Source organism: Pseudomonas sp. TE3644, from assembly GCF_056278815.1.
In genome coordinates this window covers 1,039,728-1,097,398 of sequence record NZ_JBWBQF010000001.1, presented here as the reverse complement: position 1 = coordinate 1,097,398, position 57,671 = coordinate 1,039,728, and the positions used below count along the sequence as shown (strand labels likewise).

Below are 57,671 nucleotides of genomic sequence, written 5' to 3'. Positions count from 1 at the left end.
TTGCATTCTTTGTATACAACCTCATAATCCCCTTCGAGCGACAAACCTGACCCAGAGGTCAAATAACAATCGGTCGCCTGCACCACCACTCTTACCTGCCTCACGGGGTCACGCCGTTTCGCGCGTGGCTTCGGAAAACAACAAAAGCCTTGAGGAGTAACTCGCTGTGGAAAGCAATAAATCCGAAGCCGCGCCCCTGAACCTCGCCCCGCCCCTGCGTCGCGGCCTGCTGGAGCGCCTGTTCAAACTCAGCCTGCACGGCACCACTGTGCGCACCGAACTGATCGCAGGCCTGACCACCTTCATCACCATGGCCTACATCATCTTCGTTAACCCCAACATCATGGCCGACGCCGGCATCGACCATGGCGCCGCCTTCGTCGCCACCTGCATCGCGGCGGCGCTGGGCTGCCTGCTGATGGGCCTGTACGCCAACTGGCCGGTGGGCCTGGCGCCGGGCATGGGCTTGAATGCGTTTTTCACCTACACCGTGGTCGGCACCATGGGGTATTCGTGGCAGACGGCTTTGGGCGCGGTGTTCATCTCCGGCCTGCTGTTCATGGTGCTGACCCTGTCGCGGGTGCGCGAGTGGCTGCTCAACAGCATCCCGGTCAGCCTGCGCTTCGCCATGGGCGCAGGGGTTGGGCTGTTCCTGGGCGTGATTGGCCTGAAAACCTCGGGCATCATCGTCGCCAGCCCCGCCACCCTGATCAAGCTGGGCAACCTGCGTGACCCGGCGCCGCTGCTGGCGGCGGTGTGCTTCCTGCTGATTGCGGTGCTCAGCTACCATCGGGTGTTCGGCGCCATCCTCATCAGCATCATCGCCGTCACCCTGGCGGGTTGGGGGCTGGGCATCGTGCAGTACGGCGGCGTGTTCTCCATGCCGCCCAGCCTGGCACCCACCTGGCTGGCCATGGACGTGGCGGGCGTGTTCAACGTCAGCATGATCAGCGTGGTGCTGGCCTTTCTGTTCGTGCACATGTTCGACACCGCCGGCACGCTGATGGGCGTGGCCCAGCGGGCCAACCTGGTGAACGCCGACGGCCGCATCGAAAACCTTTCGCGGGCCTTGAAAGCTGACAGTGCTTCCAGCGTGTTCGGCGCCATGGTCGGCGTGCCGCCGGTGACCAGCTATGTAGAGAGCGCCGCAGGCGTGGCCGCCGGTGGTCGTACCGGCCTGACCGCAGTTACCGTGGGCCTGTTGTTCGTCGCGGCGATGTTTTTCGCGCCGCTGGCTGGCATGATTCCCGCTTATGCTACGGCTGGCGCGCTGATCTACGTGGCGATGCTGATGATGGGCGGCATGGCGCATATCAACTGGGACGAGGCGACGGAGAGCATTCCGGCGATCGTGACGATGATCATGATGCCGCTGACGTTTTCGGTGGCGGACGGTATTGCGCTGGGCTTTATCAGCTATGTGGCGCTGAAGGCGGGGACTGGCAAGCATCGCGATATCTCGGCGAGCTTGTGGGTGCTGTGTGTGATCTTTATCGCCAAGTTTGTGTTTTTGTAGGTTAAATCGGCGGTGGCCGCTTCCCGAGCTTCGCTCGGTCCCACACCTTTCGCGGCAGTGGTGTCAGACAGGCAAAGCACTTAGCCCTTGGAGGCACCACAGGTAGACCTGCAGTGCCACCAAAAGCTAAGAGCTTTGCTTCATTGACACCACTGCCGCGAAAGGTGTGGGACCGAGCGAAGCTCGGGAAGCAGGCGCCGCATAACAGCAAGGAGAACAATAATGACGCTGCAAACCTGGCTGCTGTTCAGCGCCGCCGCATGGGTGGTGATCGTGATCCCCGGCCCGCTGTCGCTGCTGATGATCGGCAACAGCCTCAACTTCGGCCTGCGCCGTTCCTATCCGGCGTTCCTGGGTGGGGTCAGTGCCTCGATCTGCCTGCTCAGCGCTTCGGCGCTGGGCCTAGGCGCGTTGTTGATGGCCTCGGAAAAAGTCTTCAGCGCCCTGAAAATCGTCGGTGCGCTGTACCTGTTCTACCTCGCCTGGCAAAGCTGGCAGCAATCGCGCCGCGCGCCCAGCGCCGCCGAAGTGCCCGCCGACCTGCCCGCCCCGCGTTTCCGCGCGCTGTTCTGGCGCGCCTTTGCGCTGGGCGCCAGCAACCCGAAGGACATTCTGTTCTTTGCCGCTTTCCTGCCGCAGTTCCTCGACGCCGGGCAATCGCTGGCGGCGCAACTGGGCATCATGATTGCCACCTGGGCGGTGCTGGATCTGCTGTGCAAGCTGGGCTACGGCCTGGGCGCCCACGGCGCGGCGCGCTACCTGCGCACGGGGCGCGGGCAGAGCTGGTTCAATCGGGTGAGTGCGGCGTTGTTTGGTGGCGCGGGGGCTGCGGCGCTGATCAGCCGCAGCTGACTACGCCATCGCGGCCAAGGCCGGCTCCTACCACGGACGGTGTAGGAGCCGACTTTAGTCGCGATGCGGGCAACGCGATAGGTCAGATCAGCGCTGGGCCTGCTGCTGGCCCAACAGGTTGCCGATAAACGCCGCAAACTGCTCCGGCGTCATTTTCTGGCCATTGAAGTCCACCACGCCATCGGCGTAATGCAGGCGGCTGGTGACGTTGTCGCCCTCGACCTTGCCCAGCTGGGTCATCACTGCCATGCCACTCACCGAATCACTGACGTTCTTGGCCTGAAGGGCCACGGCGTCCTTGTCGGTCTGCCCCTGCAACTGCGCCTGGGCCGTGGCCAGGTCAACAATCATCGGTTTGGACAGGGTGATGCTGGCGTCCAGCAGGCCGATCATCTTCTTGCCCACGTCCGGGTTCTGGCTGTCGAGCGTGCCTGGGTTGGCCAGGTCCAGCGACAGGTGCGCCTGGCTTTCGCCGTTGGCGGTCTTGATCGCCAGACGCTCCATCTCGATGTGCGGCTTGCCGGCCAGCAGCGCCATCAGGTCAGTGTTGAGCTGCTGCTGATCGGCATCGCTGAGCTGCAGTTTCAACGGCACGCCAGCGGCGGCGGCCGCTTGCTGCTGCGGAGCGATCTTGGCCAGGTACAACGTGTAGAGCGCCTTGCTGGCCGCGATATCGAAGTTGCCCAGCTTCCAGTTCATCTGCGCCGAACCGAAGGCCTGGCCACCCACCGACAGCGCGCCCACGCCGTAGTTGATCTCGGCAGCCAGCTTGTCATCGACTTCCTGCATCAGGCCGCTGATGGCCAGGTCCTTGACGACAATCGCCGGCGCGTTGGCACCCTGCAGGTTGACGCTGGCCGTCTTGAGTTGTGAGTGGCCCAGGTAGAAGCCCGATTTGCCCTTCTCGCCACCGCCTTCCAGGGTCACGCCATTGACGTCGGCATGCACCGGGCCCTTCTCGCTGGCCACGTCCATGGACAGCTGGTCGAAGTTGCCCTTCAGGTCATATTTCTGCGCATCGGCCGTGGTGTTGATGGTCATGCTCAGGCCGGAGAACTTCAGGGTCTTGCCCGGCGCCTTGGATTCCACCGGCACCAGCGTCAGCTGGGTCGAGCTGCTGCGGTCGTAGTGAATCACGGTCTGGCTGGTCAACGGCGCCTGGCCGTTGTTCAGGGCGAACCATTTGGCGGTGTCAGTATTGTTCTCCAGCGCTGCGTTGCTGGCGGCCATCACTGGCGTCAGGCGCAGCGAGGCCACGCGCGACAGCGGGAAGGGGCCGTGCTCGATGTGGTCGACGAACGCGTAGTGCGCCAGCTGGCCATCGGGCAGCTGCACGTTCAGGCGGTAATGGGCGGTGCTGCTGAAGAATTGGCGGTCCAGGGACACCAGTTCGGCACTGAACTGCGGCTTGCCGTCAGGCGTGACGCCCGATTGCGCCAACTGCGTATTGGCCTGCGCCACGGCGTTCTGCAACACCCCTTCCAGTTGCGTGCCGGTGTACCACGCGCCGCCGGTGGCGAGCGCGCCCACGACAATGATCACACCTGCTGCTATGCCTGCTGCTTTTTTCATAGATCGACTCGACGAGTTCCATTCGGTGATGAGGAATACTCGGCGAATACTACCCTGAACAGCACCATCGTGGGGCCAAGCCAACCCGTAGCCGCTGCCGCCAGGCTGCGCTGGCCCTGTGCCTCGCTGGAGATTTGCGGGGTATATGAGGGCCAGCGCAGCCTGCGGCAGCGGCTACAGGTGCAAACGCAAAACAAAAAAAGCCCGCAGTGTGGGCGGGCAAGAGGTACCAACGAAGCGCTGTTCCGGCAGCCGTCAGCTGCCGCGATAGGTGGAATAGCTGTACGGCGAAAGCAGCAACGGCACGTGGTAATGGTCCTGCTCGGCACTGATGCCGAAGCGCAACACCACCTCGTCCAGGAACGCCTGGCCTGGCCCTTGCACGCCTTTGGCGCGGAAATACTCGCCAGCGGCAAACTGCAGCTGATACACGCCGGTGCGATAGTCATCACCCTGTAACAGCGGTGCGTCACAACGACCGTCGCTGTTGGTCAAGGCGCTGGCCACAAGCTCCAGCTGCTGACCTTCAACGCGATACAGCTCGACCTTGATGCCGCTGCCTGGGCAGCCGTGGGCGGCGTCCAGCACGTGTGTAGTCAAACGTCCCATGGTCTTTCGTGCCTCATTTTGATCCGGTTTATCACAGGCTTGCGCACCATTGCGGGGCACTCAAACCGTCCGACAGGCAAACATTAAGACACTTTCAATTGAAATTGTACACAATAATTCTGGCTTTTTTTCGGCCCCTGCTACCCTTCCCATTAATCGGGCATTTCGGCCGCAAATGCACGCACCGCTGCGGCTTGGCAGTCATTACCTGACCGGTTGGGCAAGTATTTTGCAAGGGATGAAATCAACACATCAATACGATGATTGGCAAAAAACAGGCTTACAAATCGGCGATAAAGTTGTATACAATCAATCCATCGCCGGGTCGCCAACCTCATCGGGGCCACCCGCCACCCTAATGACGCGAAGAAGGATGCAAGCAGTGAGCGCTGATTACCCACGCGACCTCATCGGTTACGGCCCCAACCCGCCCCACCCGCATTGGCCGGGCAACGCCCGCATCGCCCTGTCTTTCGTGCTCAATTACGAGGAAGGCGGCGAGCGCAATATCCTGCACGGTGACAAGGAGTCCGAAGCCTTCCTGTCCGAGATGGTCGCCGCCCAGCCCCTGCAGGGCGAGCGCAACATGAGCATGGAATCGCTGTACGAATACGGCAGCCGCGCGGGTGTGTGGCGGGTGCTGAAAGTATTCAAGGAAGCGGGCATCCCGCTCACCATTTTCGCCGTGGCCATGGCCGCCCAGCGCCACCCCGATGTGATCCGCGCCATGGTGGCCCAGGGGCACGAGATCTGCAGCCACGGCTACCGCTGGATCGACTACCAGTACATGGATGAGGCCCAGGAACGCGAGCACATGCTCGAAGCCATCCGCATCCTCACCGAAATCAGCGGCGAGCGCCCACTGGGCTGGTACACCGGCCGCACCGGCCCCAACACCCGCCGACTGGTGATGGAGGAAGGCGGCTTCCTGTACGACTCCGACACCTACGACGACGACCTGCCCTACTGGGAACGCAATAACCCCACCGACAAGCCGCACCTGGTGATCCCCTACACCCTGGACACCAACGACATGCGCTTTACCCAGGTGCAGGGTTTCAACAAGGGCGACGACTTTTTCGAGTACCTGAAGGACGCCTTCGACGTGCTGTACGCCGAGGGCGCCGAGGCGCCGAAAATGCTCTCCATCGGCCTGCACTGCCGGCTGATCGGCCGCCCTGCGCGGCTGGCCTCGCTGCTGCGTTTCATCGAGTACGTGAAAGGTCACGAGCAGGTGTGGTTCGCCCGCCGTGTCGACATCGCCCGCCACTGGCATGAAACCCACCCCTACACCGCCGAGGCCGCGCAATGACTGCCTTCCAGACACTGAAGCCGTCGACCCTGGGCCGCGAGGCCTTCGTCGCCGCTTTCGCCGACATCTACGAACACTCGCCATGGGTGGCTGAAAAGGCCTACGACCTGGGCCAGGGCCCCGAGCTGGACCAGATCGAAACCCTGCACCAGCGCATGAGCGACATCCTGTTAAGCGCCGATCACGCCAGCCAGCTGGCACTGATCAACGCGCACCCGGACCTGGCCGGCAAAGCTGCCGTCCAGGGCCAACTGACCGAAGCCAGCACAAACGAACAGGCCGGCGCCGGTATCCACCAATGCACCACCGAAGAGTTCCAGCGCTTCACGGAGTTGAACGACGCCTACAAGGCCAAGTTCAAGTTCCCCTTCATCATGGCAGTGAAAGGCAGCAACCGGCATCAGATCCTCGCCGCGTTCGAAGTGCGCATCCACAACTCGGCCGAGGCCGAATTCAAGGAAGCCCTGGCGCAGATCAACCAGATTGCCCTGTTCCGCTTACTGACCCTATAGCGCGCCTGGCCCGAGCGCACCCAGGACCAACCGAGTGCACCCAGGGCCCCGCGAGCCTCCCCAGCCACCTATTCAAGGCAGACAAGAAAAAATGAAAGCATACGCCGCACCCTTCGAGAAGTTCGTCAACCTGGCCGACGCGCGCCTGGGTACCCAGGCTGTCTCGGTCACCGACGACTGGTTCGCCGACGTCAACCGCCTGTTCCAGCCCACCCCTGCGGTGTGGAAGGAAGGCGTGTTCGACGACAACGGCAAATGGATGGACGGCTGGGAATCGCGCCGCAAACGCTTCGAAGGCTATGACAGCGCGGTGATCCGCCTGGGCGTGCCGGGTTCGATCAAGGGCGTGGACATCGACACCTCGTTCTTCACCGGCAACTACCCGCCGTCGGCCTCGCTGGAAGGCTGCTTCGTGGCCGAGGGCGACCCGACCGACGCCACCCAGTGGACCGAAGTGCTGCCGGCCGTGGAGCTGCAAGGCAACAGCCACCACTACCACGAAATCAACGACGCCCAGGCCTACACCCACCTGCGCTTCAACATCTACCCGGACGGCGGCGTGGCGCGCCTGCGCGTGTACGGCGTGCCGTTCCGCGACTGGTCGGCCACCGGCGACAACGAGCAAGTCGACCTGGCCAGCGCCCTGAACGGCGGCCGTGCACTGGCCTGCTCCGACGAGCACTTCGGGCGCATGAGCAACATCCTCAACCCGGGACGTGGCATCAACATGGGCGACGGCTGGGAAACCGCGCGCCGCCGCACGCCGGGCAATGACTGGGTGATCGTGGCCCTGGGGCATGCCGGCACTGTCGAGCAGGTGATCGTCGACACCCTGCACTTCAAGGGCAACTACCCCGACAGCTGCTCGATCCAGGGCGCCTTCGTCAAGGGCGGCACCGACAGCCAGATCGAAACGCAAAGCCTGTTCTGGCGCGAACTGCTGCCCAGCCAGAAACTGCAGATGCACCAGGAGCACAGCTTCCAGGAGCAGATCAAGGACCTGGGCCCTATTACCCATATCCGCCTGAACGTGTTCCCGGACGGTGGCGTGAGCCGCTTGCGCGTCCTCGGCAAGGTCGCCAAGTAAGCGGGGCGGATTTCGCGGGCACGGCCCGCTCCTACAGGGGAATGCAATTCTGTAGGAGCGGGCCGTGCCCGCGAAGAGGCCCGACATGGCAACACATTAATCACTGAACAGACAGAAGACCCACAATGCGCACACTAGTGATCGAGCCCCTGACAAAAGAAGCCTTCGCCCCCTTCGGTGACGTGATCGAAACCGACGGCAGCGACCACTTCATGATCAACAACGGCTCGACCCAGCGCTTTCATCGTCTGGCCACGGTCGAGACCGCCACGCCGGACGACAAGGCGATCATCAGCATCTTCCGCGCGGACGTGCTGGACATGCCGTTGACCGTGCGCATGCTGGAGCGCCATCCGCTGGGCAGCCAGGCCTTCGTGCCGCTGCTGGGCAACCCCTTTCTGATCGTGGTCGCGCCACTTGGCGATGCACCTGTATCAGGCTTGGTCCGCGCCTTCATCACCAATGGCAGGCAGGGCATCAATTACCATCGCGGCGTATGGCACCACCCGGTGCTGACGATCGAAAAGCGGGATGACTTCCTGGTGGTTGATCGCAGTGGTTCCGGCAACAACTGCGACGAGCATTTCTTCAATGAGGATGAATTACTGATCCTCGCCCCCCACCAATAAGAGAAGGCCGGCCATTGCACCGCAGTGGCACGGCAAGAGGTTAGAACTGTGCAAGCACATCTGATGGAGTGGCTGAATCTGGGCGTGCGCTGGATTCACATGATCGTGGGGATCGCCTGGATCGGCGCATCCTTCTATTTCGTCTGGCTGGAGAACAACCTCAATCGCGCCAACCCCCGCGATGGCCTGAGCGGTGACCTGTGGGCCATCCACGGCGGCGGCATCTACCACCTGGAAAAATACAAGCTGGCCCCACCGACCATGCCGGACAACCTGCACTGGTTCAAATGGGAAGCCTACTGGACCTGGATGTCGGGCATCGTGCTGCTGTGCGTGGTGTTCTATGCCAACCCTACCCTGTACCTGCTGGCACCCGGCAGCACCCTGAGCGGGCCGGAAGGCATTGCCATCGGCGTCGGTGCGCTGATCGCCAGCTGGTTTATCTATGACGTGCTGTGCGACTCGCCGCTGGGCAAGCGCCCGGGCCTGCTGGGCCTGGTGCTGTTCGTGCTGATCATCGCCGCCTGCTACGGCTTCAGCCAAGTGTTCAGCGGCCGCGGTGCGTACCTGCACACCGGCGCCATCATCGGCACCATCATGGTCGGCAACGTGTTCCGCATCATCATGCCCGCCCAGCGCGCGCTGGTGGCGGCCATCGCCGAGAACCGCACCCCCGACCCGACCCTGCCGGCCAAGGGCCTGCTGCGTTCGCGCCATAACAACTATTTCACCCTGCCCGTGCTGTTCATCATGATCAGCAACCACTTCCCCAGCACCTACGGCAGCCACTACAACTGGCTGATCCTGGCCGGCATCGCCGTGGTGGCGGTGGTGGTGCGTCACTACTTCAACACCCGCCACAACAGCCACAAGTTCGCCTGGGCCTTGCCTGCCGGCGCACTGGGCATGATCTGCCTGGCGTTCGTCACAGGCCCGATGCAGATGAACAACAATGCCGACGTGGCCCAGGCGCCGAAGATCGAATACCAACCGCTGCCCGGCACGGCAATCGGCGGCAAGCGCGCCGATGAAATGCCCGCGCAACCGGCGGTAGCCGAACAGCCGGCGCAAGCCAGCCGTGCGACCAACGATGCCGACTTCGAGAAGGTGCATGGCGTGATCCAGGAGCGCTGCGCGGTGTGCCATTCGGCCAAGCCGACCAGCCCACTGTTCTCCACGGCGCCGGCCGGGATCATGCTCGACACCCCGCAGCAGATCCAGCAACTGGCGCCGCGCATTCAGGCGCAGGCGGTGGCCAGCCAGATCATGCCGCTGGGCAACATCACCCAGATGACTCAGGAAGAGCGCAACCTGATTGGCCAGTGGATCGCCAACGGCGCGCAGACCAACTGACGCCAGCAATCCTGAGGAGGCAACAGCATGGATGCTGACTGTGTGGGAGCGGGCTCTGCCCGCGAATCAGGCGCCGCGGTATACCCGCAACTGCGCGGTGAATTGTTCGCGGGCAGAGCCCGCTCCCACAACAGCCTCTCCCTACAGGGCTTTGTAAATTCAGTCTCCTGACCACAGCTCCACAATAAAAACAAAATCCGAGGTGTTGCATGTCCGAGTCAACCCACGCGCGCATCCCCGCCGCGCCACCGCGACAGCCCCTGCCGTTGATGCAATTGATCCTGGTGGGTTTGCAACATGTCCTGCTGATGTACGGGGGCGCCATCGCGGTGCCGCTGATCATTGGCCAGGCCGCCGGCCTTTCCCGTGAAGAAATCGCCTTCCTGATCAACGCCGACCTGCTGGTGGCCGGCGTGGCCACCGTGGTGCAGTCGCTGGGCATCGGCGCCCTGGGCATCCGCATGCCGGTGATGATGGGCGCCAGCTTCGCCGCCGTCGGCAGCATGGTGGCCATGGCCGGCATGCAGGGCGTGGGCCTGCCGGGCATCTTCGGGGCGACCATCGCCGCCGGGTTCTTCGGCATGCTCATCGCGCCGTTCATGTCCAAGATCGTGCGGTTCTTTCCGCCGCTGGTCACCGGCACGGTCATCACCTCCATCGGCCTGTCGCTGTTCCCGGTGGCGGTCAACTGGGCCGGGGGCGGCGCCAAGGCGGTGCAGTTCGGCTCGCCCATCTACCTGACGGTGGCGGGCCTGGTGCTGGCCACCATCCTGCTGATCCACCGCTTCATGAACGGCTTCTGGGTGAACATCTCGGTGCTCATCGGCATGGTGCTGGGCTACATCCTGACGGGCTTCATCGGCATGGTCGACCTGTCCGGGCTGGCCACCGCGCCCTGGCTGCAAGTGGTGGAGCCGCTGCATTTCGGCATGCCCACCTTCAGCCTGGCGCCGGTGCTGTCCATGTGCCTGGTGGTGGTGATCATCTTCGTCGAGTCCACCGGCATGTTCCTGGCCTTGGGCAAGATCACCGACCGCGAGGTCACCCCCGGCATGCTGCGCCGCGGCCTGCTGTGCGACGCGGCCGCCTCGTTCGTGGCCGGCTTCTTCAACACCTTCACTCACTCCTCGTTCGCCCAGAACATCGGCCTGGTGCAGATGACCGGCGTACGCTGCCGCTCGGTGACCATGGTGGCGGGCGGGTTCCTGATCGCCCTCAGCCTGCTGCCCAAGGCGGCGTTCCTGGTGGCGTCCATCCCCCCTGCCGTGCTGGGCGGCGCCGCCATCGCCATGTTCGGCATGGTCGCCGCCACCGGCATCAAGATCCTCCAGGAGGCCGACATCGGCGACCGCCGCAACCAGTTGCTGGTGGCCGTCAGCACCGGCATGGGCCTGATCCCGGTGGTGCGTCCGGAGTTCTTTTCCCAGCTGCCGGCATGGATGGGGCCCATCACCCACAGCGGCATCGCCATGGCAACGTTGAGCGCGGTATTGCTCAACCTGCTGTTCAACATACTCGGCGGCGCCGAGCGCGAAGCCCTGTCCAAAGCGGCGCATCAGCACTGAGCGTGGGGGGCGCCGGCCTAAAAGCTGACCGAGTGCCCCACTTTTGCTGCGCCTGCTCTGTAACGGAGCACTTGAGCGATGCCGCGCGAGTCAGTAATCTGCGCGGCCGCGTAAAACCGGGGGGATTTTTTCCCCGATAAAGCTGACCTCTTGTACAAGACCGGGCGCCTGCCCTGCCGCGTCGCCGTTTGCAGCCAATCGAACAACTTTCGACTGTTTTTCACAGCAGCCGACGGGATTTCTTTGGCCGCGCGTTGACCTTGGCAAGGCTCTTGCTATCTCAGTTGCGCCGCAGAGGAAGTTGACCGGTTGGACGACTTTTGTTGCATCCAAAAAGGCGCCACAACAGAGCGCCACCTTAGAAAAACAGACTGAAATCAAACCTGGGAGCTAACCAATGAAACGTACTCTTTCGAGCCTGATGGTGGCCGGTGGCATGCTGGCGGGGGGCCAGGCCATGGCTGACGACGGCGGCTGGCTGCAATGGCAGAGCAACAGCCTGACCTACCTGTATGGTCAGAACTTCAAGGTCAACCCTGAAAACCAGCAGACCCTCACGTTCGAACACGCTGACAGCTGGAAATACGGTGACAACTTCCTGTTCGTCGACAACATCTTCTACAACGGCAAGAAAGACTCGGGCGTAGGCAACAACACCCTGTACGGCGAGTTCAGCCCACGCCTGTCGGCCAGCAAGATCTTCGGCCAGAAAATCGGTTACGGCCCGGTCAAGGACGTGCTGCTGGCCATGACCTACGAGTTCGGCGAAGGTGACGTGGAGTCCTACCTGATCGGCCCGGGCTTCGATCTGGACATCCCCGGCTTCGACTACTTCCAGCTGAACTTCTACGACCGTATCGTCGACGGTGACCGCGCCGGCAACAACGTGTGGCAGATCACCCCGGTATGGTCCTACACCATTCCCGTGGGCAAGTCCGATATCCTCATCGACGGCTACATGGACTGGGTGATCGGCAGCGACTCGAACAAGAACGGCGACTACCACAAGAACCTGCACTTCAACCCGCAGGTCAAGTATGACCTGGGCAAGGCGCTGGACTGGAAGCCGCAGACCGTCTACGTAGGTTTCGAATACGACTACTGGAAAGACAAGTACGGCATCCAGAGCACCCATAGCTTCGAGACCAACCAGAACACCGCCAGCTTCCTGCTGAAAGTGTTCTTCTAAGCGATACCCGGCGCCGGGGCGGTCAGCCGAACGACCGCCCCAGGCGCACCAGGCCTTCATCGATCTGTTCCAGCGACGGCGCTGCGAACGAGAAGCGCAGGCTGCTGGCATCGGGGTTGTCGGCAAAGAACGCAGCGCCCGGCACGAACATCACCCGCTGCTCGATGGCCCGCTGCAACAACTGCGTGGCATCCACCCCAGCGCGACAGCGCCCCCAGATGAACATCCCGCCCTGTGGCGGCGACACTTCCAACACGTGCTTCAGGCCTTCCAGGCCGGCCAGCATGCGCGCGCATTTTTCCCCGTAACCCTGGGCCAGGCCCGGCAGCGCCCGTTCCAACGCGCCATCGGCCAGGTACAGCGCGGCAATCTGCTGGGCCCATGGCGCGGTGCACAAATCCACGGTCTGCTTGGCGATCACACAGCGCTGGCGGATGGCCGCCGGGGCGATCAGCCAGCCGATGCGCAGGCCCGGCGCCACCACCTTGGACAGGCTGGACAGGTGGATCACCCGGCCCGCCGCGCCGTCGACCTGGGCGGACAGCGCCAGCAGCGACGGCACGGCTTCACCGGCAAAACGCAGGGCCCCGTAGGGGTCGTCCTCAATGATCAGGAAGTCATGCTCGGCAGCCAGTTTCAGCAATGCCGTACGCCGCTGCAGCGGCAGGCACGCGCCCGTCGGGTTGGCGAAGGTCGGCACGCAGTACAGCAGGCGAATACTGCCCCTTGGCTGCTTCGACAACTGCTCGGCCAGGCGCTCGGTGTCCAGGCCCTGGGCGTCGGTGGCGGCGCTGTGCACCTCAAGGCCGGCCAGACGGAACGCTTGCAGCGCCGCCGGATAGGTGGGGCGCTCCACCAGCACACGCTCGCCGGGGCTGAGCAGCACCTTGATCAGCAGGTCCAGGCCCTGTTGCGAGCCGGTGGTCACCATCAAATCGTCCACGGCCACGGGTGCACCGCGCCGGGCCATCAGCGCGGCCAATTGCTCGCGCAAGGCCGGCAGGCCGTCGGTGGCGGCGTATTGCAGGCAATCCACGGGGCTGTCGCGCAACGCGCGGTCCGCGGCGGCCGCAAGGTTGGGCTGGTCGAAAAACGACGTGGCCGGGTAGCCGCCGGCGAACGAGATCATGCCGGGCAGCGACAGGTACTTGAACAGCTCGCGGATGGCCGAACCGGTGGGCGCCTGGAAGGCGGGGGCGAAGCGGTAGGTAAGATCGGTCACGGGCAGCGGGCTCGTTCAGGGCAGATGCCCCAGTATCGAACCCGGCCCGGCGGGCCGCAAACGAGGAATTGGCGGGATGTTATTCCATCGTTTCATGAGACAGACCGCGTCGCCTGCATCGCGAGCAAGCTTTGCTCCCACAGTGCCATGCCATCCACCGTGGTTGGCTTGATACTGTGGGAGCAAAGCTTGCTCGCGAGAGGCCCGCAAGCCCACCCCAAAGCCAGCCAATCAACCGCGCAGGGCTTTCCAGATTTTGCCAGCGACGCTGACCACACCCAACACCACAGCACCCGCCACCACACCCAGCACGCCATTGATCAACGCCATGGTCACGCTGCCGCCCACGCTTTCCACCCAATGGTGCAACGGCGCAATCCCATGCACCAGAATCCCGCCGCCCACCAAAAACATCGCCGCCGTACCCACCACCGACAGCGTCTTCATCATGTACGGCGCCGCCCGCAGAATGCCGCCACCGACCGCGCGCGTGACGCCGCCCGAGCGCTGGGTCATCCACAGCCCCAGGTCATCGAGCTTGACGATGGCCGCCACCAGGCCATACACCCCCACGGTCATGACAAAGGCGATGCCGCTCATCACGATCACCTGCTGGCTCAGCGGCGCGTCGGCGACGATGCCCAGGGTGATGGCGATGATTTCCGCCGACAGAATGAAGTCAGTGCGCACCGCGCCCTTGATCTTGTCCTGCTCATACGCCACCAGGTCAACCGTCGGGTCAGCCGCCGCCGCGCTCAGCGCCGCGTGTTCGGCCTGGTCCTCAGCCTTGCCGTGCAGCAACGGGTGCGCGACCTTTTCGAAGCCTTCAAAACACAGATAGGCACCGCCCACCATCAGCAGCGGCGTCACTGCCCACGGCGCAAAGGCGCTGATGGCCAGCGCCGCCGGCACCAGGATGACCTTGTTGCGCAGCGAGCCCTTGGCCACCGCCCACACCACCGGCAGCTCGCGCTCGGCACGCACGCCGGTGACCTGCTGGGCATTGAGCGCCAGGTCGTCGCCCAGCACGCCGGTGGTCTGTTTGGCGGCGACCTTGGTCATCACCGAAACGTCGTCGAGTACCGCGGCGATATCGTCCAGCAATACCAGCAGACTGCTTCCTGCCATAAGAATCATTCCCATGTTTCATGTTCGATAAGCGCGAGCATACCTTGTCGCCGTTGCCCTGCCCACCGCGCGCGCCCTGCGGTTGAGCGCTGCGCGAGCACGGTGCTACCATGCCCCACCGCCCCAGCAGGCAAGGAATCATCGGGTTTATGACCACCATTCGCGAGCGCAACAAAGAACTGATCCTGCGCGCGGCCAGCGAAGAATTTGCCGACAAGGGCTTCGCCGCCACCAAGACCAGCGACATCGCGGCCAAGGCCGGGCTGCCCAAGCCCAACGTCTACTACTACTTCAAGTCCAAGGAAAACCTCTACCGGGAGGTGCTGGAAAGCATCATCGAGCCGATCCTGGCGGCGTCCACGCCGTTCAACCCGGAAGGCGAGCCCAACGAGGTGCTCAGCGGCTATATCCGCTCCAAGATCCGCATCTCCCGCGACCTGCCGGCGGCCTCCAAGGTATTCGCCAGCGAGATCATGCATGGCGCGCCGCACCTGAGCCCTGACCAGGTGCAGCAGTTGAACGCACAGGCCAAGCACAACATCGACTGCATCCAGACCTGGATCGACCGCGGGCAGATCGCCCATGTGGATGCGCACCACCTAATGTTCAGCATCTGGGCGGCGACGCAGACCTACGCCGATTTTGACTGGCAGATCGCTGTGGTCACCGGCAAGGCGCGATTGGATGAGAGTGACTATGAGGCGGCGGCGCAGACGATCATTCGCATGGTGTTGAAGGGCTGCGCCCCCGACGCCCTGTAGCCGCTGCCGCCAGGCTGCGCTGGCCCTGGCGTACGCCGGAGATATTCAGTGTCAATGAGGGCCAGCGCAGCCTGGCGGCAGCGGCTACGGGTCAGGCGCCAGCGTCTGCCACCCACCCCAACGCCTCGATGGCACTGATCGCACAGCGCTCATCCACATCCGACACATCCCCGCTGATACCCACCGCCCCCATCACCCCCCCCTGCCGATCCCTGACCAACACCCCACCCGGCGCCGGCACCACCCCACCCTGCCCCAACCCATTCAACGCCGCGAAAAACGCCGGCCGCGCCTGTGCGTCCACCGCCAGCAAGCGCGAGCCCTTGCCCAGGGCAATGGCGCCCCACGCCTTGCCGATCGCCACATGGGGCCGCAGCAGGCTGGCGCCGTCCTCACGCTGCAGGCTGATCAGGTGCCCGCCGCTGTCCAGCACTGCCACCGTCAGGGGCGCGGCTTTGATATCGCGCCCCGTGGCCAGGGCGTGTTCGGCGAGACGATTGGCAGCAGCCAAGGTAATGGCAGTCATCGGCAGATCCTCTTGTTTGAAAAATCGACACGACAAATAGAGCACAAATACAGATTTTATTGTATACAATATCGAAAATAATCCCGACCAATGGCCAGATAACGCCATCCCTCGGCAAATGCGAAAAGGGTTTGACCTGAAGCCTGCGCCGTGAATAAACTCGGGCCACAAGCCACTTGTATACAATTACAAAACACAAAGAGGCACAAAACCATGAGCAAAATGAGAGCAATCGATGCAGCCGTTCTGGTGATGCGCCGCGAAGGTGTGGAAACCGCCTTCGGCATTCCCGGTGCCGCCATCAACCCGCTGTACTCGGCCCTCAAGAAGGTCGGCGGTATCGAGCACGTGCTGGCTCGCCACGTGGAAGGCGCCTCGCACATGGCCGAGGGCTACACCCGCACCAAGGCCGGCAACATCGGCGTGTGCATCGGCACCTCCGGCCCGGCCGGTACCGACATGGTCACCGGCCTGTACAGCGCCTCGGCCGACTCCATCCCGATCCTGTGCATCACCGGCCAGGCACCGCGCGCCCGTCTGCACAAGGAAGACTTCCAGGCCGTGGACATCACCAGCATCGTCAAGCCGGTGACCAAGTGGGCCACCACGGTGCTTGAGCCGGGCCAGGTGCCCTACGCTTTCCAGAAAGCCTTCTATGAAATGCGCTCCGGCCGCCCCGGCCCTGTGCTGATCGACCTGCCCTTCGACGTGCAGATGGCCGAGATCGAATTCGACATCGACGCCTACGAGCCGCTGCCGGTGACCCGCCCGGCCGCCAGCCGCACCCAGGTGGAAAAGGCCCTGGCCTTGCTGGACCAGGCCGAACGCCCGTTGCTGGTGAGCGGTGGCGGCGTGATCAACGCCGACGCCAGCGCCAAGCTGGTGGAATTCGCCGAGCTGACCGGCATCCCGGTCATCCCTACCCTGATGGGCTGGGGCACCATCCCCGATGACCACCCGCAGATGGTGGGCATGGTCGGCCTGCAAACCTCGCACCGCTACGGCAATGCGACGATGCTTAAGTCCGACGTGGTATTGGGCATCGGCAACCGCTGGGCCAACCGCCATACCGGTTCTGTGGACGTGTACACCGAAGGCCGCCGCTTCATTCACGTGGACATCGAGCCTACGCAGATCGGCCGCGTGTTCACTCCTGACCTGGGCATCGTTTCCGACGCCGGTCTGGCCCTGGACCGCTTCCTGGAAGTGGCCCGCGAATGGAAAGCCGCCGGCAAGCTCAAGGACCGCAGCGCCTGGCTCGCCGATTGCCAGCAGCGCAAGGCCAGCCTGCAACGCAAGACCCACTTCGACAACGTGCCGGTCAAACCCCAGCGCGTGTACGAAGAAATGAACCAGGTGTTCGGCCAGGACACCTGCTACGTCAGCACCATCGGCCTGTCGCAGATTGCCGGCGCGCAGTTTTTGCACGTGTACAAGCCGCGCCACTGGATCAACTGCGGCCAGGCAGGCCCGCTGGGCTGGACCATTCCCGCCGCCCTGGGCGTGGTCAAGGCCGACCCGAGCCGCAAGGTGGTGGCGCTGTCCGGTGACTACGACTTCCAGTTCATGATCGAAGAACTGGCCGTGGGCGCGCAGTTCCACCTGCCGTACATCCACGTGGTGGTGAACAACTCCTACCTGGGCCTGATTCGCCAGGCCCAGCGCGGTTTCGAAATGGACTACTGCGTGCAGTTGGCCTTCGAGAACATCAACGCCCCGGAAATCAACGGCTACGGCGTCGACCACGTGGCGGTGGCCGAAGGCTTGGGTTGCAAGGCCCTGCGCGTGTTCGAGCCAGCGCAGATCCAGCCGGCGCTGCGCCAGGCCCAGGCACTGATGGCCGAGTACAAGGTACCGGTGGTGGTGGAAATCATTCTGGAGCGGGTGACCAACATTTCCATGGGCACCGAGATCAACGCCGTCAACGAATTCGAAGACCTGGCGCTGGTCGGCAACGACGCCCCTACTGCCATCTCGCTGCTCGACTGATCATTTAAGGAGGCTTGTATGCCGCGTTTTGCCGCCAACCTGTCGATGCTGTTCACCGAACAGGACTTCCTCGCCCGCTTCAAGGCCGCTGCCGACGCCGGTTTCAGTGGCGTGGAATACCTGTTCCCGTACGACTACAACTCCGCCGAGATCAAGGCGCAACTGCAGGCCCACGGCCTGACCCAGGTGCTGTTCAACCTGCCGGCCGGCGACTGGGCCAAGGGGGAGCGTGGCATTGCCTGCCACCCCGACCGCGTCGAGGAATTCCGCGCCGGCGTGGACCTGGCCATCGCCTACGCCCAGGTGCTGGGCAACACCCAGATCAACTGCCTGGCCGGCATCCGCCCCCAGGGCGCGGACTGCGCCACGGTGAAGGCCACCTTCGTCGCCAACCTCAAATACGCCGCCGACAAGTTGCAGGCGGCGGGCATTCGCCTGGTGATGGAGATGATCAACACCCTGGACATCCCCGGGTTCTACCTGACCACCACCGAGCAGGCCCTGGCGATCCAGCCTGAAGTGGGCAGCGACAACCTGTTCCTGCAGTACGACATCTACCACATGCAGATCATGGAAGGTGACCTGGCGCGCACGCTGCAAGCGCACCTGCCGCAGATCAACCATGTGCAATTGGCCGATAACCCTGGCAGGCACGAACCGGGTACCGGCGAAATCAACTACCGCTTCCTGTTCGAGCACCTGGACCGGATCGGTTATCAGGGGTGGGTGGGCTGTGAGTACAAGCCGCTGACCACCACCGAAGCCGGCCTGGGCTGGCTCAAATCCCTTGTGGGAGCGGGCTCTGCCCGCGAAGGGCGCGCCGCGTAATCCCGACAGACCGAGGTGCCTGCTTCGCGGGCAGAGCCCGCTCCCACAAGGACCGGGCAGGCATCCATCAATCGTTATCCTTTTCAACAAATACAATCAGGAAGGATCACCACCATGGCAAAAATCGGATTCATCGGCACCGGCATCATGGGCCACCCCATGGCCCATAACCTGCAAAAGGCAGGTCACCAACTGTTCCTCTCCGCCCACCACGACGCCGCCCCCGCCGACCTGGTCGCCGCCGGCGCCGTGGCCTTGGCCAACCCGCGCGAGGTAGCCCAGGAAGCCGAATTCATCATCATCATGGTGCCCGACACCCCCCAGGTCGAAGACGTGCTGTTCCGCGACCAGGGCGTGGCCCAGGGCCTTGGCCCGAACAAGATCGTCATCGACATGAGCTCCATCTCACCGTCAGCCACCAAGGCCTTCGCCGCCAAGGTCAACGAACGTGGCGCGCAGTACCTGGATGCCCCGGTGTCCGGGGGTGAAGTGGGTGCCAAGGCCGCCACCCTGAGCATCATGGTGGGCGGCGACCAGGACGCCTTCGACCGCGCGCTGCCGCTGTTCCAGAGCATGGGCAAGAACATCACCCGCGTGGGCGGCAATGGCGATGGCCAGACCGCCAAGGTGGCCAACCAGATCATCGTCGCGCTGAACATTCAGGCGGTGGCCGAAGCGTTGCTGTTCGCCGCCAAGAACGGTGCCGACCCGGCCAAGGTGCGTGAAGCGCTGATGGGTGGCTTTGCTTCGTCGAAGATTCTGGAAGTGCATGGCGAGCGCATGATCAAAGGCACCTTCGACCCCGGCTTCCGCATCAGCCTGCACCAGAAAGACCTCAACCTGGCGTTGCAGGGTGCCCGCGAGCTGGGCGTCAACCTGCCCAACACCGCCAATGCCCAACAGGTGTTCAGCACCTGCGCAGCCCTGGGTGGCAGCAACTGGGACCACTCGGCGCTGATCAAAGGGCTGGAGCACATGGCCAACTTCAGCATTCGCGACAAGTAACCCTGCCCGCCCTGTAGCCGCTGCCGCCAGGCTGCGCTGGCCCCCTGCCTCGCTGGAGATCTCCAGTGTCCATACAGGCCAGCGCAGCCTGGCGGCAGCGGCTACAAAGCCCCGCCATAACACCATAAATCCCCCGGGAGCCTGCCATGTCAGTCGATCCGCAATCCCTGCTGCGCGAGCTGTTCGCCACCGCCATCGCCGCCGCCCACCCCAGCCACGTGCTGGAACCCTTCCTGCCCACCGACCGCAGCGGCCGCGTGATCGTGATTGGCGCCGGCAAGGCCGCCGCGGCCATGGCCGAGGTGGTCGAGCGCTGCTGGCAGGGCGAGGTCAGCGGCCTGGTAGTCACCCGCTACGGCCACGGTGCCAGCTGCCAGAAAATCGAAGTGGTGGAAGCCGCCCACCCGGTGCCCGACGCCGCCGGCCTGGCCGTGGCCGGGCGGGTGCTGCAGTTGGTCAGCAACCTGCGTGAAAGCGACCGGGTGATCTTCCTGCTGTCGGGCGGTGGCTCGGCGCTGCTGGCCTTGCCGGCCGAGGGCATCAGCCTGGCCGACAAGCAGGCCATCAACAAGGCACTGTTGAAATCCGGCGCCACCATCGGCGAGATGAACTGCGTGCGCAAGCACCTTTCGGCGATCAAGGGCGGGCGCCTGGCCAAGGCCTGCTGGCCGGCCACCGTGCACACCTACGCGATTTCCGATGTACCGGGCGACCTGGCCACGGTCATCGCCTCCGGCCCCACCGTGGCCGACCCCAGCACCTCGGCGCAGGCCCTGGCGATCCTGGCCCGCTACCACATCGAGGTGCCGGCCACGGTGCGCGAGTGGCTGAACAACCCCGCCTCGGAAACCGTCAAGCACGGCGACCCGTGCCTGTCGCGCAGCCATTTCCAGCTGATCGCCACACCCCAGCAAGCGCTGCAGGCCGCCGCCGTCAAAGCCCGCGCCGCCGGCTTCAGCCCGCTGATCCTCGGCGACCTGGAAGGCGAAGCACGCGAGGTGGCCAAGGTGCACGCCGGCATCGCCCGGCAGATCGTCATCCATGGCCAGCCGCTGGCGGCGCCCTGCGTGATCCTCTCCGGTGGCGAAATCACGGTGACGGTGCGCGGCAATGGCCGTGGCGGGCGCAACGCCGAATTCCTGCTGAGCCTGACCGACAGCCTCAAGGGCCTGCCGGGCGTGTACGCGCTGGCGGGTGACACCGACGGCATCGACGGCTCCGAAGACAACGCCGGCGCGCTCATGACCCCGTGCAGCTACCGCCGCGCAGCCCAACTGGGCCTGAGCGCCAGCGACGAACTGGACAACAACAATGGCTACGGCTATTTCCAGGCCCTGGACGGGCTGGTGATCACCGAGCCGACGCGCACCAACGTCAACGACTTTCGCGCCATCCTGATCCTGGAAGCCTCCGCGTCATGACCGCCTATAAAAACACCAAGATCCTCGCCACCCTGGGCCCTGCCACGCGCAGCCAGGAAGACATCCGCCAACTGGCACTGGCCGGGGTGAACCTGTTTCGCCTCAATTTCAGCCATGGCGAGCACGCCGATCACGCCCAGCGCCTGGAGTGGATCCGCGACGTCGAAGCCCAACTCAATACGCCGCTGGGCGTGCTGATGGACCTGCAAGGGCCCAAGCTGCGCGTCGGCCGCTTCGCCGACGGCAAGGTGCTGCTGCACCGTGGCCAGGCTTTCCGCCTGGACCTGGACGCCAGTGCCGGCGACGCCCGCCGGGTGAACCTGCCACACCCGGAAATCATCGCCGCCTTGCAACCGGGCATGGACCTGCTGCTGGACGACGGCAAGCTGCGCCTGCAAGTGACCGCCAAACACGAGACCGCCATCGACACCCAAGTGCTGGCCGGCGGCGAGTTGTCCGACCGCAAGGGCGTCAACGTACCCCAGGCGGTGCTGGAGCTCAGCCCGCTGACTGCCAAGGACCGCCGCGACCTGAGCTACGGCCTGGAACTGGGCGTGGACTGGGTGGCGCTGTCGTTCGTGCAACGGCCCGAAGACATTCTCGAAGCACGCGAACTGATCGCCGGCCGGGCGCGGCTGATGGCCAAGATCGAGAAGCCCTCGGCGCTGGTTCACCTGGAAGAGATCGCACGTTTGAGCGACGCGATCATGGTCGCCCGTGGCGACCTGGGCGTGGAGGTGCCGGCCGAAACCGTGCCGCAGATCCAGAAGCGCATCATCGCCGTGTGCCGCGCCCTGGGCCGGCCGGTGGTGGTGGCCACGCAGATGCTCGAATCCATGCGCTTTGCCCCGGCGCCCACCCGCGCCGAGGTGACCGACGTGGCCAATGCCGTGGCCGAGGGCACGGATGCGGTGATGCTGTCGGCCGAGACCGCCTCGGGCGACTACCCGCTGGAGGCCGTGCAGATGATGAGCAAGATCATCCGCCAGGTCGAAAGCGGCCCCGACTATCAGGCGCAACTGGACGTCAGCCGGCCCCAGGCCGAGGCCACGGTGTCGGACGCCATCAGCTGCGCGATCCGGCGCATCAGCGGCATCTTGCCGGTGGCGGTGCTGGTCAACTACAGCGAGTCCGGGGCTTCGACCTTGCGCGCCGCGCGCGAGCGGCCACGGGTGCCGATCCTCAACCTGACACCCAACCTGGCCACGGCCCGTCAGTTGAGTGTGGCCTGGGGGGTGCGTTCGGTGGTCAATGATCGGCTGCGGCAGGTGGAAGAGGTGTGTTCCACGGCGCTGGAGATTGCCCAGGCGCAGGGGCTGGCGAGCCGTGGCGATACCTTGGTGATCACTGCAGGTGTGCCCTTCGGCAAGCCGGGCAGCACCAATTCGCTGCGGATCGAAACCCTGGTCTGAACATCCACTCAAACCCGTGGGAGCGGGCTCTGCCCGCGAAGACAACACCGCGGTTTATCAGACATTCCGCAGGGCGCCCTTCGCGGGCAGAGCCCGCTCCCACAAGAACCACACCCATGCCCAAACCCTCGTCCTTCTGCCCCGACTGGGCCACCGCCCTGCTCAACGGCTTCAGCCAGGTAGTCCTGCAACGCCACCCCCTGTGCGGCCTGTGCTGCCTGCTGGCGATCCTGGTCGGCGCACCCCATCTGCTCGGCGGCGCGCTGCTGGGCGCTGCCAGCGGCCTGCTGACCGCGCAACGGCGCGGCTATCTGCGTGCGCATCGCCAGGCCGGCCTGTACAGCTACAACGGCCTGCTGATCGGCCTGCTGTTCAGCCACTGGCTACCCCTGACACTGACCCTGCCGCTGCTGATCATCGCCGCCAGCGGCCTGAGCAGCCTGCTGTTGGCGCGCTGGCTCAAGCGCTGCCCGCGGCCCACTTGCCTGCCCGCCTATACCACGCCATTCGTCCTCGCCGGCTGGGCGCTGGCGGGCGTCATCAATCCCCTGCCCGGCGCCGTGCAGCCCTTCGGCGTGGCCGATGTGTTGACCGGCCTGGGGCAGATTTTCGTGGTCGCCAGCCCCGTGGCCGGCGCACTGATTGCCCTGGGCCTGTACCTGGCAGACCGCCGCGCCGCCCGTTGGGCCTTGCTCGGCTCTGCGGCCGGGCTGGCCTTCGCCTGGCTGCAGGGCGAGCCACCGTTGCCCGGCGTGTACGGCTTCAACCCGGCCCTGGCCGCGTTGGCCTTCAGCGCGCAACCCGGGCGTGCAGTGCTGGCGATCATCCTCGCGCTGTTGCTGCAACCCGGCTTCGCCAGCGTGCCAACGCCCAGCCTCACCGCGCCCTTTATCCTCGCCTGCTGGCTTGTGCGCGCCGGCAGCCGGGTGATGCATTCAGAGGTGGCCTTGCACAGTCGGCGGTAAACGCCCTAGGCTGGGGCCACGATCAGGAACCCGGACCTTATGGACAGCCAACGCACCCTGCGCCAGCAGCTCTACACCATCATTTTCTTCAGTGACACGCCGGCCGGCCGACGCTTCGACACGGCCGTGCTGCTGATCATCCTCGCCAGCCTGGTGCTGGTGATGGTCGACAGCATCGAAAGCGTGCACCGCCAGTACGCCGACGTGTTCGCCTACATCGAATGGGGCCTGACCGGCATCTTCGCCGTGGAATACCTGCTGCGCCTGTACTGCTCGCCCAAACCGTGGCGCTACGCGTTCAGTTTCTACGGCCTGGTGGACCTGCTGGCGATTGTGCCGGGCATCCTCGCCATCTACTACAGCGACGCCCAGTACCTGATGATCGTGCGGGTGATCCGCATGCTGCGCATCTTCCGCGTGCTCAAGCTGCGCCCCTACCTGAGCCAGGCCAATTACCTGCTGGCGGCCCTGCGCGGCAGCAAGCAGAAGATCATCGTCTTCCTGCTCAGCGTGGCCACCCTGGTGACCGTATTCGGCACCCTGATGTACGTGATCGAAGGCCCCGAGCACGGCTTCACCAGCATCCCCATGGGCATCTACTGGGCCATCGTCACCCTGACCACCGTGGGCTTCGGCGACATCGTGCCCAAGACCCCGCTGGGGCAGATGATTTCGGCGCTGGTGATGATCACCGGTTACTCGATCATCGCCGTGCCCACCGGCATTTTCACCGCCGAGCTGGCCAATGCCATGCGCGGCGAGCGCCTGCAACGTGCCTGCCCGGTGTGTGCCAAGGGTGACCACGACAGCGGCGCGGCGTTCTGCTGCCGCTGCGGCAATGCCCTGTTTCAAAAAATCGAATAAGCGCCCCACTTTTAGATCTTTTGGGCGCCTGACGTGCCCGGCTATAGTTGCTGGCCAAATGCTTTCAACGACAACAACAGGGACATCCACCATGCACAAACTCTTGAGCGCTTCGTTGCTCGCCGCAGGCCTGGGGCTGGCCGGCCTGGTCCAGGCCGCGCCAGCGCCTTTGCTGAACGTTTCCTACGACGTGATGCGTGACTTCTACAAGGACTACAACGCCGCGTTCCAGAAACACTGGCAGGCCGAGCACAACGAGGCGGTCAACGTGCAGATGTCCTTTGGCGGCTCCAGCAAGCAGGCGCGTTCGGTGATCGACGGGCTGCCGGCCGATGTCATCACCATGAACATGGCGACCGACATCAACGCCCTGGCCGACAACGGCAAGCTGGTGCCCGACGACTGGGTTACCCGCCTGCCCAACCACAGTGCGCCGTTCACCTCGGCCACGGTGTTCATCGTGCGCAAGGGCAACCCCAAGGCGCTGAAGGACTGGCCCGACCTGCTCAAGGACGGCGTGCAGGTGATCGTGCCCAACCCGAAAACCAGCGGCAACGGCCGCTACACCTACCTGTCGGCGTGGGGCTACGTGTTGAAGAACGGCGGTGACGAGAACAAGGCCAAGGCCTTTGTCGGCAAGCTGTTCAAGCAGGTGCCGGTGCTGGACACCGGTGGCCGCGGCGCCACCACCACGTTCATGACCAACCAGATCGGCGACGTGCTGGTGACCTTCGAGAACGAAGCGGAAATGATTGCCCGCGAGTTCGGCCGCGACAAGTTCGAAGTGATCTACCCCAGCGTCTCCGCCGAGGCCGAGCCGCCGGTGGCGGTGGTCGACAAGGTGGTGGACAAGAAAGGCAGCCGCGCCCTGGCCGAGGATTACCTGAAGTACCTGTGGTCGCCGGAAGGCCAGGACATCGCCGCGCAAAACTACCTGCGCCCGCGTGACCCGGCGGTGCTGGCCAAGTACCAGGACCGCTTCCCGAAAGTGGACTTCCTGTCGGTGGAAAAAACCTTCGGCGACTGGCGCACGGTGCAGAAAACCCACTTCGCCGATGGCGGTGTGTTTGACCAGATCTATAGCCAGCAGTAACGCCCCGTAGCCGCTGCCGTCAGGCTGCGCTGGCCCTCAACCACACTGGAAATGCCCAGTGTACCCAGGGGCCAGCGCAGCCTGTCGGCAGCGGCTACGGTTTGTATCTGCCGAAAAAAACGCCTGCCAGGGTAATCGGAAGGACACGTTTTTCGTTCTTAATACAATGCCCCACCCTCTCATGATGAGACCCAACCCCACCATGCCCCGCTTCACACCCACGCTCTACGCCCTGGCCCTGCTGCTGGCCGGCTGCGACAAGCCAACCCTCTCTGCCCACACGCCCAGCGCCCCGCTCGCCGTTGACGTGGCCGTCGCCACGCCCGCGCTGGAGCCGCGCACTACCGTGCTTACCGGGCGCCTGGAGGCTTTCCGCACCGCCGAGGTCCGCGCCCGCGTGGCCGGCATCGTCGAGCAGCGCACTTACGTCGAGGGCGCGGCGGTGAAAGCCGGCCAGCTGCTGTTTCGCATCGACCCGGCGCCCCTGGCCGCCGAGCTGGCCGCCGCCGAGGCCGAACTGGCCCAGGCACGGGTAGCCGCCGAATCGGCCGGCGATATCGCCCGCCGCTCCCAGCAGTTGGTGAAGGACAACTCCATCAGCGTGCAGCAAAGCCGCCAGGACGGCTTCACCGAGAAACGCGCCCAGGCTGCCGTGCTGTCGGCCCAGGCCAAGGTGCGCAGTGCGCGTCTGCAACTGGACTACGCCAGCGTCAAGGCGCCGATTGCCGGCCGCGCCCGGCGCGCGCTGGTCAGCGAAGGCGCCATGGTGGGCCAGGACGAAGGCACGCCGCTGACCACCGTCGAGCAACTGGACCCCATCTACGTCAACTTCTCGCAGCCGGCCAGCGATTTCATGGCCCTGGGTGAAGCCCTCAAGGACAGCCCCGGCGCCGCTCGCGTCAACCTGCGCCTGAGTGACGGCAGCCTGTACAAGCGCACCGGCAAGCTGCTGTTCAGCGACACCGCCGTCGACCCGAAAACCGACACCGTGGCCCTGCGCGCGCTGTTCGACAACCCCGAGCAACTGCTGCTGCCGGGGCTGTACGTGCAAGTTGAGTTCGAACGCGCCAACGGCCAGCATGACGTGCTGATCCCGCAGCAGGCCCTGACCCGCACCCGTGACGGCGCCTACGTGATGGTGCTCAAGGACGGCCACGCCCGCCAGGTCAACGTCCAGGCCCAGAGCCTGCAAGGCCGGCAATGGCGGGTCAGCGCCGGGCTGGCCGGCGGCGAGCAGGTGATCCTCGACGGCGGCGCCCTGGACGATGGCCAGGCCGTGGCCGCCAAACCTTCCGCCGACACCGGCACGGTCGCCGATCGTTCATAAGGACTTGCATGTCAGCCTTCTTTATCGCCCGGCCAATCATGGCCTGGGTCATTGCCATCATCATTCTGCTGGCCGGCCTGGGCGCCGCCGGCCGCCTGTCGATGGAGCAATACCCCAACGTCGCACCGCCCAGGATCGGCATCAGCGCCACCTACCCCGGCGCCTCGCCGGAGGTGGCAGAGCGCACCGTCACGGCGGTGATCGAGCGTGAGCTGAGCGGCATTCCCGGGCTGCTGTACTTTGGCTCCAGCAGTTCGGAGAACACCGTCAGCATCAACCTGTCGTTCGAACCGGGCACCAACACGCAACTGGCCGCGGTGGAGGTGCAGAACCGCCTCAAGCGCGTTGAAGAGCGCCTGCCCGAAAGCGTGCGCCGCCAGGGCCTGACCGTGGAACAGAGCGGCCAGAACGAACTGATGTTCGTGACCCTGAGCGCCGACAACCCCAACGTCGACGACATCGAGCTGGGCGACTACGCCACCAGCGTGCTGCGCCCGGCGCTGCTGCGCACCCCGGGGGTGGGCGGCGTCGAGGTGTACAGCCCCGAATACGCCATGCGCATCTGGCCCGACGTGCAGCGCCTGACCGCCACCGGCATCACCACCACCGAGCTGGTCAACGCCATCAGCCTGCAGAACCAGCGCATCACCCTGGGCGCCATCGGCACCCCGCCCTCGCCCGCCAGCACGGCGATCACCGCACCGCTGGCGGTGCAGGAAGACCTGGACACGCCCCAGGCCTTCGGCGCCATTGCCCTGCGCGTCAACACCGACGGCTCGGCGCTGCGGGTGGCCGACGTGGCGCGGGTTGAACTGGGCGGCATGAACTATGACTACCCGGCCTTCCTCAATGGCCGCTACAGCGGCGCGCTGTCGGTGAAGCTGGCTAGTGGCGCCAACGCCCTGCAGACCGCCGAGGCGATCAAGGCCACCCTGGCCGAGCTGGCGCCGCAGTTCCCACCGGGCCTGCATTACCACACCGCGTTCGACACCTCGACCTTCGTGCACCTGTCCATCGTCAAGGTCGGCTACACCCTGGTGGAGGCCATGGTGCTGGTGTTCGCGGTGATGTGGGTGTTCCTGGGCAGCTGGCGGGCCACGCTGATCCCCAGCGTGGTGGTGCCCATCGCCCTGGCGGGCACCTGCGCGGTGATGCTGGTGCTGGGCTTTTCCCTGAACGTACTGACGCTGTTCGGCATGGTGCTGGCCATCGGCATCCTGGTGGACGACGCCATCGTGGTGGTTGAGAACGTCGAGCGGATCATGGCCGAGCAAGGCATCGGCCCGCGCGAGGCCACCTTGCAGGCCATGGCGCAGATCAGCGGCGCCATCGTTGCCATTACCCTGGTACTGACGGCGGTGTTCGTGCCCATGGCGCTGTTCCCCGGGGCCGTGGGCCAGATCTACCGGCAGTTCACCGTGGCCCTGGCGGTGCCCATGGCCTTGTCGGCATTCCTGGCGTTGAGCCTGACGCCGGCGCTGTGCGCCACCCTGCTGCGCCCCGTGGGCCATGGCACCAGCGGGCGCGTGGCACGCTTCAGCCAGGCCGCGGCCAGCCGCTACCTGCGCGGCCTGGACGGCCTGCTGCGGCGGCCACTGCGCTACCTGCTGCTGTACGGCGGCCTGCTGGGCCTGTGCGCGCTGCTGTTCACCCAACTGCCCGGCGGCTTTTTGCCCAAGGAAGACAAGGGCAACTTCGCCACCGTGATCCTGCTGCCCACCGGCGCCACCCAGGCCGACACCCGCCGCGTGCTGGACGAGGTGCAGGCGTTCATGGCCGATGACCCGGACATCGACAGCCGCTTCGCCATGCAGGGCTTCAGCTACTTCGGCGACGGCCAGAACGCCGCAATGATCTGGCCCACCCTGATCGACTGGTCCCGGCGCACCCGCCCCGAGCAGCAGGTGGACGCGATCATGCAGCGGGTCAACGAGCACTTCGCCAACGGCACCGCCCTGCAGCCCAAGGCGCTGATCAAGGCGCTCAACACCCCGCCGCTGCCCAACATGGGCCGCACCGAGGGCATCGACCTGCGCCTGCAGGACCGCGCCGGCCTGGGCCATGAGGCCTTGCTCAAGGCCAAGGACCGCTTGCTGGCCCTGGCGCGCAAGGACCCGGCCTTTGCCGACGTGTCGTTCTCCGGCCAGGACGATGCGCCGCAGCTGCGCGTGTCCATCGACCGCATCAAGGCCCAGAGCATGGGCGTGGCCGTCAGCGAGATCAACGACACCCTGGCCACGCTGTACGGCTCGCAGTACCTGGGCGACTTCATCTACAAGAACCAGGTGCGGCGCATCCTGGTGCAGGCCGAGGGCCGCGACCGTCAGGCCCCTGACAGCCTGCTGCAGGCGCGGGTGCGCAACGCCAGCGGCGACATGGTGCCGCTGAGCGCCTTCGTGAGCATGCGCTGGACCCTGGGCGCGCTGCAGATCGACCACTTCAACGGCTTCCCGGCCATGGCCATCGCCGCCGTGCCGGCCGCCGGGCATAGCACCTCTCAAGCCATGGACGCCCTGGCGCGGCTGGTCACACAGCTACCGGCGGGGATAGGTTATGAATGGGCCGGGCAGTCGTACCAGGAGCGCCTGTCGGGCGACCAGGTGCCGCTGTTGTTCGGGCTGTCGGTGCTGGTGATTTTCCTCTGCCTGGCGGCGCTGTATGAAAGCTGGTCGATGCCGCTGGCGGTCATCCTGGCCATCCCGCTGGGCCTGCTGGGCGCGCTGCTGGCCACGCACCTGCGCGGCATGCCGGACGACCTGTACTTCAAGGTGGGGATGATCACCATCATGGGCCTGACGGCGAAAAACGCCATCCTCATCATCGAGGTGGCCGAGACCCTGCACCGTCAGGGCGCCAGCCTGCATCAATCGATACTGGACGCGGCGCGCATGCGGCTGCGGCCTATCGTGATGACCTCGTTGGCGTTCATGTTTGGCGTGCTGCCGCTGGCCTTGGCCACGGGGCCGGGGTCGGCGAGCCAGCGGGCGATCGGGACCAGCGTGTTTGGCGGGATGCTGTCGGCGACGGTGTTGACGGTGTTTTTTGTGCCGTTGTTGTATGGGGTGGTGGTGCGGTTGCGTACACGTCCCGCCGCCACTGTAGCCGCTGCCGAAGGCTGCGCTGGCCCTTCGCTACACTGAAGATCTCCAGGGCACGGCAGGGCCAGCGCTGCCTGGCGGCAGCGGCTACAGGTTACATTGGCGGCTTCAGGCCATTTTCGCCTGCGGAAATGGCCTTGGCGGTGTAGCTGCCATCCGCCGCCTTCTGGGCGAACAACACCACTTTCACGCCAGGCTTGAGCAGGCTGCGATCGGCCGGCACCAGGTTGACCACCGGCACATCCTCGGGCACGAAAATCTTCTGCTCGCCCCCCTTGTACTTCACCGTGATAGTGCGCCCGTTGGCCACCACCAGGTCCCCGACGCTGCCATTGGTCATGCTGCTGTTGGCCGCCAGGTCAAACGCCCGATGGCCGTCACCCGTACCGGCCATGGACGGCGGGAACACATGCACTTCAAGGGCTTTGAGGGTGCCATCGGCCTGGGGCACGGCGGCCGAACCGACGTAGCTGCCCGGCTTGATGTCAGCGATGTTGGCCAGGGTCACGCCGCGCACCTGGGTCTCGCTGGTCAGGTGCACCAGCACGTCTTCGCCGCGGTTGGTCTTGACCTGCAGGTCGTCGCCGTTGATGGCGGTGATGGCGCCACGCACGCCCGAGGGTGGCGCGTCGGCATGGACGGCGCCGCTGGCCAATACCGCCAAGGCCAGGCTGGACGCGGTGAACAGGCGTTTCAGATTCATGAACGGCACTCCTGGGGATGGATAGATAGCCTGCGAACTATCTACACCATATCACCGTCAGGCCGCCGCGTGCTCCTCGTTGAGCAGGGTCACGCCGCCGTCGGCGATCACTTCCAGGTTGTGGTCCTTGCCCCAGCGGAACAGTTGGGCCAGCAGCATCGAATTGATCTCGCCAAACAGGTACACCGTGTCCACCGGCTGCTCCAGGATCCAGCGGCCCAGGGCGGTGGATTCCAGTGAATGCTGGAAGTCGTAGGTGAATTCCGGCTCGCTGAAACGCGGCTTGACCTCAATCACCGAGCTGCTCAGCAGGTCCGGCGCCTTCGCGGCCACTTGCACGTGGGCCAGTGGCAGCTGCCCCACCCGCCAGTCGCGCAGCAGCTGCACCAGGCGCACCTTGGCGCGCTGGGCGCGCATGTCCAGGCGGCCTTCGGACGGCACCTCAAGACGCTGGTTCAGCACCAGCCACACGGCCTGGCGGCGCGGGGTTTTCAGCAAGATCTCGGCCTTGACCTTGGTGGCGCGCAGCGACAGCGCCAACACCAGCAACAACGCCGTGGCCACCCAGCGCAGGCTGCCCTCGCCTGCCGCCTGCACCACCAGCGCCAGCGCCACGCAGCCCAGCCACAGGTAATCGGCGCGCTTCCACGCCACCTCGCCCCAGCGGCCCAGGGAGATGCAGGTCCAGCAGAACAGGCAAAACAGGAACAACGCCAGCACCGACAGCCAGCGCAGGTCCACGGCCAGCGCCAGCAGGTCCAGCGCCGGGCTCAGCCACAGCGACACCACGGCCAGCAAAACAAGGGAAATCAGGGTGGGTAACAGGTAAGGCTTGTTGAAAAACTGCTTCATGAAATTCAGCCGAAAAGTCCAGGGGGCGTTGGGACGTATCGGCGGGGGGGCGGGATTCTTGATGGTTGATTTGGGGATGACCTCACCGGCCTCATCGCGAGCAAGCTTTGCTCCCACAGTGTTGAGCCCTGCACCTGTGTTCGCCTCACCGCTGTGGGAGCAAAGCTTGCTCGCGATGAGGCCGGTGCAGATAACCTAAATATCGGCCCGAATAAAATGGTGCGGGGCATGAAAAAAAGCGCCGCGCCTGCTGGGCAGGGGCGGCGGTTTTGGGTGCAAGCGTCTGACTTACGCCAGGCTCTTGCTCACCACTTCATACACATCGCTGCTCAACTCACCGGAAGCCAAAATCCGCTCCAGCTCGCCGCGCATCAGCGCCTGGCGGTGCGGATCGTATTTGCGCCAGCGGGTCAGCGGGCCCAGTTGGCGGGAGGCGATCTGCGGGTTGAGGGCGTTGAGCTGGATGACCAGGTCGGCCAGGAAACGGTAGCCCGAGCCGTCGACGCTGTGGAAGTTGACCAGGTTCTGCTGGGCGAACGCGCCGATCAGGGCATGCACCTCATCCCCTGCGAACGACCAAGGCTGACAACTCGGACCATCAGGCCATGGCACGTTGCAACCAATGTGGGACCGGCCTCTGGCCGGGAAGCGCCGCGCGGGCGGCGCTCGGTCTCGAGGGCGCCAGAAAACATCGACTAGCACCTGGCGGCCATGACGCAATCCCGTAGCCGCTGCCGCAGGCTGCGCTGGCCCTGTACTTCGCTGGATGTCCTCAGGGTTCACACCGGCCAGCTCAGCCTGGCGGCAGCGGCTACGGGTTTGTGGTGTGGTTTGGAAGCGCTTGTCGGTGTTTTTGTGGTGTGCATGAAATCGAGCGCCGCCCGCGCGGCGCTTCCCGAGCTTCGCTCGGTCCCACATTTTGTTGCAACGTGCCATGGCCTGATGGTCCGAGTTGCCAGCCTTGTGCGTTCGACGCTGGTCCTGTGTGCCGCCATTTTCTGCAAGCCATGAAAAAAGCGCCGCGCCTGCTGGGCAGGGGCGGCGCTTTTGGGTGCAAGCGTCTGACTTACGCCAGGCTCTTGCTCACCACTTCATACACATCACTGCTCAACTCACCGGACGCCAGAATCCGCTCCAGCTCGGCGCGCATCAGCGCCTGGCGGTGCGGGTCGTATTTGCGCCAGCGGGTCAGCGGGCCCAGTTGGCGGGAGGCGATCTGGGGGTTGAGGGCGTTGAGCTGGATGACCAGGTCGGCCAGGAAGCGGTAGCCCGAGCCGTCGACGCTGTGGAAGTTGACCAGGTTCTGCTGGGCGAACGCGCCGATCAGGGCACGCACCTTGTTGGGGTTCTTCAAGGTGAACGCCGGGTGCTGCATCAGCGCCTTCACGCGCTCCAGGCCGCCTGGCAGGGTGCTGCCGGCCTGGACGCTGAACCATTGGTCCATGACCAGCGGGTTGTCCTTGAAGTGCTCGGCGAAGCTTTCCAGGGCCTTGGCTTTCTCGGCGTCGAAGTGCGAGTTGACCAGCACGGCCAGCGCGGTCAGGCGCTCGGTCATGTTGTCGCAAGCGTCGAACTGCTCCAGGGTCGCTTCCAACACTTCCGGCTTGGCCGTCAGCATCAGGTACGACAGGGCGATGTTCTGCAGCGCACGGCGGGCGAAGTGCTCGGCTTCCGGCACATAGGCGGTCTCACGCGAGATGGCGCGGTTGGCCTGGTAGCGGGCCCACAGGGCGCCGTACAGGTGTTCGGCGATCTGCGCACGGGCGAATTCGCGGGCGGCGTGGATGGCGTCCACTTCGGCGCGGTCGCTGAGTTCGGCCAGGTAGGCTTCGCTCGGCAGCGAGAGCATTTCGGCGACCATGGCCTGGTCCAGGCTGTGGTTGGACAGCACGGTGCCCAGGGCGGTGATCAGCCGTGGGTCGAGCACCATGGGTTTGTTTTCCATGTACTGCGCGGTCAGTTCCTGCAGGCACTGCACAGCCAGGCGCTGGCCGGCGTCCCAGCGGTTGAAGCCGTCACTGTCGTGCTGCATCAGCACCATCAGCTGGTCGCGGTTGTAGTCGAAGCTCAGTTTCACCGGCGCACTGAAGCCGCGCAGCAGCGACGGCAAGGGCTTGGCGTCGATGTTGTGGAAGGTGAAGGTCTGGTCTTCTTCGGTCACCGACAGCACGCGGCTGGTGCCCACTGGCACGCTTTCGCCGGCCAGTTGCAGCGGCAGGTCGTTGCCGTGGGCGTCGATCAGGCCCAGGGCCACCGGGATTACGAACGGCAGCTTCTCGGCCTTGTCCGGGGTGGCCGGGCAGGTCTGGTGGAAGTGCAGGCTGTAGGTCTTGGCGGCGGCATCGTAGCTTTCGCTGACTTGCACGCGCGGGGTCCCAGCCTGGCTGTACCAGCGCTTGAACTGGGTCAGGTCGACGCCATTGGCGTCTTCCATGGCCTTGATGAAGTCATCGCAGGTCACGGCCTGGCCGTCGTGGCGTTCGAAGTACAGGTCGCTGCCCTTGCGGAAGCCTTCGTTGCCCAGCAGGGTGTGGATCATGCCGACCACTTCGGCGCCCTTCTCGTACACGGTCAGGGTGTAGAAGTTGGAGATCTCGATGAAGCTGTCCGGGCGCACGGCGTGGGCCATGGGGCCGGCGTCTTCGGCGAACTGGTGGGTACGCAGGTAGGCCACGTCCTGGATGCGCTTGACCGTGGCCGAGTTCATGTCCGAGGAAAAGCCGGCGTCACGGTACACCGTGAAGCCTTCCTTGAGCGACAGCTGAAACCAGTCGCGGCAGGTGACGCGGTTGCCCGACCAGTTGTGGAAGTATTCGTGGGCGACGATGGCCTCGACGCGCTGGTGGGCGGCGTCGGTGGCGGTTTCGGCGCGGGCCAGCACGGCGCTGGAGTTGAAGATGTTGAGGCCCTTGTTCTCCATGGCGCCCATGTTGAAGTCGTTGACCGCGACGATCATGAAGATGTCCAGGTCATACTCGCGGCCGTACACCTCTTCGTCCCAGCGCATGGACTTCTTCAGGCTGGTCATGGCGTGCTGGCACTTGTCGATGTTTTCCGGCTCGACGTAGATGCGCAGGGTGACGTCGCGCTTGGAGGCGGTCTCGAACTTGTCTTCCACGCACCACAGGTCACCGGCCACCAGCGCGAACAGGTACGCCGGCTTCATGAACGGGTCTTCCCAGGTAGCCCAGTGGCGGCCGTCTTCACCGGGGCCGCTGGCAATCGGGTTGCCGTTGGACAGCAGCACCGGGTAGCTGTGCTGCTCGGCGCTGACCGTGGTGGTGAACTTGCTCATCACGTCCGGGCGGTCGAGGTAGTAGGTGATCTTGCGGAAGCCCTCGGCCTCGCACTGGGTGCAGAACATGCTGCCCGACTTGTACAGGCCTTCCAGCGCCGTGTTGGTCTCGGGGTGGATGCGCACGCTGGTGTCCAGCGTGAAGCTGGCCGCCGTGGGGTGCAGGGTCAGGTGGCTGTCGTCGACCTGGTAGTCGGCGGCGCCCAGTTCCACGTCACCCAGGCTGACCGACAACAGTTCCAGCTGCTGGCCGTCGAGCACCAGCGGCGGCAGGCCGGCGCCACGGGCCGGGTTGCGGCGCATGACCAGTTGCGCGTGGACCAGGGTGTGGTCATCGTGCAGCTCGAAGGTCAGGTGCGTTTCGTCGATCAGGTACTCAGGGGCCTGGTAGTCCTTGAGGTAAATCATTTTCGGCTGTTCGGTGCGCATGCTGACGTCCCTCTACTGATGCACGGCGAGTTGATACGCCGTGTATTTGCGAATATTGATCACGCCGGTGTCGAAGATCAGGTACTGGCCCTTGATGCCCAGCAGCGTGCCTTCGGCAATCGGGTTCTTGTCCAGGTTGAAGCTGGTGATCTTGGCCGGGTAGGCCTGGACCGGGTAGCGGATTTCCAGGACGGGGGTGTCATGCAAGGGTTGGATCGCCTGCAGGCCGAAGCGTTCCTGAAGCATGGACAGACCGGCGCCGCAGGTGTCGAACAGCATGTCACGCACCTCGGCCAGGTCGACCGGCGCCGCGTCGCCCTTGAGCAGCGCGCGCCAGTTGGTGCGGTCGGCTACTTGCGAGCGGAACAGGTCTTCGACCAGACCCGACTGCTGACGGGTGGCCACGCGCACGATCGGCAGGGCCTGGCTGGCGCCCTGGTCGAGCCAGCGGGTAGGCAGTTGGGTGGCGCGGGTGATGCCCACTTTGACGCCCGACGAGTTGGCCAGGTACACCACGTGGTCGGTCATGCAGAACTGCTCGCCCCAGGACGGCTCGCGGCAGGTGCCGGCGTCGTAGTGGCAGCGTTCGGGGCTCATGATGCACACATCGCACTGGGCCAGCTTGGTCATGCAGGGGTAGCAATAGCCCTGGCTGAAGCTGGTCTTGGTTTTGCGACCGCAGTGGGTGCAGTGGATGGCGCCCAGGTATTCCAGGCGCAGGGGCTTGCCGATCAGGTCATTGACCGGGATCTCGACATCGTCCAGGCGAAAGCTGTACTGCACCGCCGACTCGTCGAGCCGGGTGGCCATTTTGCTCAGGGTACCGCGACCAATTTCGTTCAATGGACAGCATCCGACTTGAACAGAATGTTGGCCACCGGCGCCGACTTGGAGGCGCATTCCTGCGGGCCCATGTAACCGGTGCGCTGGTCTTCGGGCAGGTTCTGCATTTCCCAGGCGATGACCGCCTGCAGGGACAGTTCCTTCTGCTCGGTGGTCAGCTTGCGGCCGTCGGACCATTTGCCGATTTCCACGGCCAGTTTCAGGCTTTCGTAGATCTCGGGGGTGATGTTTTCGATCATGTGGGCGAAAGAAGTCATGGCGTCTCCAGAATTTATGCGCGTAGTTTACGGCGCGCGAAGGCGCCACCCAAGAGGCCTGTCAGGCAACCGACCAACAGCCCGCCGACATGGGCGGCGTTGGCGATCTGGCCGAACATGCTGATCAATGGGGTCATGCAGATAACCAGCCACACCAGCATCATCACCATCACGCTGCGGGGCATGCGGTAGACGTTGTTGGGCGCCAGCCACTGGTACACGAACACGTGGCCCAATAGCCCGTACAGCACGCCCGACAGCCCGCCGAACAGCGTGGGCCCGCTGTACCAGTACTGCGCGGTGTTGGACACCAGGCTGAACAGCAGCGTCAGGCCGATTAGGTTGATGCGGCCTTGCAGAATCTCGATGCGCTTGCCCAGCTCCCAGTACCACAGGGCGTTCATGGCCAGGTGCAGCACGCCGAAGTGCAGCAGCATGGGCGTGAACAGCCGCCACCACTGCCCGGCGTCCAGGCTTGCGCCCAGCGGCAGGAAGTACAGGTTTTCACTGTCGAAGCTGAAGTCCTGGAAGGTCAGCCAGTGCAGGGTGGCCAGGTTGTCGCCCAGGTAGGTAAGACCGGCGACGATCAGGCACAGCACCAGCACCAGGGCGGTAGCCGGACAGGCGCGCGCCTGGGCGGCCAGGCTGGGCCGCGACAGGCGCGGTTGGGGCTGGTAGCTGCTGAGGTCGATGTCGGCGTCACCGTCGGGAAAGCGCTGGTACAGCTCGCGGATGTCGGCGGCCATCTGCTCGTCGATGGCCCACAGCACCTGCTCGCCGCGCTCTTCGCTGACCCGGTGGGGCACTTGCAGGCGCGCCAGCAGTTGCACGAAGCCGCTCAAATCGGTGCTCAGCGGCAGGCGCATGGCAGTCACGGGCTTCATGGGCGTACCCCCGCACGGTCCACGTCCACCCACACGAACTTGTGCGGGTCGATGCGTGTTTCCTGGTCCAGACGGTAGGCCACCAGCTTGCCGTACAGCACCGCGCTGTAGTCCAGGCAGGCCAGGTTGGGGCGGATGGCCGAGGGCCGGCCGCTGCGCCAGTAGTGGCCGACAAACAGCAAGGGCTCGTCGATGCCGTAACGCAGCAGGTTGTTTTTCTGGCTGCTGGACAGCGGCGTGCTGGCCACCTCCTCCGGCAAGGCGTCGGGCTGGAAGACGATGTCGCCGTAGGTTTGCGGGTCGTCTTCCCAGAACTTGGTGCGGAAGAAGGCGCGGGTCAGGCCGTCGCCGCCGGTCAGGGTCAGGCCGTCGGGCAGGCGCATGTCGGTACCCCGCAGCAGGCGGTCGAAGACGTTGCAGGCGAAGCTGCCGGGCACGGCGGCGGCCTGCAGGAAGTGCTCGTCGATACAGCCGTCGGGGTATTGCCCGCGCAGCAGGTCGATCATGCTGTGGTCCCAGCAGGCGTGCACCAGGCGGAAGCGGCCGGCGTCGATGAACAGCGGCATGTCGTAGAACCACTGCACAAAGTCCTTCCAGTCACCGGGGTGCTGTTCGAACTGCGCCAGGGTGTCGCCGATCAGCCGGGCGTGGCGCGGCGTGTGCTCGCGCACGAACTGCTTGCCGCTGCCGGGCGGCGCCGGGGTGCTCCAGCCCAGCGCGTTGAATTCATGGTTGCCCATGATGCAGCGCGCCTGGCCGGCGTCGACCATGTCACGGACGATGTGCAGCGCCTCGCGAATGCGCGGGCCGCGGTCAATGATGTCGCCCAGGAACAGCGCCTGGCGCTGGGCATGGCGCCAGGTACCGCCCTGTTTGCGGTAACCGAGGGTGTCGAGCAAGTGCTCAAGGGTATGAGCGCAACCGTGCACGTCACCGATAAGATCGTAGCTGCGTGCGGGATCGAGCATCAGTCTCCTGTGCCTCCCAGACGGCTGCCCCAACCGAGTTTGGTGCGGCAGACTTCGTAGTAGTTGTGGTCCAGCGGGTGGATCAGGCGCAGTTTCTGCGGCTTCTTGCTGACCGTGACGGTGTCGCCGGGGGCGCAGGTGAAGTGGTTCTGGCCGTCGCAGGACACTTGCGGGTAGATGGTCATGTCCTTGGCCACGACGATCTTCAGCTCACTGTTGCCGTCCACCACGATCGGGCGGCCCGACAGGGTGTGCGGGTACATGGGCACGATGACGATGGCGTCGAGCTTGGGGTGCATGATCGGCCCGCCTGCCGACAGCGCATAGGCGGTGGAGCCGGTGGGCGTGGCCACGATCAGGCCGTCGGCCTTCTGGCTGCACACAAACTGGCCGTCGATGTAGATCTCGAACTCGATCATGCGCGTGGACTTGCCGGGGTGCAGCACCACGTCGTTGAGGGCATCGCCCTGGCCGATGGTCTCGCCATGGCGGCGCACTTCGGCCTGCAGCAGGAAGCGGTTTTCCACCAGGTAGTGGCCGTCCAGCACCTCGGCCACCTTCACTTCCAGCTCGTCGGGGCGGATGTCGGTCAAAAAGCCCAGGCTGCCGCGGTTGATGCCCAGCACTGGCACATTGTGCCGCGCCAGGGCCCGGGCCGCGCCCAGCAGGCTGCCGTCACCGCCGACGACGATGACCATGTCGCACACCTCGCCCAGCATCTTGCGGGTAGAGGTTTGCAGGCCGTGGCCGGGCAGTACCTCGGCGATGGTGTCTTCGAGGATGACATGCAGGTGCCGGTCGAGCAGGAATTTTTTCAGGCGGCGAATGGTATCAAGCACCTGGGAACTGCCGAGGCGGCCGATGATACCGATATTGCGAAATTGCTCCATGGGGCTCCTGCGGGATCTGCAACGGGCGCGAACGTGGCGTCGCGCCTTGGGAAACGTGGGGTCGATTATGGGCGAAAGCAACGGGGAGGACAAAAGGGATTGGTGGGGAGCGGGTTAATCCCTCTCAAACCACGCACATTCAAACTGTGGGACCGGGCGAAGCTCGGGAAGCGAACGACTCGATAATAAGGCTGGCCGCTTCCCGAGCTTCGCCCGGTCCCACAGAAGATGTGTGGCGGTCTTTAGATCGTGCGCCGCCCGCGCGGCGCTTCGCGGGCAGAGCCCGCTCCCACGTTGGTTGCAACGTGCCATGGCCTGACACACCGCAGTTGCAGCCTTTTGGCGGCCGCCTTGAGTTCAGCGTGTCCGCCACCAACCGGCTATGCTCGCACCATGAACCTGTTCCCCACCCTCGCCGCTCTGCCCCGCGACCTGCGCCAGCCGCAGGTGCGCGACCTTGCCTGGGTGATTCTGGCGCCGCCCATGCTGGCCCAGACGCCGTGGCCGCAGCGCCACCCGCTGACCGGCAGCGACTGGGTGGCGCAGCCCTGGCGGCTGGAGGCCTGGTTGCGGGCGCTGGACGTGGATCAAAGCCCGCTGGCCGAATGGCTGACCCGTGGCGCTGCCACTCGTCGGCTGGGGCTCTATTACGAGCGTTTGTGGCAGTTCGCCCTGAGCCAGGCGCCCGGCATCGAATTGATCGCCGCCAACCTGCCCATTCGCCGCGAAGGCCATACCCTGGGCGAGTTGGACATTCTGCTGCGCGACGGCGACGGCGTGCATCACCTGGAACTGGCGATCAAGCTGTACCTGGGCCCGCAGGCCGGCGACGGCCACGACCCCGCACACTGGCTGGGGCCCGGCAGCCATGACCGCCTGGACCGCAAGCTGTCGCACCTGGCCGACCACCAATTGCCCATCTCGGCCCGCGCCGAAAGCCGCCAGGCCCTGGCAGCGCTGGACATCGATGCCTTCAGCGCACAACTGTGGCTGGGCGGTTACCTGTTGTACCCCTGGCCTGGAATCGCCGAGCCGCCTCACGGCGCCCACCCGCATCACCTCAAGGGCCACTGGCTGCATCAGCGCGACTGGTCGGCCTTCCTCGCCGTCAGCGCCCCGGGCCGCTGGCAGCAACTGCCGCGTCACGCCTGGCTGGCGCCGGCCCGCTACGGCGAAGCAGACACCTGGACCGCCGACCAGTTGCAGCAATGGATCGAGGCGCTGGACCCTCTGGCCCCGGCACAATTGCTGGTGCGCCTTGTCCAAGCCAGCGACGGCGCCTGGGAAGAGGCACAGCGGCTATTCCTGGTGTCGGACCTGTGGCCCAATGTGCCCGGCAACGCCTGACCCTAAAAAAAATACCAAGCAACGACCGTGAGGAACCCCATGACCTGGAAAAACACCGAGGCGCGCTACGGCAGCCTGTCCATTGCCTTGCACTGGTTGATGCTGATCCTGCTGGCCATCGTGTACGCCTGCATCGAACTGCGCGGCAACTTCCCCAAGGGTAGCGACAGCCGTGCGCTGATCGTGCAACTGCACTTCATGACCGGCCTGACGGTGTTCGTGCTGGTGTGGATTCGCCTGGCGGCAAAGATCGTCGGCGCCGCGCCGAAAATCGTGCCCAAGCCACCGGCCTGGCAAACCGGCCTTGCGCACCTGATGCACGCCCTGCTCTACGCCCTGATGGTGGCCATGCCGCTGCTGGGCTGGCTGACCCTGAGTGCCGCCGACAAGCCGGTGCCGTTCTGGGGCTTCGAGTTGCCGCATTTGATCGGCCCGAATGAAGACGCCGCGAAACAGATCAAGCACTGGCATGAGCAGATTGGTACCTGGGGGTATTGGCTGATCGGGCTGCATGCGTTGGCGGGGGTGCTCCACCACTACGTGGTGCGTGACAACACCTTGGTGCGCATGCTGCCGCGCAAGCAGGCCTGACCCCTTGTAGCCGCTGCCGCCAGGCTGCGCTGGCCGGCGTGGGCAGCGAAAATCTATAGCGGGCACAGGGCCTGCGCAGCCTTCGGCAGCGGCTACGGGGGTTATTCAAAACCGCGGCGGCCCTGGAGCCCGCCAGTGTGGATGAACACCAGTCGGCTGCCGGGGGCAAAGCGATGCAGGTTGTCGCGCAACGCCAGCAGCGCCTTGCCGGTGTACAGCGGCTCCAGCGGCACGCCACTTTCCTGTTCCGCAGCCTCAATGAACGCCAGCAGATCCGCATCCACCTTGGCAAACCCACCCCGACTGGCATCGATCAACTCGTAGCCCCCCGCCTCGCCCACCAGCGCGGTGACATTCTCCACCACCCCATGCCCGGGCGGCACCGCCATCGCCCCGTACGCGATGGGCCCACCCGCCTGCACCAACCCCGCCAACGTAGTCCCTGTCCCCACCGCCAGCCACCAACCGTCAAAAGCATCCCAGCCGATTTCCGGCAATCGCGCCTGTACATGCTGCAGCAACACCTGACACCCGCGCGCGCCCTCCTCGCCACCGCCGCCTTCCGGCACCGCCAGCAGATCCGGGTATAGGTCGTTCCAGGGTGTCCAGAACCCGGGAGCATGACGTTCGCGATAACCGGCATAACCCAACCAGTACAACGCCATGCCGAACGCCTGCAGGTCGGTCACCGTGGGGGTTTGCTGAGGATGCCCACGCAGCAACCCCACCGTCTTGAACCCCAGACGCTTGCCGGCCGCCGCCAGGGCGTGCAGGTGATTGGAATGGGCCCCGCCCAGGCTGATCACACCCGCGTGGCCCTGATCGCGCATCTGCTCCAGGTGTTCAGTGAGCTTGAACCACTTGTTGCCACTGATCAGCGGGTCGATCAGGTCCAGGCGCAGGATGGCCACCTGCACCCCGGCGGCGTCAAGCCAGCCGAGGTTCAGGGGTTGCAGGGTCGCAGGGCGCGCCCAGTCGGGAAGGGTCATTTCAACAGCACTGGCCAAGCCACAGGGCCCGCCAGTTTACCGCCTTACAGCTGCGCAGCCAGCCGCGACCCCTGATTGATCGCCCGCTTGGCATCCAGCTCCGCCGCCACATCGGCACCACCGATCAAATGCACCGCCTGCCCCGCTGCCAACAGCCCCTCCTGCAACTCACGCAGCGGATCCTGCCCCGCGCAAATCACCACGTTATCCACCGCCAGCACCTGCGGCTCGCCCTCGCCGATGCGCACATGCAGCCCGGCATCATCGACCTTCAGGTATTCGACGCTGTTGAGCATGTGCACGCCCTTGTTCTTCAGGCCCGTGCGGTGAATCCAGCCGGTGGTCTTGCCCAGGCCGTCACCGACCTTGCTGGCCTTGCGTTGCAGCAGGTACACCTGACGCGCCGGCGCATGGGGCTCGCCCTTGATGCCGGCGACACCACCGCGCGCTTCCAGCGCGGTGTCGATGCCCCACTCCTTCCAGAACGCGGCGCGGTCCTGGCTGGTGGCCACGCCCTGATGCACCAGGTATTCGCTGACATCGAAACCGATGCCACCGGCACCGATAACCGCCACACTCTGGCCTACCGGTTTGCGCTGCAACAGCACGTCCAGGTAGCTCAGGACCTTGACATGCTGGATGCCGTCGATGGCCGGCAAACGCGGGGCGATGCCGGTGGCCAGGATGATGTCGTCGAAGCCGCCGTCCACCAGTTGCGCCACGTCGACACGGGTGTCGAGGCGCAGGTCGACGCCGGTGGTTTCCAGCTTGCGCTTGAAGTAGCGCAAGGTCTCATAGAACTCTTCCTTGCCCGGCACGCGCTTGGCCACGTTGAACTGGCCGCCGATCTCGCTGCCGGCGTCGAACAGGGTGACCTGGTGGCCACGCTCGGCCGCCACGGTGGCGGCGGACAGGCCAGCAGGGCCGGCGCCCACCACGGCGATTTTCTTCACCTTGGCGGTGGGGATGTAGTTGAGCTCGGTCTCGTGGCAGGCGCGCGGGTTGACCAGGCAGCTGGTCAGTTTGCCGCCGAAGGTGTGGTCCAGGCAGGCCTGGTTACAGCCGATGCAGGTGTTGATTTCGTCGGCGCGGCCTTCGGCGGCCTTGTTGACGAAATCGGGGTCGGCCAGGAACGGACGCGCCATGGACACCATGTCGGCATCGCCCTCGGCCAGTATCTGCTCGGCGACTTCCGGGGTGTTGATGCGGTTGGTGGTGATCAGCGGGATCTGCACCGCACCGCGCAATTTGGCAGTGACCTTGCTGAAGGCGCCACGGGGCACCTTGGTGGCAATGGTAGGAATGCGCGCCTCGTGCCAGCCGATGCCGGTGTTGATCAGCGTGGCGCCAGCCTGTTCGATGGCCTTGGCCAGGATGACGATCTCGTCCCAGGTGCTGCCGCCTTCCACCAGGTCGAGCATCGACAGGCGGAAGATGATGATGAACTGCGGGCCCACCGCCTCGCGCACGCGGCTGACGATGTCCACCGCCAGGCGCATGCGGTTGTCGTAGCTGCCGCCCCAACGGTCGGTGCGGTGGTTGGTCTGCGCGGCCAGGAACTGGTTGATGAAGTAGCCTTCGGACCCCATGATCTCGACGCCGTCGTAACCGGCCCGCTGGGCCAGTTGCGCGCAATTGACGAAGTCGCTGATCTGCTTCTCGATACCGGCGTCGTCCAGCTCATGCGGGGTGAACGGGTTGATCGGCGCTTTCAGGGCGCTGGGCGCGACCTGCTTGGGGCTGTAGGCATACCGGCCCGCGTGCAGGATCTGCAGGCAGATCTTGCCGCCCGCCTCGTGCACGGCCTGGGTCACCACCTGGTGCTTGTCGGACTCTTCGATCGTGCTCAGCTTGGCGGCGCCGGCATACACCCCGCCCTCCTCGTTGGGCGCGATGCCGCCGGTCACCATCAGGCCCACACCCCCGCGGGCGCGCTCGGCAAAGTAGGCGGCCATGCGCGCAAAGCCGCCGGGCTTTTCTTCAAGGCCGGTGTGCATCGAGCCCATCAGGCTGCGGTTGCGCAAGGTGGTAAAGCCCAGGTCCAGCGGGGCGAGCAGGTGCGGGTATTGAGCGGCGGCCATGGGTGTCACTCCATCAACAGGCAAATCACGGGATGCGGTGGCCTCAGCGACTCTGTGCTGGGCCCCGTCGTTTATCTGTGGGTGAATTTACGGCCAAGGTGTACCGGTCTCAATGACCGAAAGTGACAAGTTATTGATCCAATCAAACAGCGCGTTTACCCTGACGGCTCATTCTTCATCGCGCTGATCCGCCTGCCCATGGCCCGTTTGCTGTTAACCCTGTCATCCCTCGTCCTGCTCGTGGCCCTGGCCGCCTACGGCCTATGGACCCAGGACCGCCCCGCCGGGCATTACCTGTCCGACCTGCGCATCCAGGTGGCCGTGGACGAGGGCGTGCCCAGCGGGCGCGGCAACCTGCTGGGCATTCAGCCCGAGCTGTTCGCCACCGATTACCAGAGCCTGGCACGCCTGCACCGCAAGCTGGCCGCCTACCTGAGCCAGGCGCGCGAGCTGGGCATGATCAGCCCGCGTACCGTGGTGGTGCTGCCCGAGCACATCGGCACGCTGCTGTGGGCCCGTGGCGAGAAGGACGAGCTGTATCAGGCGCCGCGCCTGGCCGAGGCGCACCAGTGGCTGGGCTACAGCAACCCGCTGCTGTTCGCCCGCGCCTGGCTGGACGCCAAGAGTGACGACCACACCGAGGACACCCGTTTGCGCATGAAGGCGCGCAGCATGGCCAGCGATTATCAGCAGGTGTTCGGCGGGCTGGCCAAGGAGTTCGGGGTGACCCTGGTGGCGGGCTCCATCATCCTGCCCGACCCGCAGTTGCGCGAGGGTGCCCTGGTGACCGGCGACGGCGGGCTGTACAACATCAGCCTGGTGTTCGGTGCCGACGGCAAGCCACTGGGCCAGCCGCAGCGCCAGCTGTACCCCGATTATGTGCAACGCCGCTATGTGCAGGCCAGCCCGGATTCGCCGCTGCAGGTGCTGGACACGCCGGCCGGGCGGCTGGGCGTGCTGATCGGCAGCGACAGCTGGTACCCGGCCAACTACGCCCAGCTCGAAGCCCAGGGCTGCGAGCTGATCGCCGTGCCGGCGGCACTCAACGGCAAGGACGTGTGGCGTGAACCCTGGCGCGGCAACCCCGACCGCCGCGATGCCGATCAGTTGGGCCTCAAGCCTGGCGAGGTCAGCGAAGGCGAAGCCTGGCACCGGTTGAGCCCGGCGCGGCGCGCCACCGTCAGCGTGTTCCTGCGCGGGCAGTTCTGGGACCAGTTCAGCGGCGGCCAGAGCTTTGCCAGCCATGATGGTCAAACCCATGCCAGCGATGACAGCCGCGGTGCGCGGCTGATCAACCTGTGGTTGTAAGCCCATGCCCAGCGCACCGGTAAGACTGGGCGATCTGTCCGTAGGCTTTATCCATAGCCTGGCCGATGCCGTGGCCAGCCACGGCCTGGACCCTGCCCCGCTGCTGCTGCAATACGGCCTGGACCCGGTGCGCCTGGGTGAGGCTGGCGCGCGCCTGTCGATCCCGCGTTACATGCGCCTGGGCCATGCCGCCATCCAGCTCACCGGCGACCCTGCGCTGGGCCTGTGCATGGCGCGGGTGTGCCGCATGGCGCAGGCCGGCCTGGCCGGCGTCACGGCCGCGCAGGCACCGACGGTGCGCGAGGCCGCCCGCACGCTGATCCGCTTCGCGCCGCTGAACCAGTTCAATTACCGCGGGCAGCCCAGCCTGCACGAAGACACACGCGGCGCCTGGCTGCGCTTCTACTCCATCAGCCCCTACAACGCCTACAACCGCTTCGTGGTGGACTCGGTGCTGGGCGGCTGGCTCCAGCAACTGGGCACGCTGTGCGGGCAGACGCTGTACGCCGAACGCATGGAAGTGGAATACGACACGCCCCCCTACGCCGAGCAGTACCAGGCCCTGAGCAGCGGCCCGGTGACCTTCGGCGCCGGGCAGAACCAGCTGCGCCTGAACCTGGCCAGCCTGGCCCTGCGCAACCCCGATCACTGCCCCAGTACCTACAAATACCTGCTCAACCTGTGCGAGCAGGAACTGGAACAATTGACCCGCACCCGCAGCCTGCGCGAACGCATCACCCAACTGCTGGGGCCGCTGCTGGACGGCGGGCGGGAACCGGACTTGGAGGAAGTGGCGGCGCGCCTGAAGCTGCCCACCTGGACACTGCGGCGCAAGCTGGCGGATGAAGGCACGCAGTTCCGCGCCATTCTCAATGACACGCGGCGCGACCTGGCCATGGCCTACATCCGTGACACGGAGTTGGCCTTCGGCGAAATCGCTTATCTGTTGGGGTTTGCATCGGCCGAAGCCTTTGCGCGCGCGTTCAAGCGCTGGAAGGGGCAAACACCGGGGGATTATCGGCGCATGAGTGTGCGCGGGTTATAGCTCGGTTGCGTCTTCGGCGGTTTCCAGCGGGTCCAGTTCCACGGCGCGCGATTCCAGCAGTTCTTCCTGATACTCGTCCATGCTCGTTCTCCTCTCGTTGGTTTCAGGGCAGCTTAGCCGCTGCCCGTGAATGAATAATGACGGGGGTCAAGAGAATGGACGAGGCGCAAGTCACACAATTTAGCCAGGCCGCGTCACAGGCGCTGCGGCCCATCTGATACACCGCGTGCGCCAGACGCCGCCTTCGGCAGCTGCTACAGGACGGCGGCGCCTGCATCGCGGCCAAGGCCGGCTCCTACCACGGACGGCGTAGGAGCCGACCTTGGTCGCGATGCAGACGACGCGGTTCCCTGTAGCAGCGGCCGCCAGGCCGCGTCACAGGCGCTGCGCTACAACTGTTACACCGCGTGCGCCAGACGCCGCCTTCGGCAGCTGCTACAGGACGGCGGCGCCTGCATCGCGGCCAAGGCCGGCTCCTACCACGGACGGCGTAGGAGCCGACCTTGGTCGCGATGCACGCGACGCGGTTCCCTGTTGCAGCGGCCGCCAGGCCGCGTCACAGGCGCTGCGCTACAACTGTTACACCGCGTGCGCCAGACGCCGCCTTCGGCAGCTGCTACAGGACGGCGGCGTTTGCATCGCGGCCAAGGCCGGCTCCTACCACGGACGGCGTAGGAGCCGACCTTGGTCGCGATGCAGACGACGCCATTTACACCGGCCAGCGCAGCCTGGCGGCAGCGGCTACGGGGCCGGCGTTACCGTTGGGGTTGCCGTGGTCTCGGTGGTGGTGGCCGCCGGAGTGGTCTCAGTCGGGGTGGTGGCTGCCGGGGTGATCGGCGCGGCTTCCGCCGGTGGCGCCACCGGTTGCGAGGTCTCGGTCTTGGCCGCTTCAGGGGTAGCGGTCACGGCTGGCACGGCAGGCGCTGCCACGGCGGCTGCAGGCTCGGCTGGCTTGGCGGGTTCGGCCTTGGCTTCAGGCTTTTCCTCAGGCTTGGCCTCGGCCTTGGGCTCTGGCATGCCCAGGTCGGCCTTGGGCTTGTCGACAATGTGCGCCGCCTTCTTCGCCTCGGCCGGCAGGTAGGTGTCCACCAGGCTGAAATAGCGATCATAGAACTTGGCCGAGGTCACGGTCTCGCTGGCCACCTTGACCATGGAATCGTCGGTGGAGCCGATCGGCATCGACACCGAACCCAGCACCCCCACGCCCAGGCTGGCGGAGTTGTTGACCTTCTTCAGCGCATAACGGTCCTGCAAGGCGTTGGCGAACATGGTCGAGGTCTGGTTGCTGTTGCCGTCCGCCGCACAGGTGACGTTGAAGCTGATCTCCATGTGCGTCTCACCGGTCTGCTGGAAGCTCTTGTGGCCGCTGAGCTGCTTGGGATCGCTGCTGGTGATGATGTAGCCCTGGCTCAGCAGGGCACGACGCGCGGCCTCGCAGGACGAGGCATCGCTGACCGGATAATTGCGTGAAAAGGTGCTCGAGTCGGAGAACGCTTCGTTCTCGTACATGGCCTGTTTTTTCGACGAGCAGCCGCTCAAGGCGACCAGCGCAAACGCCAGAGCACAGCCCAACCGTGGGGCGCTCAAGCTCAGTGACTTAGACATTGCGAATCCTGGGCAAACGATCAGCCTCTATTGTGCCTCACAAGGAAGAGACAACGCGCATGAAATGAGTTTTAGACAACCTATAACCCTACTACGAGCGCCGCGCAGATAAAAGCTGAATCGACGCATGGCCGGGTGTAAAGAGCCATGACATCACGGCGCCAGCACGCTAGGATGCGTCGCCTTCGATACAAGCCCCCCGACACATCGGACAGCATCGCATCCATTTCCTGCGGGCATGGGGCAATTGCAGCGCGTACTGCCTTCAGGAAGATCATTTTTTATCAGGAGATTGTGTTTGAAAACTGTTACCCGAGCCGTATGCCTGGGCCTCACCGCCCTGACCATCGGCCTGACCACCGGTTGCGCCACCACCGAAAGCTCCAAGGCACTGGCCGTGACCCAGGTCGAAAGCGCCGCCCGCCCCTATGCCGGCCCGCGATCGCCGATCGCCGTGGGCAAATTCGATAACCGCTCCAGCTACATGCGCGGCATTTTCTCCGACGGCGTCGACCGCCTTGGCAGCCAGGCCAAGACCGTGCTGATCACCCACCTGCAGCAAACCAACCGCTTCAACGTGCTGGACCGCGACAACATGGGCGAAATCGCCCAGGAAGCCGCCATCAAGGGTCAGGCACAAAAGCTCAAGGGGGCTGACTACGTGGTGACCGGCGACGTCACCGAGTTCGGCCGCAAGGAAGTCGGCGACCAGCAATTCTTCGGCATCCTGGGCCGCGGCAAGACCCAGGTCGCCTACGCCAAGGTGGCCCTGAACATCGTCAACATCAGCACTTCCGAAGTGGTGTATTCCACCCAGGGCGCGGGCGAGTACTCGCTGTCCAACCGTGAAGTGGTCGGCTTCGGCGGCACCGCCAGCTACGACTCCACCCTCAACGGCAAGGTACTGGACCTGGCCATGCGCGAAGCGGTCAACCGCCTGGTAGAAGCCGTGGACAACGGCAGCTGGCAGCCTTCGCGCCGCTAATTTTTCTCGGAACCAGATGACAGGGAGCGACATTCGTCATGGGCAAGACTTTCACGCCACGCCTCGGGCTGGCCATCACCCTTCTCGCAGGCCTGGTGCTGGGTGGCTGTGCGCAGCAACCCAAGACCCTCTACCAGTGGGAAGGCTATCAGGGCCAAGTGCACCAGTACTTCAAGGGCGAGTCCAAGGAGCAGCAGGCCCAGGCCCTGGAAGCCGACCTGGAAAAGATCCGCGCCAAGAACGGCACGCCGCCACCGGGCTATCACGCTCAGTTGGGCCTGTTGTATTCAAGCCTGGGCAAGAATGATCAGATGATTCAGCAGTTCCAGCAGGAAAAAACCCTGTTCCCCGAGTCCGGCGCCTACATGGACTTCCTGATCAAGAACGCCACGCACGGAGCAACCCAATGATGCGCCGCCTGTTCAAACCTGCCGCCGCGCTGCTCGCCCTGGCCCTGCTGGGCGGCTGCGCCGGCCCGCGCAAAAACCTCGACTACACCGCGTTCAAGGCTGCCCGTCCGCACTCCATCCTGGTGCTGCCACCAGTCAACGAGTCGCCGGACGTGACGGCCACCTACAGCCTGATGTCGCAGGTAACCTTCCCACTCGCCGAGGCCGGTTACTACGTGATGCCGGTTGCGCTGGTAGATGAGACGTTCAAGCAGAATGGCCTGAACAATGCTGCCGAGATCAGCCAGGTGCCTGCCGCCAAGCTGCGGTCGATCTTTGGCGCCGATGCTGCGCTGTACGTGAAGGTCACTGACTACGGCACCAAATACATGGTGCTCAGCAGTGCCACCATCGTCACCGCCACCGCCAGCCTGGTCGACCTCAAGACCGGTACCACGCTGTGGACAGGCGCGGCCAGTGCGTCGAGCGAGGAAGGCCAGAACAATAATGGTGGCGGCCTGATCGGCATGTTGATCACTGCGGCCGTGAAGCAGATCATCAACAGCAGCACGGATGCGGGCTACCCGATTGCCGGCCTCACCAGTGCGCGCCTGCTGTCGGCGGGGCATCCGAATGCCTTGCTGTATGGGCCGCGCTCGCCCAGATACGGCACCGACTGATCGGCTGACGTCCACGCAACACCCGTAGCCGGCGTCGTCTGCATCGCGGCCAAGGCCGGCTCCTACCACAGACGGCGTAGGAGCCGGCCTTGGCCGCGATGCAGACGACGCCATTCCAGGACAGTTGCTGCTACGTCATTTCTGACATATCCCCCCTTCCCGCTTCACCCTCACTTCCTCCCTGAAAGCAGCGCCTCTTGCATAGGGTTTTCGCCTTCCTTGCGCCGGCTGCATACCTGTTCCCGCGCCCAGCACATTCCTGGAAACGTATCGTTTTCGATACTTGAAATCATGTGAAAAAAACGTCAAAACGCTGGTAGCATCTGATTATGGTTCTCATTAACACCATTACTAACACTTACTAAAAGCCAACACTCACCCCCAGGAAGCACTCCCTTGAATCGTCGCCTCCCTGCCAGCCTGTTGCTTGCTGGTGCCTGCAGTGCCATGCCGATTGCCCATGCTGCGGATGAAGTTACCCTGCCCTCTACGCAGATCCAGGACAGCAGCCTGACGGTCGACGGGCCGAGCGTGGGTTATCAGGCCCAGCCGGCCTCCAGCACCACCAAGCTGGGCACCACGGACAAGGAAACGCCGCAGGCGATCACGACGATCACACGCCAACAGATGGACGACTACAAAATCAATGGCATCAAGGACGCTCTGCGTTCGGCGCCATCGGTGACGGTCGAGCAGTCGGAGACCGACCGAACGGAGTTCACTTCGCGCGGCTTCGACATCGGCACGTTCGAATACGACGGCATGGGGATGCCGTTCGCCCAGACCATCCTGATCGGCGATCAGGACATGGCCGAGTTCGAGCAGGTCGACGTGCTGCACGGCGCCAACGGCCTCATGAGCGGCACCGGCAATCCGTCGGCCACGGTCAACTTCGTGCGCAAGCGCCCGACCGACACCTTCCAGGCGCAGATCAATACCAGTGTCGGCTCGTGGGATGAGCGCCGCGTAGACGTGGATGTGTCGGGGCCGTTGACGCCGACTGGCAACGTGCGCGGGCGCTTCATCTACAGCCATGACAAAGGCAACTCCTACCTGGACCGGTACAGTCACGAGCGTAACGTTGCCGCAGGGCTCCTCGCGTTTGATCTATCGGATGCCGACACATTGACTGTGGGCTTCTCGCAGCACAACAGCGACTCCAATGGCAGCAGCTGGGGGAACCTGCCACTGGTGGACAGCAACAATCAGCTGATTCACTACAGCAGCCGCAGCACCAGTGTCGGTCAACCGTGGACTTACTGGAACATGCATACACAGCGCGCATTTGCCGAACTGAAGCATGATTTCGGCAACGGCTGGAACGGCACGGTGACCGCAACCGGAATCACCGAGTACCAGAACACCAGCATGCTCTACGTGGGCGATGTGACCGGCGATACCGCCGACGTCTACGCTGGGCAAACCAGCAGCAAAGCTCATGAAATGATTGGCGAAGCCAAAGTGTCCGGGCCATTCAGCCTCTTTGGCCGTGAACACCAACTGACCCTGGGCGTGAACTACGGACGCACTCATCAATTGGCGCGTGAGTACGACGCCGTTGATCTCAGCGGTAGTTTCCCAACGTCCTACTCTCAACTATTGGCAGGCAACATGCCTGAGCCGTCATTCATCTACACGGGTGACTACGACACGCAGAACTTCACTGACACACAGAAGAGTATTTTTGCGGCCACGCGCTTCAGCCTGATGGATGACCTTCATTGGATCGCTGGTGCCCGCATGATGAGCGCTGATGGCTCGGGCGACAGCTACGGCTCCGATCACTACCAGCGCATCCATGGCAAGGTCACCCCTTACACCGGCCTGGTGTACGATCTGAATCCGCAATGGAGCGTCTACGCCAGCTGGACCAAGATTTTCAACCCGCAATATGGCTATGTCGGCCAGGACGGAAAAATACTGGCACCGCTTGAAGGCAAGAGCATGGAAGCCGGCTTGAAAGGCTCGGTAATGGATGATCGCTTGAAGCTGCAGGCGGCAGTGTTCAAGACCAAGCAAGATAATGCAGTCAACCTGAACGACTACACCTTCGACGGCAATCAATATCTCTACGGTACGGCCAACTACAAAAGCCACGGTGTAGAGCTCGAGGCCTCTGGTGAGGCCCTGCCAGGCCTCGACTTGATGGGTGGCTATACTTACGTGCACATCGAGGATGAAGACGGCGATTCGGCACGCAAATATGTGCCTACCCACAGCTTCCACGGCATGGCCAGCTATCGTCTGCCCGGCATGCCCCAGGCACGAGTGGGTACCCGCGTCAGCTGGCAAAGCGCGGTGCAGAATGATACGTCCAGCTTTATCCGTCAGAACGCCTATGCACTGGTGGACCTGATGGCCAGCTACGACATCGACAGCCACTGGACTACGTCGCTGAATCTCAACAACGTCACGGACCGTAAGTACCTCATGTCGCTGTACAGCGGCACCGCCAGCAACTACGGCGCCCCGCGCAACCTCACCGCCTCCGTCAGCTGGAAATACTGACCCCCATCCCTCCCCCCCCCCAACAACAGGGCAACAATTGCCCTGTTGTACCCGAGCCTCTACAATTCGCGCCGTCATGGCAGACACGCCCCCCCTCCGCAGGCTCCGGAACCTTTCATGGAAGAAACACAACACCACTGGCTGTATTGCCTCTCCGCCCCCATGGCCGCCCTCAATGGCGCCAGCTTCACCGCGCCAGGCTACTTCGACGATGAGCGCACGATGGACCTCGGCCAAGGCTGGGGCATTCATAACCGCGAACAGTTGCTGGACATGCTGCGCATGGCCGACCACGGCCACGCCGACGCCCTCAACGGGGCCTATTGGCACTTCGCGCGCTGCCTGCCCACTCAGTGGCAACAGACCCTCGACACGCTGACCCCGCACGATCGCCTCAACCATGAGTTCGCCGCCCGCACCTTCGGCGATTGCGGCTACGGCGGCACCCGCGCCTGGGACCTGGCGCGCATGAGCCTGCTGCTGCGCAATGCCGTGCGCGAAGGCTGGATCAACCTGGAAGAGAGCCTGTGGCTGCACGGCCGCCTGGCCCTGCGCGCGCGACATTTCTACAACAGCTGGGAGAGCTACGTGAGCGGTTTCATGTTTGGCAAAATGCTCTGGAACTGCGGCAACGACGACGCTCAAATGAAGGCCTATGAGCTCGACCGCCAGGGCGCGGAGCATTGGAACCGCTGCATCATCGGCAACCTGGTGCAGCGCGCCTCGGCACTGTTCGCCAGCCTGCCCTGGGACCTGTCGCTCGACTTCGGGCCGCGCCCCGACTCGCTCGAAGAGGGGAGCTGGTCATGAGCTGCTGGGTACAATTGGGCATCGAGCCCACCAAAGACCAGAACACCATTCGGCTGGCCTACCGCACCCGCCTGCCGCAGTTCCACCCCGAGACCGACCCCCAGGGTTTCCAGGCCCTGCGTAGCGCTTACGAAAGCGCGCTGGCGTTCGCCCGCGAGCCGGACACCGAAACCCCGCCGCCGCAGGCCGAGGCGCCCGCCGACAGCCATCCGCTGCTGGCCGACTTCGAAGCGCTGCTGGCCGACCCGCGCCAACGCCTGCAACCGCCGGCCTGGCAGGCGTTCATCGAACGGCTTGACCAACTGCCCCTGCAGGACCTGGACGAGGTCAGCTGGCAATTGTTGTGGCGCCTGCGCGAGGCCGGCCCGCTGGCCAACGGCTGCGCCCGGTTGCTGGCCAGCCGCCTGGGCTGGAACCAGCAACTGCTGCGCCTGGAGCCCGACACCGCTCGCGAGATCGAAGCCTTCCTGAGCCCGTTTGAGCAACCCGACCCGTTCGATACCACGTTGATGCTGGACTGGTCGATGGCGGCGCAAATGGAAACCCTGTGGTATCAACGCACCCTGGCGTATCTGTTCCAGCAGCGCCCGCAGTTCGAGTTCAAGCTGTTCGCCAATCTGCACACGGTGGTCGCCTTCCCCGCCGACGACGCGTTGCTGGAGCGGCTGCTGGTGCAATGCACCCAGGCCGACGTCAACACGCCAAGCCTGCATGCGCTGTGCGAGGAACGCCACGCGCGGCAGCCCGACGATATCGACAGCCTGTACCTGCTGGCCCGCCAGGCCAGCGGCCTGCAACAGGACGACCAGGCCCTGGCGTGCTGGGCGCGACTGTGGCGCGAGCACCGCCACCCGCAGGCACCGCGGGCCCTGCTGGAGCTGTGCAAGCGCAATCAACCGCAACACCTCGGGGTGCTGATCCAGGCCCTCGACTGCCTGCAGCCTTTCCATGACTGGCCCGAAGACCTGGGCGACGAGCGCCAGCACTTCGGCAGCCCCGCCGAACGCCCCGAGACCCTGGCGCGCTGGTGGGAAGCCGAGCGCTTGGCGCTGGGCGAGATGGCCGGGGCGTTCGTCACCTGGCGGCTCAGTGGTGATGAACTGCCATTGCTGGCCTTGCTGCTCGACCCGGTCACCGACAACGCCCTGCAACACCTCTATCGGCATGCCTGGGCGCTGCACCGTGGCGACACCGCGCTGTTGCAGCAAGTGATGCAGGCCGACGCGGGCGAAGATCTACTGGACACGCTGATTCTGGAGGGCCTGAAAGCACAGGCCGATCAGCACCTGACCTGGCTGCGCCAGGCGCCGATCTGCCGGGCGATGGAAGAATTCGTCAGCACGGATGCGATCGAACCTGCGCTACCTGGTGCCCTCACCGAGACACGGGAAGTCTGCCGTCAATGGCTGCGCCGCCTGCGCGCCTACGACATTCGCGGGTTGGCACGACTGGACAGCACCTTCACCTTCAACGACATGATGCCGGTGCCCTTTGCCCTGCAGACCCAGGCGCAGCTGGCCGCCGAGGGGCTGGTGCTGCCAGACAGCATGGCAGCCGACGACCCGTGGCAATGGCACCGCCAAGGGCTGTTCCTGCTGGCCTTGGCCGACCAGCCCGCGCGCTGGCTGGCGTACGTGACGCCGGCCATGCTGGCGGCCCTGCAATGCGAGGCCGGCCATCCATTGGCGCAGGTTCAGGCGCGACTGCTGCAAGCATTCGAACTGCATGGCAACCTGGACGGTGTCATCGGCTGGCCCGACCGGGGCGATCCGCTGCACCGCGTCATCGCCACCCATCTGCCGGCGGCAAACCTGGACCTGGACGGTGATCGCCTGCCCACCAGTGACACCCTGCTCGCTATCTACAAGCAACAGAAAGCTGCATTTCAGAACGACCCGTTGGGGCTGCTGCTGTATCTGGCAACGCTCTACCATGACCCCGTGCTCAGCGTTGAGCAACGCGAGGAATTGCTGGTGGAGATCAACCGCATCCAGTGCGCCGAACCCTGGTTTGCGGCCTTTCATCGCAGCCTGGTCATTGGCCAACCCCTTCGGGTTGCCGCCAAAGGGCTGCGCGCAGTGGGCACGGAACCGGCACTGTTTGCCCTGATCACCAGGCACCTGAAAAAACTGAATCAGTTCGGCCTGCCGGGCGTGCCGTCCCTGGCTGTCCTCAAGGAGCTGCAACGGGCCAAGGATACTCCGAGCACCTCGCCCGCCCTTCGCCTGGCGACCACGGCCCTGCTGACACGATGCGAACGTCTAATGCGCGCGGCAGCTTCACAGCCTGCGCGGCCTGCTTGGGCCTTTTGGCATCTGAATTCGCGTCTGGGGCGCGGCGATTTCATTGCCCAACTGTTTTTGTGGCCGGTGCTGGGCGTGGTGTTGATGACACTCACCGGCATGCCAGGCACGCCGCTGGCTATCCTCGCCACTGCCGGCGTGTTCAGCGCCTACCTGCGGCGCTTTCACGACATGGGGCACGGTGTGCCGATGATGATCGCGTACACGTGCCTGTATCTGATGTTCCCTTTCGCCCTGCTGATGCTGGTGGGCATGCCCGGCGCGCCATTGCCCAACCGTTATGGCCCGCCCCCGCTCAACAGTGACACGGACGGGCTCAAGAGCGGGCTGCAGGCCACCTTGCGACGCCTGATGCCTCAGCGCTCGAAAGCGTCCAACCCCTGGCTCAACAGCTGACGCTGACGGCCGATGGCATCCGCGTCCTGACTGGCCAGCACGCGGGTGAACTCGGCCAGCCAGTCACCGACCTGATCACGCTGCTCGCCCAGGCTCTGGGCCCACGCCCGTTCCAGGCGGGCCAACAACGCGCGGTTGGGCATGGCGTCGCGGGGGTGGATCTTCAACCCTGCCAAGCGCTCCTGGCTGACGCGTCGAGCCTCTTCATCCAGGCCCGCCGGGCTGCTGTCGATGGTGCGGGTATGGCGCTGGCCGCTGTCCACCAGCGTCACATCCACTTCCAGCAAGCCGTTGATGTCGTAACTGAACCGGATGTCCACCGCCTGGATGGCGTCCACGGGCGTGAGTTCGACCTCGAAGCGATCGATGTAGATATTGTCGCGCACCCACGGGCGCTCGCCCTGGTACACCTTGACAGTCAGTGACGCCTGCTGCGGGTGGGTGGTGTAGAAGCGGCTGACGCGCGAGGCCGGGATCACCGTGTTGCGCTCGATGATCGGCGAGAACACGCCCTCCGTGCCGTCGCGGCGCGACTCCACGCCCAGGGTATAGGGGCACACATCGGTGAGGATGAGTTCTTCGATGGCCGAGTCGCGCGCCTTGCACGCGGCCTGGGTGGCCGCGCCCAGTGCAACGATGGTGTCGGGGTCCATGTGCCGGTACGGCAGGCGGCCGAACAGCGTCGCCACCATCTGCTGCAAGGCCTGCATGCGCGTGGCGCCACCGACCAGTACCAGGCTGTCGAGGTCGCGCGGGCTCAGGCGCGCATCGCGCAGGGCCTGCTCCACCGGGGCACGCACCCTGGCCAGCAACGGCGCCCAGATTTTTTGCGCAGCGGCCTCGTCCAGGGCCCACTCGCGCTGGGCACCGGCGCCTGTCCATACCAGGGTCTGCGGCCCCTGGGGCAATCGGCATTTGAGTTGCTCGAGGCTGTCATGCAGGGTGGCCAGCGCCTGGGGCTCGATGTCTGACAGGGTCAGTTGCCAGTGCTGCAGGCAGGCCTGCAACAGGGCGTAGGTAAAATCCTCACCGCCCAGAAAGTTATCGCCGGTGGAGGCATGCACTTCGATCAGCGGCAGCGCGTACTCCAGCACGGTGACGTCGAAGGTGCCGCCGCCCAGGTCGAAGATCAGCGTGCGCTCGAACTGCTGCTCGTGCAGCCCATAGGCCATGGCCGCCGCGGTGGGCTCGTTGATCAGGCGCTGAACCTTGAGCCCCGCCAATTGCGCGGCAAAACAGGTACGTTTGCGCTGTTCGTCGCTGAAGTAGGCCGGCACCGAGATCACCGCTTCGGTGACCGGGCAGCCCAGGAAGGCCTCCGCATCCTGCTTCAATGAGCCCAGCACCAGGGCCGACAACTCTTCGGGGCTGAAGGTTTGGCCGCCGATATCGAAACGCTTGTCGGTGCCGATGAAGCGCTTGAACGCCGCCACGCTGCGGTCCGGGTGCGTGGTGAGCCGTGAACGCGCGGCCTCGCCGATCAGCAGGCTGCCGTCTTCGTCGACACTGACCACCGAAGGGGTGAGGCACCGGCCAAGGGCATTGGGAATGAGTTCGGCACGGCCGTCGCGCCATACGGCGATCAGGCTGTTGGTGGTGCCCAGGTCAATCCCCAGCAACGGCGTGGGGGCCTGAAGTGCGTCCTGCATGGTGAATCTCCTTCGGTAAATCGGTGCGC

General features: G+C 64.8%; 47 protein-coding genes and 1 pseudogene. 30 read left to right on the top strand and 18 right to left on the bottom strand.

Annotation, left to right across the window (positions count from 1 at the left end):
* The first annotated feature begins 166 nt into the window (after positions 1 to 166).
* On the top strand, positions 167 to 1,516 hold the full coding sequence (locus ACZ9GA_RS05000) for an NCS2 family permease (RefSeq protein WP_457356793.1): 1,350 nt from the start codon (positions 167 to 169) through the stop codon (positions 1,514 to 1,516).
* Positions 1,517 to 1,738: 222 nt separating this feature from the next.
* Positions 1,739 to 2,368 carry a LysE family translocator gene (locus tag ACZ9GA_RS04995; protein WP_457356794.1) on the top strand — a complete coding sequence of 210 codons (630 nt, stop codon included), beginning with the start codon at positions 1,739 to 1,741 and terminating at the stop codon, positions 2,366 to 2,368.
* 87 nt (positions 2,369 to 2,455) lie between these two features.
* Here the strand turns inward: ACZ9GA_RS04995 and ACZ9GA_RS04990 are convergent, their stop codons facing one another.
* Together ACZ9GA_RS04990 and uraH are read right to left on the bottom strand one after the other, a co-directional pair.
* Positions 2,456 to 3,940: a YdgA family protein gene (locus ACZ9GA_RS04990; RefSeq protein WP_457356795.1), complete on the bottom strand. Its 1,485-nt coding sequence runs from the start codon at positions 3,938 to 3,940 to the stop codon at positions 2,456 to 2,458.
* A 255-nt stretch (positions 3,941 to 4,195) separates the two neighbouring features.
* Positions 4,196 to 4,549: a hydroxyisourate hydrolase gene (gene uraH / locus ACZ9GA_RS04985; protein WP_457356796.1), complete on the bottom strand. Its 354-nt coding sequence runs from the start codon at positions 4,547 to 4,549 to the stop codon at positions 4,196 to 4,198.
* Between the two features lie 382 nt (positions 4,550 to 4,931).
* Between uraH and puuE the strand changes: the two genes are divergently transcribed.
* The 7 genes from puuE to ACZ9GA_RS04950 all read left to right on the top strand — a co-directional run bounded on the left by puuE (position 4,932) and on the right by ACZ9GA_RS04950 (position 12,196).
* Positions 4,932 to 5,861, top strand: a complete 930-nt coding sequence (gene puuE, locus ACZ9GA_RS04980) for an allantoinase PuuE (RefSeq protein WP_457356797.1) — start codon at positions 4,932 to 4,934, stop codon at positions 5,859 to 5,861.
* Entirely contained in the window at positions 5,858 to 6,373 is a 516-nt protein-coding gene (gene uraD / locus ACZ9GA_RS04975) for a 2-oxo-4-hydroxy-4-carboxy-5-ureidoimidazoline decarboxylase (RefSeq protein WP_457356798.1), read from the top strand. The genes puuE and uraD overlap by 4 nt, the downstream gene beginning before the upstream one ends.
* A 91-nt stretch (positions 6,374 to 6,464) precedes the next feature.
* Positions 6,465 to 7,460, top strand: a complete 996-nt coding sequence (gene alc / locus ACZ9GA_RS04970) for an allantoicase (RefSeq protein ID WP_457356799.1) — start codon at positions 6,465 to 6,467, stop codon at positions 7,458 to 7,460.
* A 125-nt stretch (positions 7,461 to 7,585) separates the two neighbouring features.
* Positions 7,586 to 8,089 (top strand): ureidoglycolate lyase, encoded by a 504-nt coding sequence (locus ACZ9GA_RS04965; protein WP_455923592.1) that lies wholly within the window; start codon positions 7,586 to 7,588, stop codon positions 8,087 to 8,089.
* Between the two features lie 48 nt (positions 8,090 to 8,137).
* The gene (locus tag ACZ9GA_RS04960) at positions 8,138 to 9,442 is read left to right on the top strand and encodes a urate hydroxylase PuuD (protein WP_457356800.1); all 1,305 of its coding nucleotides are present in this window, start codon (positions 8,138 to 8,140) and stop codon (positions 9,440 to 9,442) included.
* A 209-nt stretch (positions 9,443 to 9,651) separates the two neighbouring features.
* The gene (locus ACZ9GA_RS04955; protein ID WP_457356801.1) at positions 9,652 to 11,007 is read left to right on the top strand and encodes a nucleobase:cation symporter-2 family protein; all 1,356 of its coding nucleotides are present in this window, start codon (positions 9,652 to 9,654) and stop codon (positions 11,005 to 11,007) included.
* Positions 11,008 to 11,404: 397 nt separating this feature from the next.
* Positions 11,405 to 12,196, top strand: a complete 792-nt coding sequence (locus ACZ9GA_RS04950; RefSeq protein WP_027981586.1) for an outer membrane protein OmpK — start codon at positions 11,405 to 11,407, stop codon at positions 12,194 to 12,196.
* Between the two features lie 22 nt (positions 12,197 to 12,218).
* Here ACZ9GA_RS04950 and ACZ9GA_RS04945 read toward each other — a convergent pair whose 3' ends face one another.
* Positions 12,219 to 13,418 carry an aminotransferase-like domain-containing protein gene (locus tag ACZ9GA_RS04945; RefSeq protein WP_457356802.1) on the bottom strand — a complete coding sequence of 400 codons (1,200 nt, stop codon included), beginning with the start codon at positions 13,416 to 13,418 and terminating at the stop codon, positions 12,219 to 12,221.
* Between the two features lie 231 nt (positions 13,419 to 13,649).
* Positions 13,650 to 14,546: a DUF808 domain-containing protein gene (locus ACZ9GA_RS04940; RefSeq protein WP_457356803.1), complete on the bottom strand. Its 897-nt coding sequence runs from the start codon at positions 14,544 to 14,546 to the stop codon at positions 13,650 to 13,652.
* 149 nt (positions 14,547 to 14,695) lie between these two features.
* Here ACZ9GA_RS04940 and ACZ9GA_RS04935 point away from each other — a divergent pair, with 149 nt between their 5' ends.
* Positions 14,696 to 15,307 carry a TetR/AcrR family transcriptional regulator gene (locus ACZ9GA_RS04935; RefSeq protein WP_457356804.1) on the top strand — a complete coding sequence of 204 codons (612 nt, stop codon included), beginning with the start codon at positions 14,696 to 14,698 and terminating at the stop codon, positions 15,305 to 15,307.
* Between the two features lie 91 nt (positions 15,308 to 15,398).
* Here the strand turns inward: ACZ9GA_RS04935 and ACZ9GA_RS04930 are convergent, their stop codons facing one another.
* Positions 15,399 to 15,833 carry a GlcG/HbpS family heme-binding protein gene (locus ACZ9GA_RS04930; protein WP_457356805.1) on the bottom strand — a complete coding sequence of 145 codons (435 nt, stop codon included), beginning with the start codon at positions 15,831 to 15,833 and terminating at the stop codon, positions 15,399 to 15,401.
* 213 nt (positions 15,834 to 16,046) lie between these two features.
* Between ACZ9GA_RS04930 and gcl the strand changes: the two genes are divergently transcribed.
* From gcl to ACZ9GA_RS04880, 10 genes are all read left to right on the top strand, one after another.
* Positions 16,047 to 17,822, top strand: coding sequence for a glyoxylate carboligase (gene gcl / locus ACZ9GA_RS04925; protein WP_457356806.1), 1,776 nt, complete (start codon positions 16,047 to 16,049; stop codon positions 17,820 to 17,822).
* A gap of 18 nt (positions 17,823 to 17,840) precedes the next feature.
* Positions 17,841 to 18,650 (top strand): hydroxypyruvate isomerase, encoded by an 810-nt coding sequence (hyi, locus tag ACZ9GA_RS04920; RefSeq protein ID WP_457356807.1) that lies wholly within the window; start codon positions 17,841 to 17,843, stop codon positions 18,648 to 18,650.
* Positions 18,651 to 18,764: 114 nt separating this feature from the next.
* Entirely contained in the window at positions 18,765 to 19,655 is an 891-nt protein-coding gene (locus tag ACZ9GA_RS04915) for a 2-hydroxy-3-oxopropionate reductase (protein ID WP_457356808.1), read from the top strand.
* Positions 19,656 to 19,801: 146 nt separating this feature from the next.
* Positions 19,802 to 21,076, top strand: coding sequence for a glycerate kinase type-2 family protein (locus ACZ9GA_RS04910; protein ID WP_457356809.1), 1,275 nt, complete (start codon positions 19,802 to 19,804; stop codon positions 21,074 to 21,076).
* The gene (pyk, locus tag ACZ9GA_RS04905; RefSeq protein ID WP_457356810.1) at positions 21,073 to 22,488 is read left to right on the top strand and encodes a pyruvate kinase; all 1,416 of its coding nucleotides are present in this window, start codon (positions 21,073 to 21,075) and stop codon (positions 22,486 to 22,488) included. Before ACZ9GA_RS04910 ends, pyk begins: the two co-directional genes overlap by 4 nt.
* A 116-nt stretch (positions 22,489 to 22,604) precedes the next feature.
* Complete coding sequence (locus ACZ9GA_RS04900; protein ID WP_457356811.1) at positions 22,605 to 23,453, top strand: urea transporter; 849 nt, start codon at positions 22,605 to 22,607, stop codon at positions 23,451 to 23,453.
* 39 nt (positions 23,454 to 23,492) lie between these two features.
* Positions 23,493 to 24,317: an ion transporter gene (locus ACZ9GA_RS04895; RefSeq protein WP_455923578.1), complete on the top strand. Its 825-nt coding sequence runs from the start codon at positions 23,493 to 23,495 to the stop codon at positions 24,315 to 24,317.
* A gap of 91 nt (positions 24,318 to 24,408) precedes the next feature.
* Positions 24,409 to 25,410, top strand: a complete 1,002-nt coding sequence (locus ACZ9GA_RS04890; RefSeq protein WP_455923577.1) for a sulfate ABC transporter substrate-binding protein — start codon at positions 24,409 to 24,411, stop codon at positions 25,408 to 25,410.
* A gap of 202 nt (positions 25,411 to 25,612) precedes the next feature.
* A complete protein-coding gene (locus ACZ9GA_RS04885) occupies positions 25,613 to 26,737 on the top strand; it encodes an efflux RND transporter periplasmic adaptor subunit (protein WP_457356812.1) in 1,125 nt (374 codons plus the stop codon).
* Positions 26,738 to 26,745: 8 nt separating this feature from the next.
* Entirely contained in the window at positions 26,746 to 29,877 is a 3,132-nt protein-coding gene (locus tag ACZ9GA_RS04880) for a multidrug efflux RND transporter permease subunit (protein ID WP_457356813.1), read from the top strand.
* Between the two features lie 52 nt (positions 29,878 to 29,929).
* Here the strand turns inward: ACZ9GA_RS04880 and ACZ9GA_RS04875 are convergent, their stop codons facing one another.
* From ACZ9GA_RS04875 to ACZ9GA_RS04835, 9 genes and pseudogenes are all read right to left on the bottom strand, one after another.
* Positions 29,930 to 30,538, bottom strand: coding sequence for a DUF5666 domain-containing protein (locus ACZ9GA_RS04875; protein WP_457356814.1), 609 nt, complete (start codon positions 30,536 to 30,538; stop codon positions 29,930 to 29,932).
* A 57-nt stretch (positions 30,539 to 30,595) separates the two neighbouring features.
* Positions 30,596 to 31,390: a hypothetical protein gene (locus tag ACZ9GA_RS04870; protein WP_457356815.1), complete on the bottom strand. Its 795-nt coding sequence runs from the start codon at positions 31,388 to 31,390 to the stop codon at positions 30,596 to 30,598.
* A 288-nt stretch (positions 31,391 to 31,678) separates the two neighbouring features.
* Positions 31,679 to 31,954: pseudogene (locus tag ACZ9GA_RS04865) on the bottom strand (aminopeptidase N C-terminal domain-containing protein); the annotation flags it as partial.
* A gap of 502 nt (positions 31,955 to 32,456) precedes the next feature.
* Entirely contained in the window at positions 32,457 to 35,114 is a 2,658-nt protein-coding gene (gene pepN / locus ACZ9GA_RS04860; protein ID WP_457356816.1) for an aminopeptidase N, read from the bottom strand.
* Positions 35,115 to 35,126: 12 nt separating this feature from the next.
* Positions 35,127 to 35,957 carry a DUF2797 domain-containing protein gene (locus ACZ9GA_RS04855; protein ID WP_457356817.1) on the bottom strand — a complete coding sequence of 277 codons (831 nt, stop codon included), beginning with the start codon at positions 35,955 to 35,957 and terminating at the stop codon, positions 35,127 to 35,129.
* Positions 35,954 to 36,214 (bottom strand): YeaC family protein, encoded by a 261-nt coding sequence (locus ACZ9GA_RS04850; RefSeq protein ID WP_008371636.1) that lies wholly within the window; start codon positions 36,212 to 36,214, stop codon positions 35,954 to 35,956. The genes ACZ9GA_RS04855 and ACZ9GA_RS04850 overlap by 4 nt, the downstream gene beginning before the upstream one ends.
* Before the next feature lie 14 nt (positions 36,215 to 36,228).
* Positions 36,229 to 37,098: a rhomboid family intramembrane serine protease gene (locus ACZ9GA_RS04845; RefSeq protein ID WP_457356818.1), complete on the bottom strand. Its 870-nt coding sequence runs from the start codon at positions 37,096 to 37,098 to the stop codon at positions 36,229 to 36,231.
* Complete coding sequence (locus tag ACZ9GA_RS04840; RefSeq protein WP_457363575.1) at positions 37,095 to 38,069, bottom strand: metallophosphoesterase; 975 nt, start codon at positions 38,067 to 38,069, stop codon at positions 37,095 to 37,097. The genes ACZ9GA_RS04845 and ACZ9GA_RS04840 overlap by 4 nt, the downstream gene beginning before the upstream one ends.
* The gene (locus tag ACZ9GA_RS04835) at positions 38,066 to 38,956 is read right to left on the bottom strand and encodes an NAD(+) kinase (RefSeq protein WP_027981607.1); all 891 of its coding nucleotides are present in this window, start codon (positions 38,954 to 38,956) and stop codon (positions 38,066 to 38,068) included. Before ACZ9GA_RS04835 ends, ACZ9GA_RS04840 begins: the two co-directional genes overlap by 4 nt.
* A 393-nt stretch (positions 38,957 to 39,349) precedes the next feature.
* Here ACZ9GA_RS04835 and ACZ9GA_RS04830 point away from each other — a divergent pair, with 393 nt between their 5' ends.
* A complete protein-coding gene (locus ACZ9GA_RS04830) occupies positions 39,350 to 40,303 on the top strand; it encodes a DUF1853 family protein (protein ID WP_457356819.1) in 954 nt (317 codons plus the stop codon).
* Between the two features lie 39 nt (positions 40,304 to 40,342).
* On the top strand, positions 40,343 to 40,894 hold the full coding sequence (locus tag ACZ9GA_RS04825; protein ID WP_457356820.1) for a cytochrome b: 552 nt from the start codon (positions 40,343 to 40,345) through the stop codon (positions 40,892 to 40,894).
* Positions 40,895 to 40,995: 101 nt separating this feature from the next.
* Here ACZ9GA_RS04825 and ACZ9GA_RS04820 read toward each other — a convergent pair whose 3' ends face one another.
* Positions 40,996 to 41,883: a 1-aminocyclopropane-1-carboxylate deaminase/D-cysteine desulfhydrase gene (locus ACZ9GA_RS04820; protein WP_457356821.1), complete on the bottom strand. Its 888-nt coding sequence runs from the start codon at positions 41,881 to 41,883 to the stop codon at positions 40,996 to 40,998.
* Positions 41,884 to 41,927: 44 nt separating this feature from the next.
* Positions 41,928 to 43,964: an FAD-dependent oxidoreductase gene (locus tag ACZ9GA_RS04815; protein ID WP_457356822.1), complete on the bottom strand. Its 2,037-nt coding sequence runs from the start codon at positions 43,962 to 43,964 to the stop codon at positions 41,928 to 41,930.
* 198 nt (positions 43,965 to 44,162) lie between these two features.
* Here ACZ9GA_RS04815 and ACZ9GA_RS04810 point away from each other — a divergent pair, with 198 nt between their 5' ends.
* Complete coding sequence (locus tag ACZ9GA_RS04810) at positions 44,163 to 45,272, top strand: nitrilase-related carbon-nitrogen hydrolase (protein ID WP_457356823.1); 1,110 nt, start codon at positions 44,163 to 44,165, stop codon at positions 45,270 to 45,272.
* Positions 45,273 to 45,276: 4 nt separating this feature from the next.
* Positions 45,277 to 46,317, top strand: coding sequence for an AraC family transcriptional regulator (locus ACZ9GA_RS04805; protein ID WP_457356824.1), 1,041 nt, complete (start codon positions 45,277 to 45,279; stop codon positions 46,315 to 46,317).
* 741 nt (positions 46,318 to 47,058) lie between these two features.
* On the opposite strand, the gene ACZ9GA_RS04800 is transcribed toward ACZ9GA_RS04805, so the two are convergent.
* Positions 47,059 to 47,922 carry a DUF2242 domain-containing protein gene (locus ACZ9GA_RS04800; protein ID WP_457356825.1) on the bottom strand — a complete coding sequence of 288 codons (864 nt, stop codon included), beginning with the start codon at positions 47,920 to 47,922 and terminating at the stop codon, positions 47,059 to 47,061.
* A 298-nt stretch (positions 47,923 to 48,220) separates the two neighbouring features.
* Here ACZ9GA_RS04800 and ACZ9GA_RS04795 point away from each other — a divergent pair, with 298 nt between their 5' ends.
* The 6 genes from ACZ9GA_RS04795 to ACZ9GA_RS04770 all read left to right on the top strand — a co-directional run bounded on the left by ACZ9GA_RS04795 (position 48,221) and on the right by ACZ9GA_RS04770 (position 55,993).
* Entirely contained in the window at positions 48,221 to 48,907 is a 687-nt protein-coding gene (locus ACZ9GA_RS04795; RefSeq protein ID WP_457356826.1) for a CsgG/HfaB family protein, read from the top strand.
* Between the two features lie 38 nt (positions 48,908 to 48,945).
* On the top strand, positions 48,946 to 49,317 hold the full coding sequence (locus ACZ9GA_RS04790) for a DUF4810 domain-containing protein (RefSeq protein ID WP_457356827.1): 372 nt from the start codon (positions 48,946 to 48,948) through the stop codon (positions 49,315 to 49,317).
* The gene (locus ACZ9GA_RS04785; RefSeq protein WP_457356828.1) at positions 49,314 to 49,976 is read left to right on the top strand and encodes a DUF799 domain-containing protein; all 663 of its coding nucleotides are present in this window, start codon (positions 49,314 to 49,316) and stop codon (positions 49,974 to 49,976) included. The genes ACZ9GA_RS04790 and ACZ9GA_RS04785 overlap by 4 nt, the downstream gene beginning before the upstream one ends.
* A 447-nt stretch (positions 49,977 to 50,423) precedes the next feature.
* On the top strand, positions 50,424 to 52,484 hold the full coding sequence (locus tag ACZ9GA_RS04780; RefSeq protein ID WP_457363576.1) for a TonB-dependent siderophore receptor: 2,061 nt from the start codon (positions 50,424 to 50,426) through the stop codon (positions 52,482 to 52,484).
* 117 nt (positions 52,485 to 52,601) lie between these two features.
* Positions 52,602 to 53,294, top strand: coding sequence for a DUF1266 domain-containing protein (locus ACZ9GA_RS04775; protein WP_457356829.1), 693 nt, complete (start codon positions 52,602 to 52,604; stop codon positions 53,292 to 53,294).
* On the top strand, positions 53,291 to 55,993 hold the full coding sequence (locus ACZ9GA_RS04770; protein ID WP_457356830.1) for a molecular chaperone DnaJ: 2,703 nt from the start codon (positions 53,291 to 53,293) through the stop codon (positions 55,991 to 55,993). The genes ACZ9GA_RS04775 and ACZ9GA_RS04770 overlap by 4 nt, the downstream gene beginning before the upstream one ends.
* Here the strand turns inward: ACZ9GA_RS04770 and ACZ9GA_RS04765 are convergent.
* Positions 55,954 to 57,642 carry an Hsp70 family protein gene (locus tag ACZ9GA_RS04765; protein ID WP_457356831.1) on the bottom strand — a complete coding sequence of 563 codons (1,689 nt, stop codon included), beginning with the start codon at positions 57,640 to 57,642 and terminating at the stop codon, positions 55,954 to 55,956. The genes ACZ9GA_RS04770 and ACZ9GA_RS04765 overlap by 40 nt on opposite strands.
* Positions 57,643 to 57,671: the final 29 nt, after the last annotated feature.

Excerpts from the sequence above, each read along its gene's own strand:
- alc (WP_457356799.1), top strand. The coding sequence starts at position 6,465 with ATGAAAGCATACGCCGCACCCTTCGAGAAGTTCGTCAACCTGGCCGAC.
- ACZ9GA_RS04915 (WP_457356808.1), top strand. The coding sequence starts at position 18,765 with ATGGCAAAAATCGGATTCATCGGCACCGGCATCATGGGCCACCCCATG.
- ACZ9GA_RS04955 (WP_457356801.1), top strand. The coding sequence starts at position 9,652 with ATGTCCGAGTCAACCCACGCGCGCATCCCCGCCGCGCCACCGCGACAG.
- ACZ9GA_RS04800 (WP_457356825.1), bottom strand. The coding sequence starts at position 47,922 with ATGTCTAAGTCACTGAGCTTGAGCGCCCCACGGTTGGGCTGTGCTCTG.
- ACZ9GA_RS04940 (WP_457356803.1), bottom strand. The coding sequence starts at position 14,546 with ATGGCAGGAAGCAGTCTGCTGGTATTGCTGGACGATATCGCCGCGGTA.
- ACZ9GA_RS04785 (WP_457356828.1), top strand. The coding sequence starts at position 49,314 with ATGATGCGCCGCCTGTTCAAACCTGCCGCCGCGCTGCTCGCCCTGGCC.
- ACZ9GA_RS04875 (WP_457356814.1), bottom strand. The coding sequence starts at position 30,538 with ATGAATCTGAAACGCCTGTTCACCGCGTCCAGCCTGGCCTTGGCGGTA.
- ACZ9GA_RS04895 (WP_455923578.1), top strand. The coding sequence starts at position 23,493 with ATGGACAGCCAACGCACCCTGCGCCAGCAGCTCTACACCATCATTTTC.
- ACZ9GA_RS04825 (WP_457356820.1), top strand. The coding sequence starts at position 40,343 with ATGACCTGGAAAAACACCGAGGCGCGCTACGGCAGCCTGTCCATTGCC.
- ACZ9GA_RS04885 (WP_457356812.1), top strand. The coding sequence starts at position 25,613 with ATGCCCCGCTTCACACCCACGCTCTACGCCCTGGCCCTGCTGCTGGCC.
- ACZ9GA_RS04930 (WP_457356805.1), bottom strand. The coding sequence starts at position 15,833 with ATGACTGCCATTACCTTGGCTGCTGCCAATCGTCTCGCCGAACACGCC.
- ACZ9GA_RS04810 (WP_457356823.1), top strand. The coding sequence starts at position 44,163 with ATGGCCCGTTTGCTGTTAACCCTGTCATCCCTCGTCCTGCTCGTGGCC.
- ACZ9GA_RS04990 (WP_457356795.1), bottom strand. The coding sequence starts at position 3,940 with ATGAAAAAAGCAGCAGGCATAGCAGCAGGTGTGATCATTGTCGTGGGC.
- ACZ9GA_RS04780 (WP_457363576.1), top strand. The coding sequence starts at position 50,424 with ATGCCGATTGCCCATGCTGCGGATGAAGTTACCCTGCCCTCTACGCAG.
- ACZ9GA_RS04790 (WP_457356827.1), top strand. The coding sequence starts at position 48,946 with ATGGGCAAGACTTTCACGCCACGCCTCGGGCTGGCCATCACCCTTCTC.
- ACZ9GA_RS04805 (WP_457356824.1), top strand. The coding sequence starts at position 45,277 with ATGCCCAGCGCACCGGTAAGACTGGGCGATCTGTCCGTAGGCTTTATC.
- ACZ9GA_RS04850 (WP_008371636.1), bottom strand. The coding sequence starts at position 36,214 with ATGACTTCTTTCGCCCACATGATCGAAAACATCACCCCCGAGATCTAC.
- hyi (WP_457356807.1), top strand. The coding sequence starts at position 17,841 with ATGCCGCGTTTTGCCGCCAACCTGTCGATGCTGTTCACCGAACAGGAC.
- ACZ9GA_RS04845 (WP_457356818.1), bottom strand. The coding sequence starts at position 37,098 with ATGAAGCCCGTGACTGCCATGCGCCTGCCGCTGAGCACCGATTTGAGC.
- ACZ9GA_RS04775 (WP_457356829.1), top strand. The coding sequence starts at position 52,602 with ATGGAAGAAACACAACACCACTGGCTGTATTGCCTCTCCGCCCCCATG.
- uraD (WP_457356798.1), top strand. The coding sequence starts at position 5,858 with ATGACTGCCTTCCAGACACTGAAGCCGTCGACCCTGGGCCGCGAGGCC.
- ACZ9GA_RS04870 (WP_457356815.1), bottom strand. The coding sequence starts at position 31,390 with ATGAAGCAGTTTTTCAACAAGCCTTACCTGTTACCCACCCTGATTTCC.
- ACZ9GA_RS04830 (WP_457356819.1), top strand. The coding sequence starts at position 39,350 with ATGAACCTGTTCCCCACCCTCGCCGCTCTGCCCCGCGACCTGCGCCAG.
- ACZ9GA_RS04965 (WP_455923592.1), top strand. The coding sequence starts at position 7,586 with ATGCGCACACTAGTGATCGAGCCCCTGACAAAAGAAGCCTTCGCCCCC.
- ACZ9GA_RS04910 (WP_457356809.1), top strand. The coding sequence starts at position 19,802 with ATGTCAGTCGATCCGCAATCCCTGCTGCGCGAGCTGTTCGCCACCGCC.
- ACZ9GA_RS04835 (WP_027981607.1), bottom strand. The coding sequence starts at position 38,956 with ATGGAGCAATTTCGCAATATCGGTATCATCGGCCGCCTCGGCAGTTCC.
- pepN (WP_457356816.1), bottom strand. The coding sequence starts at position 35,114 with ATGCGCACCGAACAGCCGAAAATGATTTACCTCAAGGACTACCAGGCC.
- ACZ9GA_RS04765 (WP_457356831.1), bottom strand. The coding sequence starts at position 57,642 with ATGCAGGACGCACTTCAGGCCCCCACGCCGTTGCTGGGGATTGACCTG.
- ACZ9GA_RS04880 (WP_457356813.1), top strand. The coding sequence starts at position 26,746 with ATGTCAGCCTTCTTTATCGCCCGGCCAATCATGGCCTGGGTCATTGCC.
- pyk (WP_457356810.1), top strand. The coding sequence starts at position 21,073 with ATGACCGCCTATAAAAACACCAAGATCCTCGCCACCCTGGGCCCTGCC.
- gcl (WP_457356806.1), top strand. The coding sequence starts at position 16,047 with ATGAGCAAAATGAGAGCAATCGATGCAGCCGTTCTGGTGATGCGCCGC.
- ACZ9GA_RS04935 (WP_457356804.1), top strand. The coding sequence starts at position 14,696 with ATGACCACCATTCGCGAGCGCAACAAAGAACTGATCCTGCGCGCGGCC.
- ACZ9GA_RS04770 (WP_457356830.1), top strand. The coding sequence starts at position 53,291 with ATGAGCTGCTGGGTACAATTGGGCATCGAGCCCACCAAAGACCAGAAC.
- uraH (WP_457356796.1), bottom strand. The coding sequence starts at position 4,549 with ATGGGACGTTTGACTACACACGTGCTGGACGCCGCCCACGGCTGCCCA.
- ACZ9GA_RS04900 (WP_457356811.1), top strand. The coding sequence starts at position 22,605 with ATGCCCAAACCCTCGTCCTTCTGCCCCGACTGGGCCACCGCCCTGCTC.
- ACZ9GA_RS04950 (WP_027981586.1), top strand. The coding sequence starts at position 11,405 with ATGAAACGTACTCTTTCGAGCCTGATGGTGGCCGGTGGCATGCTGGCG.
- ACZ9GA_RS04995 (WP_457356794.1), top strand. The coding sequence starts at position 1,739 with ATGACGCTGCAAACCTGGCTGCTGTTCAGCGCCGCCGCATGGGTGGTG.
- ACZ9GA_RS04820 (WP_457356821.1), bottom strand. The coding sequence starts at position 41,883 with ATGACCCTTCCCGACTGGGCGCGCCCTGCGACCCTGCAACCCCTGAAC.
- ACZ9GA_RS04815 (WP_457356822.1), bottom strand. The coding sequence starts at position 43,964 with ATGGCCGCCGCTCAATACCCGCACCTGCTCGCCCCGCTGGACCTGGGC.
- ACZ9GA_RS04890 (WP_455923577.1), top strand. The coding sequence starts at position 24,409 with ATGCACAAACTCTTGAGCGCTTCGTTGCTCGCCGCAGGCCTGGGGCTG.